Below are 57,671 nucleotides of genomic sequence, written 5' to 3'. Positions count from 1 at the left end.
CGGGCAGACTCCTGCCCCGCGCGGAGAGGCCACTTACTTCGAGGCCCAGGCGCTGAAGCGGGCGTCGATCACGTCGCCATTGTCAGTCCAGAAGCTGAAGTCCTCCACCAGCGCGTCCTTGCCGTTGGCCGGCGAGTTGGGCAGGTTGTCCAGCGTCTTCTGGTCGAGTCCCTTCAAGGCGGCCTTGTTCACCGGCCCATAGGTGATCAGATTGGAGAATGCCTTCTGTCCGGCCTCGCTCAAGGCGTAGGCGATGAACTTCTCGGCCTCCGCCTTGCGCTTGGTCCCCTTGGGGATGACGAAGAAGTCCAGGTCGGCGATGTTCTGGCTCCACGAGATTGCCAGGTCCTTGTTGCCTTCCTTCTGCGCCGCGCTGATGCGGCCGTTCCAGGCGGTGGTCATCACCACGTCACCCGAGACGAGAATCTGGGGCGCCTGCGCGCCGGCTTCCCACCACTGGATGTTCGGGCGCAGTTCGTCCAGCTTCCTGAACGCGCGGTCCAAGCCTTCCTTCGTGCGCAGGACCTTGAACACATCGGCCGGCGCAACGCCGTCGGCCATCAGCGCGATCTCCATGTTGTAGTGCGCGTCCTTGCGCATGCCACGCTTGCCCGGGAATTTCTTCACGTCCCAGAAGTCCTTCCAGCCCGACGGCGTGCCCTTGACCAGCTTGGGGTTGTACGCCAGTACCGTGGACGACACGAAGATGCCCGCGCCGCACTGGCTGACCGCCTCGGGGGACAGCTCGGACTTCTTGATGATCTTCGACCAGTCCAGCTTCTCGTAAAGGCCGTCCTGGCAGCCGCGGCCGAGATTCTGCGAGCCGATTTCCACCACATCCCAGACGACATCGCCGGAAGTCGTCATGGCCTTGATCTTGGCCTGGTCGCCCGTGTACGAGATGGCCGCGGCGGGGGTGCCCGATGCCTTGGTGAACGGGGCGACCCAGGCCTGCTTCTGCGCCTCGCCAACAACACCGCCGTAGTTCACTGTCACCAGGTCGTCGGCATGCGCGAGAGTGAAACCCCCCGCCAGACAGACAAACGCGGATATCGATTTGAAGCTGTGCATGGCATTACCTATCGTCGTGATCAAAAAATTGGTCGGCGACACGGCAGGCTCTCATCCGGCTACGGTCCGGCCCGCTCGCATCCATTGTTGGCTGGTTTCTTCTTGGGGAAGAAAGATCCGGTCTTAACTCACGAATATAAAAATAACGGAATCAAAGATATTAAACAGAAAAACATAAGTCAATAAATTTTCTCAAGAGGAATTGATGTTGACGGTTTCCTCGGCGTCTGCGTGCTATCCGGGCCTGTCGAAAGCGGCGCCGGGGCGTCATGGGGAGCGCGAGCCACCGCGGCGCGCAGGCGAATGCCGTGCGCCCGGGCGCGTGCGCTGGGGAAGAGATGGAGTCCACAGCCGGCGGACGCGCCCGAAGCCGTGATGCAGGCGGCGTGCTTAGCGGCCCGTCTGCCTCGCGGCGCTTCTGGCGCGCAGCCATTCCATCGCCACCAGCAGCAGGCTGGAGAAGACGATCAGGATGGTGGCGAGTGCCGCAATGGTTGGGGTGATGTTCTCGCGGATGCCGGTGAACATCTGCAAGGGCAGGGTGCCTTGCGTGGGGCCGGCCAGGAACAGCGTCAGCACGACGTCGTCGAACGATGTCGCGAACGCGAACAGAGCGCCCGAGATGACACCCGGTCCGATGATGGGCAGCGTGATCGAGAAGAACGTGCGCAACGGCGACGCGCCCAGGCTGAGGCTGGCCCGCACATAATTTTGGTTGAAGCCGGCCAGCGTGGCGTTGACCGTAATCACCACGAACGGCGCAGCGATGGCCGTGTGGCCCATGATCATGGCGGGGTAGCTGCCCGACAGGCCCCAGCGAGCGAACACCAGGTACATGCCCACCGCGGTCACGATCACCGGCACGATCATCGGCGAGATGAGCACGCCGATCACGATGCCCTTGCCGCGGAACGTCGCCTTGTTCAGGCCCAGCGCGGCCAGCGTGCCCAGCACCGTGGCAAGCAGCGTGGCGATCGGCGAGACGATGAAGCTGTTGCGGGCCGCGCGTATCCAGTCGACCGAGGTGAACAGGTTTTCGTACCAGCGTAGCGAGAACCTGTGGATGGGATACATCAGGAACGTGTTCTCGTTGAACGAGAGCGGAATGATGACCAGGATCGGCGCGATCAGGAACAGCAGGATCGCGACGTTCATGACGCGTTGCAGGTAGTGCCAGGCGATCTCGACCGGCGACGTGTAAGGGGCGAAGCGGGCAGGGGCTTTCATTGTCAGCTCATCTTCATGTCGGTACCGACGATCTTGCGGTAGATGCCGAACAGCACCAGCGTGATGGCCAGCAGGATCACGCCGAGCGCGCACGCCATGCCCCAGTTCAGCGACACGTTGGTGAAGTAGGCGATGTAGTAACTCACCATCTGGTCACCCGCGCCGCCCAGCAGGGCCGGCGTGATGTAGTAGCCCAGCGCGGAGATGAACACCAGCAGGCCTCCGGCACCGACGCCAGACAGGGTTTGCGGGAAATACACCTTCCAGAACGCGCCGAACGGGTGGCTGCCCAGCGAGACGGCGGCCTTCACGTAGCTCGCAGGCACCGACTTCATCACGCTGTACAGCGGCAGGATGGCGAACGGTAGCAGGATGTGGGTCATGGCGATCAGCACGCCGGTGCGGTTGAATAGCAGCGGCAGCGGCGTGGAAATCCAGCCGAGCTGCATCAGTCCCTGGTTGACCAGGCCCGAACCCTGCAGAATAACGATCCATGCCGAAATGCGGACCAGGATCGAAGTCCAGAACGGCAGCAGCACCAGGATCATGACGAGATTGGCCTTGCGCGGCGGCATCGTCGCGATCCAGTAGGCTAGCGGGTAGCCGAGCAGCAGCGCAAGCACCGTCACGCAGGCGCTGATGGCGAACGTGCGCTGGAATATCTGGCGATAGGCCGACGCCTTGCCATCCACCGAGATCAGGTTGCCTTCGCTGTCTCGGCTCAGGTCCATGGTGGCCAGCAGATACTGGGTGGTATGGCGCGACGCGTTGCGCGCGATGGCGTTCCAGTAGGCCGGGTCTTCCCAGCGCGGGTCGACTTCCGTCAGCTTGCGGCGCACTTCGGCCGCCGGCATAGCCGCATCGTGCTCGTCGAACGGCAGGGCGTTGGCTGTGTTGAAGAACAGCGAGCGAAACCCTTCCTTCTGGCTATTCAGGCGGCCGGCCGCCTTGCCCGCGTCGTTGTCGCCGCCGTTGCGCTCGATGTCGAGCAGCAAGCCGCGGAACGCTTCGTCGGGGATGGGGCTCGCCGGGTTCCAATGGCGCAGCACCGCCGTCGTGTTCGGAAGGGCATTCGAGACTTCGGGGCTTTCGACGGAGCGCATGATCATCGAGGCCACCGGCGTCATGAAGACCAAGAACAGGAACAGCGCCAGCGGCGCGACCAGCAGCAGCGCCGAGGCGTGCCTGCGCAGGTTGACGAGTCGCAGCGAGCGCGAGAGTTCGCGCTGGTGCACGTTGGGATGGGGGATCACGATGCTCATTTAACCAAAAACCCTCAGATGATCCTCGTGGAAAGACAGCGCGACGGTGCTGCCCGGCGGCATGCGGGCGGCCACGTCTTGTTCTAGCGGCACCTTGACGATGCACTCCGTGTTGCCAGGCAGCCGGCAGCGCAGCCGCACGTGGTCGCCAAAATAGATGGCGCCCAGCGTCTCGCTGGTGATAGTGTTCCGGCCCTGGGCCGGGCCGGTAGAAATCGATACCCGCTCGGGGCGGACGATGCCGGTCGCGGTGGCGCCCACGCCGAGCTTGCCGGCGTTGAGCGCGCGTACCGTGGTGGCATCGTCGATGCGCAGGGTGCAGTAGTTGCCGTCGGTGCTAACCACCGTGCCGCGCATGGCATTGCTGTCGCCGATGAAGTTGGCGACGAACAGGTTCTCCGGCGTTTCGTACAGCGCGTCGACCTTGTCGAGCTGCTGGATCACGCCCTGGTCGAACACGGCGACGCGGTCCGACATGGTGAGCGCTTCGCTCTGGTCGTGCGTGACGTAGACGAAGGTCAGTCCGAGCGATTGATGCAGGGCCTTCAGTTCGAGCTGCATGTGCTCGCGCAACTGCTTGTCCAGCGCGCCCAGCGGCTCGTCCATCAGCACGAGCTTGGGGTTGAACACGAGCGCACGCGCCAGCGCGACGCGCTGTTGCTGGCCGCCCGACAGCTGCGCGGGCATGCGCTTGGCAAACTGCGCCATGTTGACCATGCCGAGCGCGCGCTTGATGCGGGTGTCGCGTTCGGTTGCGGGCATCTTGCGCACCTTGAGCGGGTATTCCAGGTTCTGCTCCACCGTCATGTGCGGAAACAGCGCGTAGTTCTGGAACACCATGCCGATGTCACGCTTGTGTGGCGGGATGCGGTTGAGCAATTGCCCGTCGAGCCAGATCTCTCCGTCGGTGGGATATTCGAATCCCGCCAGCATCATCAGGCACGTGGTCTTGCCGGAGCCCGACGGGCCCAGCAGCGTGAGGAACTCGCCCTTGCGGATGTCGAGGTTCAGGTCCCGGACAACGAGGGATTCGCCGTCATAGGTCTTCCGGACGCGCCGAAAGCTGACAAAGGTTTGACTCTGGCTCTGCATGATCGTTACCTTGGAGGGGAGGAACCGCGATGTCGCGTTCATCATGGCCATTCGCCGATGCGCCGCCGTCTGTCACGGCGGTGCATCGTCGCGGCGAAAAACAATGACGCCGGGCGGCTTGCCTGCCCGCCGTCATTTCCCTTTCTTGCATCGCGCTTCGGCTGGTGCGCTGTGTTTGCTGTTGTCATCCGTCCCGGGCTGGCCCTACCGTCGCCCAGTGTGCGCCGGGCGGTTGCCCGCCGCCGGCGCTTCTTACCTGCCGGCTTCCCGGCTTCGCGGCTATTTCGCGTCGACGGCCTGCGTCAGTTGCGGCAGGGCCTCGAACAGGTCGCCCACCCATCCGATATCGGCGACCTGGAAGATTGGTGCGTCCGCATCTTTGTTGATGGCGATGATCTTGCCCGAGTCCTTCATGCCTGCGAGATGCTGGATCGCGCCGGAGATGCCCACCGCGATATAGAGCTTGGGCGCCACCACCTTGCCGGTCTGGCCCACCTGCGTATCGCTGGGAGCGAAGCCGGCATCGACGGCCGCGCGCGACGCGCCCACCGCTCCGCCGAGCGCGCACGCCAGGCTTTCCAGCAGGCCGAAGCTGTCTTTCGAGCCCATGCCGCGACCGCCCGACACCACGACCGCCGCCGTGGTCAGATCCGGGCGGCCGGGATCGGCCTGGTCCTGCTCGATGAAGCGCGAAACGCAGGCCGCCTGGTCGAAGCGCATCGCCACGACCGGGCAGGCGGCATCGCGGTCGGCGGCTGCGGCGAATTTCGTCGCGCGAACGGTCACGACCCGCTTGCTGTCGGTCGATTTCACCACGGCGATGGCATTGCCCGCGTAGATCGGGCGCTCGAACACGTCTGGTGCGATCACCGCCGAGATTTCCGAAACCTGGCTCACGTCGAGCAGCGCGGCCACGCGAGGCAGCACGTTCTTGCCTGTGCTGGTGGCCGGGGCAACCACATGTCCGTAGTCGGCGGCCAGCTGCACCAGCAGCGGGGCCACGTTTTCGGGCAGATGGTGCGCCAGTCCCTCACCCTCGGCCACGATGACCCGGTCCACGCCTTCGATGCGTGCCGCAGCCTGCGCCACGGCGCCGCAGCCGCGGCCCGCCACGATCACGTGTACCGAAGTGGCCATCTGCCGGGCCGCGGTGATGGCGTGGCGCGTTGCCGGCGCGAGCACAGCATTGTCATGATCCGCATAGACGAGCGCGCTCATGTCACTGACCCTCCATGATGACCTGGATCTCGTGCGCCAGTTCGTCGAGCGACGCGGCTTTTTTTCCTGCCGTGCGCTCCGTCGGCGAGCGGACTTCCATCGTGACCGTACGCGGCGAGACGTCGATGCCAAGCGCTTCCGGCGTCAGGATGTCGAGCGGTTTCTTCTTCGATTTCATGATGTTGGGTAGCGACGCATGGCGCGGATCGTTGAGCCGGAGATCGACCGTGACGACCGCCGGCAGGCCGACCTCGATGCGCTGAATGCCGGCATCCACCTCACGCGCGGCGGTCATGCGCGTGCCGTCGAGTGTCAGCGACGATGCCGAGGTCGCCTGCGGCCAGCCCAGCAGCCCGGCAAGCATCTGCCCGGTCTGGTTGCAGTCGTCGTCGATCGCCTGTTTCCCTAGCAGGATCAGTGCCGGCTCCTCGCGCGCGATGAGCGCCTTGAGCGCCTTGGCAACGCCCAGGGGCTCGGTGGTGACATCCGTCTGCACGAGGATGGCGCGGTCGGCGCCCATCGCCAGTGCAGTGCGCAATGTTTCCTGCGCCTTTTCCGGTCCGACCGACACCGCGACGACCTCGGTCGCGACGTCCTGTTCCTTCAGCCGTACCGCCTGCTCCACCGCGACCTCGTCGAACGGGTTGATCGACATCTTGACGTTAGCGGTCTCCACGCCGCTGAGGTCGGATTTAATGCGGATGTTGACGTTGAAATCCACCACACGCTTGACTGCCACCAGCACTTTCATCGTTGCTCCTGAATCGGTAATATGCGCTGCCGCGATCGTTGACCGGAGGGCGCGACAGGGTTGCTGTCAGTCGGCTTCGCGCCTGCCGGCACCTCGGCACCTCGGAACTTCAGTACTTCAGCACTTGATGCGCGCATTGGTCGGGTCATAGAACGGCGCAAGGCTGGCGACGGCGGGAATCTTCTGCCACGCCACCTCGATCTCGAACCGCTGCTGCGCGAGCCACTGCGCCGTGATGCCTTCTTCCGCGGTGATGTAGCCCATGCCGAGCGATGCGTCGAGACGGTGCCCGTACATGCCGGAACTGATGGAGCCGACGATCTTTCCGTCGCACGAGATCGGTTCCTCGTGATAAAGCAGTTGGGTCGGGTCTGCCAGGCGGAACTGCACCATGCGCCGCTTGAGCGGGCCGGCTTCCTTCACGCGGCGTACTGCGTCCTGGCCGATGAAGCCGCCCGGTTTCTCCCAGGCGATGCAGAAGCCGAGCCCGGCTTCGAGCGGGTTGTCTTCGGTGGTCAGGTCATGGCCCCAGTGGCGGTAGCCCTTTTCCGTGCGGCAGCTGTTCATGGCGTGATACCCGGCCAGCTTGAGGCCGAACGGCTCGCCGGCCTTCATCAGCTGCTCGTACACGTGCACGGTGAACTCGATGGGGATATAGAGTTCCCACCCCAGTTCGCCGACGAAGGTGATGCGGCTGGCGCGAACCCGCGTATAGCCGAGCTGGATTTCGCGCGACGTGGCGAACGGGAAGGCCGCGTTGGACAGGTCTTCGCCGGATACCTTCTCCAGCAGCGCGCGCGAGTTCGGGCCCATCACGCTCAGCACGGCCATGCCGGACGTGATGTCAGTGGCCACGCAGCGCAGTCCATCCGGGATATTGCGTTGCAGCCAGGAGAAATCGCGCGTCTGGGTGGCGCCTGCGGTCACCACGAGATACGACTCGGAGCCGGTGCGCGTGATGGTCAGGTCGGCCTCGATGCCGCCGTAGGGGTTCAGCCACTGCGTGTAGACCATCTTGCCGATGGGCACGTCCACGTCAGAGACCGAGATCCAATTGAGTGCGCGCGTGGCGTCCGGCCCCTGCACCATGAATTTGGCGAACGAGGTCTGGTCGAACAGGGCCACGGCGTCGCGCACGGCGCGGCACTCGGCGGCGCTGTTCGCGAACCAGTTCTGCGGGCCCCAGCTGTACTCGTAGCGTGCGTTGCTGCCGGGCTCGGCGTACCAGTTGGCGCGCTCCCAGCCGCTCAGCTCGCCCATCACCGCGCCGGCCGCGACCAGCCTGTCGTGCAGCGGCGAGCGGCGCGCACCGCGCGCGGTCTCGAACTGCCGGAACGGCCAGTGCATTGCGTACAGCAGCCCCAGTGTCTCGGTGGTGCGGTCGTGCAGGTAGCTGCGCGAGCTCTGGAACGGATGCATGCGGCGGACGTCGACGTCGGACAGGTCGATCGGCGCCTTGCGGTCGTGTACCCACTGCGCCAGCGCCTTGCCGGCGCCGCCCGAACTCTGGATGCCGATCGAATTGAAGCCGCAGGCGACGAACAGATCTTTTACCTCGGCCGTTTCGCCCAGCAGGTAGCGGTCGTCCGGCGTGAAGCTTTCCGGGCCGTTGAAGAAGGTCTTGATGCCGGTATGTTCGAGCGCTGGCACGCGCTGCGCCGCGCTGGTCAGGATCGGCTCGAAATGGTCAAAATCGTCGGGCAAGGCGTCGAAGCAGAAGTTCTCTGGAATACCGGCCATACCCCACGGCTTGGCCACGGGCTCGAACGCGCCGAGCAGCAGCTTGCCGGCGTCTTCCTTGTAATACGCGCATTCGTCCGGCACGCGCAGTACCGGCAGGTTGCCCGGCAGCCCTTCGACCGCTTCGGTGACGATGTAGAAGTGCTCGGCCGCATGGAGCGGAATCGACACGCCTACCTGCGCGGCGAGTTCGCGTGACCACATGCCGGCGGCCAGCACCACGGTGCTCGCCTTGATCATACCCTGTTCCGTCTGCACGCCGACCGCCCGGCCGTTCTCGACCAGCAGCTTTTCCACCTTCAGGTTCTCGACGATGGTCGCGCCGCGCATGCGCGCGCCCTTGGCGAACGCCTGCGTGATGTCCGTGGGGTTTGCCTGCCCGTCCTTGGGCAAGAACACCCCGCCAACCGCGCCGTCGAGGTTGAGCATCGGCCAGAGCTTGGCGATGTCGTCCGGACCGACCACCTGCACGTCGAGGCCGAAGTTCTTCGCCATCGAAGCGCCGCGCTTGAGTTCTTCGAAGCGCGCCACGTTCAGCGCGAGGCTGATCGAGCCGTTCTGCTTGAAGCCCGTGGCCTGGCCGGTCTCGCGCTCCAGTTCATAGAGCAGTTCTGACGTGTACTTCGCCAGTTCGGTCATCTGGCGGCTGTTGCGCAGTTGCCCGATCAGGCCGGCTGCGTGCCAGGTGGTGCCGCACGTCAACTGGCGCCGCTCGAGAAGGACGACGTCCTTGATACCCAGCTTGGTGAGGTGATAGGCGATCGAGCATCCGACGATGCCGCCACCGACGATCACCACTTCCGTTTGCGAGGGAACGCTGCCTGACATGACTGAATCCTTTTCTATCCTGTTGACCGGCAAGGCCAGGCTGGCACGGCACCCTGCCTGCTCTCCCGCCCGGTGGAAGGCAATGACGCGAATCGGTATCGGCCGGCGGGCAAGGCAAAAAATTCACGCTTTGCAGCAGCCGCTAAAAACAAAACATCATGTTCGCGAAGAAAATATATATGCTTCAAAAAATTGTTGCAAGAAAAATTTTCATAGACTATTTTTCGCATTGAGGAAAATTGGAAGACAAGACCCGCATCGGAAACGCGTTGCAGAACGCCGCCAGCCGAAACCCTTCACCACTGGAAAACGCCATGACGTACCCATCACATCCCTCATCCAATGCGAGGCCCGAGGCCTACGTTCTCAAGGTCGCCTGTCCGGGCACGCGTGGCATCGTCGCGGCGATCGGCAATTTCCTGGCGGACCGGGGCTGCAACATCACCGAGATGGCGCAGTACGACGACGAGGACCACATGCGCTACTTCTCGCGCGTGGTGTTCCGTACCGACACGACGCCGGCTCCAACGCTGGACGAACTGCGCGACGCGTTCCGGGCGACCGCGAAGCGATTCGGCATGGAGTGGGAGATGCGTGCAATGGCGGAGAAGGCGCGCGTGCTGGTGATGGTGTCCAGGTTTGACCACTGCATCGAAGACCTTCTGTACCGCCAGCGCACCGGCGAGATGCCGATGACCATCACGGCGGTGGTGTCCAACCACGAGGCGTTGCGGCCGATGGTGGAGCGGCACGACATTCCCTATCACGTGCTGCCGGTCACGCCGGATGCCAAGGCCGAGCAGGAGGGCAAGCTCCTGCAGCTGGTGGCGTCGACGAACAGCGAGCTGGTGGTGCTGGCGCGCTACATGCAGGTGCTGTCGGATGATCTGTGCCGCAAGCTGTCAGGCAAGGCGATCAACATCCATCACTCGTTTCTTCCCGGGTTCAAGGGCGCCAAGCCCTATCACCAGGCATTCGAGCGCGGTGTGAAGCTGATCGGCGCCACCGCGCACTACGTGACCGGAGACCTGGACGAAGGCCCCATCATCGAGCAGGTGGTTCAGTCCGTCGACCATACGTTCGGCCCGGAACGGCTCGTCGCCGCCGGGCGGGACTCGGAGAAGATGGCGCTTGCCAACGCGGTGAGGTTCCATATCGAAAGGCGCGTGTTCCTGAACGGCAACAAGACGATCGTGTTCAAGTGAACGCGGCAGGCTTCGGCATCGACAACAAGGAACGGGACATGGACTGCATCATCCTGGACGGCAAGGCGCTTGCCGCGTTGCGCGCGCCCCTGTTTGCCGAGCGCGTGCGTGCGCTCAAGGCGGCCAACGGCGATGCCGTGCCCGTACTCGCGACCATTCTCGTGGGTGACGACCCGTCATCCGCGACCTACGTCAAAATGAAAGGCAATGCCTGCCGCGCGATCGGCATGGCGTCGCGCGCGGTCATGCTGCCCGCCGATACCACGACCGCGCAGCTGCTCGCGGAAATCGATGCGCTGAACGCGGACCCCGACGTGCATGGCATACTGCTGCAGCATCCGGTGCCAGCGCAGATCGACGAGCGGCAGTGCTTCGACCGCATCAACATTGCCAAGGATGTCGACGGCGTGACCAGCTTGGGGTTCGGACGGATGGCGCTGGGTGAGCCCGCCTTCGGCTCCGCGACGCCGGCCGGCATCATGTCGCTGCTAGCACACCATGGCATCGGGCTCGCCGGAAAGCGCGCGGTGGTCGTCGGACGCAGCGCCATCCTCGGCAAGCCGATGGCGCTGATGTTGTCCAACGCGCATGCCACCGTCACGCTATGCCATTCGCGAACGGTGGATCTCGAAGCCGAGGTGCGGCGCGCGGACATCCTGGTCGGCGCGGTGGGCAAGCCGCATTTCATTCGCGCGGACTGGATCAAGGACGGTGCCGTGGTCATCGACGCCGGCTACCACCAGGGCGGCATAGGCGACATCGAACCGACCGGCCTCGTACAGCGCTGCCTGGCGGTGACGCCGGTGCCCGGTGGGGTGGGGCCGATGACGATCTCGACGCTGGTCGGCCAGACGCTCGATGCGGCCTGCGCGGCGGCCGACCTCTGAAGCGGCGTTCCGGCAATGCAATGGAAGCGGTCCGCTGCTGTTGCCGATCGTTAATTCTGCGAATGGTGCGCACCAATACTGCGAACGTGGTGTGCCAAGGAGGCTTCGGAACGACTCGCGATCCCGCGCGTACTGTTTCCCTACCCAACGGATCACTGCATTGAGATTTTTGAGCTGGTGTAGCTTGAACGATGAGATGGCCTGGAGGCGGTGATCGTGAATTTCACAGACAGTTGCCTCCGGCTTCAGCCACTCACGTTTCCAGCGAGGCGAAAAGACATCGAGGGGATTCAGAGCGAGGCACTCGAAGCAGAATGAAAGGCCGCGTCGGTCGGACACCCACGCTGCTGGTGTTTGGATCGCCACTAGTCTGTCGATGTTAACGTGAGTCAGCGCTGCGAGGCGGGCAAGCACCAGCTCGTCAACCGGCGGAAACAGCAACCATCCACAGCGGGGCAAGTAGGGGAATGCCCCAAGCTGCCCACTTGCCCATAGCTGCGGGACGCTGATTCGATACGTGGCTGCCAAGCGCCCCAGCCAGCCGCCAAAGGCCTCGTCGTCAAACGGACGTGGCGCCACCGGCCAAGGTCTCACAAGCTCAGCACAGGAGACCTCGCGCTGCATTCTCGATGTGGCCAAGTTCGATCTCCCCTCTGCCGTCGCGAATGGCGAGTTCAGTCGCGACATTGAGCACCCGCGATACCTCCCCGGTTAGTCCGCCGCTCGCCGCCAGAATCGCCTGAACCATCTCTTTCCGCGCCAGGTTCGACGGCCGTCGAAGGGGCAGAATTCGTTCAAAGGCAGCAAGGAGGCATCGGAAGGCCTCTGATTTGTTCCACCTGGGAATTTCGAAGCGTGTGAACCGGCTCACCATCTGCGGATCCGTTTGCAACGCAATCACGGCGTCTTGGGTGCCAACGAGGACGATGGGGATTCTCAAATCATTCGCCAGAAACTTCAGCAGATTCAAGGATGCCCGCTGTTCCCGGTAGCTTCCTGCCAGCAAGTGATGGACCTCATCAACAATCAGCATCCGCGGCGCTACCTTCCGAAGAAGCTCTCGGGTCAGCTTCTCGAGCGCGGAAAGCCGGGCTGTAGCATTGAAAGGCGCCCCCAGCTCGAAAAGCAGTGACGCATAGAATCGCTGCTGATCAGGTGTCGGCGGCATCTGCATGGCGACAATCTTGCACATCTCAACGCCCTTCTCCTCGTCATACTCGGGCGGATGATGACGCCGAAACTTGGAGATGATCTGCGTCTTTCCGATATTGGAGTCTCCATGCAGTAACATGCATGGCATACGCTCGCGCTCAGGTGTCTGGATGAGTCGTTCAAGAATCTCCAGCGCCCGCGTGGCACGCGGGTAATCGATCCATCGGTTACGGGCCAGCCCTCGAATCCGAACATTGTCATCGCACTGAGCCAATGGTCTTGCAGCAGGCAGAAGATGTGTGAGTAGCTCGCCCATTACGGATCACCATTGCTCGATATCGTACGCTATGGCTGGCTTGCTGTAGTCGACGGACGCCTCAGTAGGTTTCACCGATGCGCTTTCGCTTTGCCGAACTTGAGAACTCTCTTGCCGAGCGTTCCTTGGCACCGGATCCTTCAAGACAGTGCCTCGACGGCTTGCGCCCAATGATTGCGTTCTTGCGCGCGCAACGATCCGTCGCTGTTCATCGATGGCCTCAAACAGCATCGCTTCGCTGACGTATTTCTGTCCCTGGGCGCGCAGATGCCGTAATGCGCTACTGTTGAAGATCGAGGTTCATGCGAGCCACGCTCAGCATTGATAAGAGCGTTGCATTTTTCCGCTCATCGTTCATGCGACTGTCGCTTTCCCATGCGAAAGAATGTTCCGGTGGCGTGAAGTGTAGTAATGATGTTCCGTTTGGGTAGTAAAGTTGATACGCGCCCTGATTGCGCTCATTTCACCGTCTCACGGCTCTCCTTTAATGCTGCAGTTCGGGGAGCACGTGTCCCCTGCGCTCCTACTCTCACGCGGCGACAAGGCGGTCAGGCTTTTTGTTCAGCGCCTTAGATTCCAGCTATTTAGGCCATGAAGCGCGAGAACGCTCTTTTTACTCAACGAGATCGAAGCCGCGTAGTCGGTGTGAAACGTAGTAAAGATGTAACCAAGCGACGGACCTCCGATCGGATCAACATTACTTCGCGCAGGCGGATGGTAACAACATTACTACTTGAAAAATCGTAGTAATGTTAGTACGGACGAATCGCTAAATTATTGATTTTCCGGATTTTGTACTCAGAGTTGGAGGAGCATCTTTACTACACTTCACGAATGCTGAGCATCCATAGCCCTGACGTTGCCTTTCAGCAACTGCCGAAAAGCGTACTTAAGGACAAAATTCGCATAGAAATCAGAGCGTTTTGGTCATGTGATTGGTCTTACGCATGGTGAGCATCGCTCGCACGATCCCTGTACCTCAACAGCTGCCTCCGTCTCGGCTCACCGTGATGGTTTTCGGAATGCCGAAGGCACTATCGTCGCTGGCGACGGAAGACGCCACCGCCTACCGTGCGTTCCTGCGTCGGCCGACGCCGCACCAACGCTGGGTCGAGCCGGCGCGGCCGCACTCGTCGCACCGCGCTTTGATGTCTCCCACGGAGATCGCTGCAGCCAAACGCAGCAGAAGCGCGTCTGAATGGCTTGGCGAGCGACACAACTTCCCCCGCTTAAAGCCACAAGGACTGGTGGCCCCCCCTAAAACACGGTCGCACCTGCCCATAGCGAAGTTTCAAGCGTCTGGTGCCCATGCCGGCTCATGCACAACTCCTGCTGCCCGGACCTTAGGATGCCTTCCGCGCCCTCCACCTCCGGCCCCGCCCCCGCCCCCGCCATTTCTGATCTTCCTGATTGGAATCATATCCGTTCCAAACTACCTCGGTGCGCGCCCTTCGGAAACTCTAAGATTCATACATCGCGATCATGCGGCCCAAATAACTGTTCGACGACCCGCACCTGACGGCAAGCGAAAGACTGGCCCCGATGCAAACCAGGGATGGCATGACTGATCCCATCCCGTTGCCCCGCTGGGCCGCCGTCCGGGTATGGGCGAGGCCTTGGCGGAGGTGGAAAACCAAACGCAAGAGATCTCTGTGCGCCTGATCAGCGGAGCCACGGCCTGAATCGATACCTTTGACGGATACGGCGCAAGACTGCCGCAGCACTGCGTGGCGGCCAATCGCTACGCCTTCGGATGATCCTACGGACGCGCGTACGGCGATGACAGCGGGCTTGACCGCGCCGACTGCGACCACCAATTACTAGATTACGGAGCTTGTGATGACTGACCTGTTCGAAAATCCGATGGGCCTGATGGGGTTCGAGTTCGTGGAATTCGCATCGCCCACGCCCAACACGCTGGAACCTATCTTCGAGAAACTCGGATTCACACTCGTTGCCCGTCATCGCTCGAAAGATGTGCTGCTATACCGCCAGGGTGCTATCAACTTCATCGTCAATCGCGAGCCGAAGAGCCCGGCAGCATACTTTGCCTCCGAACATGGCCCGTCGGCTTGCGGCCTTGGGTTCCGTGTGAAGGACTCGCACAAGGCGTACGAGCGGGCGCTCGAGTTGGGCGCGCAGCCGATGGAGATGGCCACGGGCCCTATGGAACTTCGCCTACCAGCCATCAAGGGGATTGGTGGCGCACCGCTGTATCTCATCGACCGCTTCGAGGACGGAAAATCAATCTATGACATCGACTTCGAGTTCATCGAAGGGATTGATCGGCATCCGGTCGGGCACGGGCTGAAACTGGTCGATCATCTGACGCACAACGTGTACCGCGGCCGCATGGCATTCTGGGCGAATTTCTATGAGCGTCTGTTCAACTTCAGCGAGATCCGTTACTTCGACATATCCGGCGAGTACACCGGGCTGACTTCCAAGGCAATGACCGCTCCGGATGGCAAGATCCGCATCCCGTTGAATGAAGAGTCGTCGAAGGGCGCGGGCCAGATCGAGGAGTTCCTGATGAAGTTCAACGGTGAAGGCATCCAGCACGTTGCGCTGCTGAGCGACGACCTGCTGGCTACGATCGACAGCCTCGCCATGGCTGGCGTGCCCCTGATGACGGCACCCGGCGAGACGTATTACGAAATGCTCGAAGAACGGCTTCCGGGTCATGGGCAGCCGGTCGACCAACTGAAAACACGCGGCATTCTGCTTGACGGCAGCACGTCCGGAGGCGAGCCGCGCCTGTTGCTGCAGATATTCTCCGACACGCTGCTCGGCCCGGTGTTCTTCGAGTTTATCCAGCGCAAAGGGGACGATGGCTTTGGCGAAGGCAACTTCAAGGCCTTGTTCCAGTCGATCGAACGCGATCAGATCAAGCGCGGCGTACTCGCCGCCGAATAGTCCACTCGCTCCGCCACTGCCGCCGGCCCCAGTGACCCGGCGGCAGTGGCAATAACACCGACAGGCATCCCAAGAAGAATAAAAGCCGCCTGCAATCACGGAGACAAGCATGCCCCCGACCATTACGGCGGATCAATCCAATTTGGCCCCACCTCTTTCCACGCCGTCTGTCAGTTCTGCCGCGGCCCTTTCCGCCCGCATGGATCGCCTGCCCGTTGCACGTCACCTATGGGTGCTTGTGTTCCTTATTTCCCTGGGCGGCTTCTTTGAGGTCTACGACCTGATCTTCACCGGCTATATCGCGCCCGGTATGGAAAAGAGCGGCTTGCTGCAGACCACCACAGAGGCATTCTTCGGCTTCCAGGGTATCGCCGGATTCATCGCCGCCACCTTTGCCGGGTTGTTCGTCGGCACGTTCGGCTTTGGCTGGCTACCGGACCGCTATGGCCGCCGTGCCGTGTTCACGTTCTCGTTGCTCTGGCACTCGGTGGGCTCGGCGTTCATGGCCTTCCAGCATACCGCCGAGGGCGTGGTGTTGTGGCGCTTCATTACCGGCATTGGCGTAGGCATAGAGATTGTCACGATCGATAGCTACGTCACTGAACTGGTTCCGCAGCACATGCGCGGCCGGGCCATGGCCTTCAACCAGATGGTCATGTTCGCCGCCGCTCCGGTAGCGGCCATTCTGTCGTACTGGCTGGTGCCGACCACCGTGCTCGGGATAGACGGGTGGCGCTGGGTCGTACTGATCGGCTCCCTTGGCGCCGTCGTCGTCTGGTTCATTCGGCGCGCCGTGCCGGAAAGCCCGCGCTGGCTTGCGTTGCAGGGCCGCGTGGAGGAAGGCGAACGTGTCGTGGGGAAGATCGAAGCCGCGGTCGAGCGTCAGTGCGGCCGCCCTCTTCCGCCGCCGTTGCCCGCCATCGAATTGCCCAAGCGGGTCAAGGCGTCGTTTGCGGAGCTCTGGCAGCCGCCGTATCGTTCCCGCCTGATCATGCTCGTCATCTTCAATTTTTGCCAGGCGATCGGTTACTACGGATTTGCCAACAGGGTGCCGACCCTGCTGATCGGCCAGGGCATCACCGTCACAAAGAGCTTGCTTTACTCGTTCGTGATCGCGATCGCGCTGCCGGTGGGACCGTTGCTCGCCATGCTGTACGCGGATAAAGTCCAGCGCAAATGGCTGATCGTGGGCGCGGCCCTGGCCGTCATTGTGTTCGGGCTTCTCTTCTCCCAGATGAAAGGCGTCCTCTCACTCATTGTGCTCGGCGTGCTGATCAGCATCGCCGGCCAAACCATTTCAGTCTGTTATCACGCTTACCAGTCCGAACTGTTCCCGACTGGCGTGCGATGCCGCGCCAACGGTCTCGTCTATTCCGCCAGCCGTGCAGGCGCGATGATGTCGGGCTTCCTGATCGCGTTCCTGCTCAGGGATTTCGGCGTGGCGGGTGTGTTTGCCGGCGTCACGGTCTGCATGCTGATCGTTGCGATCGCCGTCGGCGTGTTTGGACCCAAGACCAATGGCTTGCGGCTTGAAGAGATCTCACATTGACCTGCGCGATGCAGAACACGTTTCGCCCGCCGTGATTCCACCGGAATATCGCCAGCGAGTTCCTGGGGCTGGTCCATGGCGCGTACGACGCCAAGGCCAAAGGCTTTTCGCCGGGCGGCGCCAGCTTGCACAACAGCATGACCGGCCATCGGCCAGATGCCGACACGTTCAATTGGCAGCCCGCTCTCTCCGCGCTGGCGCTCGCACTCCGCCTGACGCATGCCTGGGTAACGTGCGGCGTCGCCGCTCCCCGCCACATAAGAGTCCAGCCACGTGCGTACGCTCGCGTCGAACATCTCCTGGCCGACAAACATGGCGGGGTTGATGACGAGCAGGAACCCGTCGACGCCACCGGCGGAACCCCGCACATCCGGGCTTGCCTCCTGCAGGCTCCCGTTCGGGCTGCCTGCCAGGCACTCGACCATCATCGCGAGGCCGATTCCCTTATGTCCGCCGAACGGCAGCATCGCTCCCGCTAATGCCTGCACCGGGTCAGTGGTAGGCACACCGTTTGGCCCGATAGCCCAATCCAGTGGAATGGCTGATTGTCCATCACGCACGGCTTGTAGCACGTTGCCGCGCGCCACTGCATTGCAGGCCATGTCAAAGACTAGCGGCGCAGCGCCCCGGACCGGCATTGCGAATGCCAGCGGGTTGTTCCCGATCACGCCCTTGCGCGCGCCGGGCAAAGCCATGATCGGTGGGGTCCGCTGGCAAAGCAGCGCGATCATGCCGTCTTCCGCCGCCTCCAGCACATAGGTGCCGAGTGCCGACAGATGGCCGCTGTTGGCGATCATGCAAACCGCGTGCGCTGCGCGAGAGGCGCATGCCATGGCCTCGCGTACCGCCAGCGTACCGACGAGTTGGCCCAATCCACGATCCGCTTGCAGATGAGTGACGCCGTGGCGAGAGGCAAATGCAAGCCGTTGGCGGGCATTGAATTCTCCTGACAGCAACCTGTCCACGTAGCCCGGCAGGCGGGACAAACCATGGGTGTCGATGCCACGCTGGCTGGTACGCATTAGGACTTGTGCCGCCGTTGCGGCGTCGGCCTCCGGCATTCCCGCGGCATGGAGGATTTCCACGACCCAGGAGGTCAGCGCGGGGAAGGCATAACGACGGTGGCTTGCCGGGTCTTGAGCGGGATTCATATTCAACAGCCGTAATGCAGTCGCCCCGGCCGGGTCGTCAGGCTGGCAGCCGGGAAATGGGTGGCCCGACTCTAGCCCGCTGCATGGATGCCTGTCGCGACGATTCGGAACGCCTGGCGCCATGCTTCGGAAAGTCTGCGGCCTGAATGCCGGCACCACGCCTGATGCAGACGGCAGCAGACGGCAATTGCAATCGTGACGTTCCACATTGGAACTTTATTCATTCCAAAGCGCATTTGCCGAGCCAGTCCGGGAAGGCTACGCTGGTATGCACGACTCCCCCACAAACCTCGCCGCACCATGATGCTTCCCTCTTTGCCTATCCTGCACCTCGCCGGCACCCGTGTCCGAATCGACGACATCAGCCTGCGGCGCTCGCCACGTGTCAATGCACTGCGCGCCGGCTCCAGTGCCAGCGATATCCAGGCATTTATTGCGGCGGCCAACACCGCGGGAGTTCGGTATGTGGAAGCCCCGCTGCCAGACCAAGGCCTGGATGCAGTGCCCTTCGGGACTGGCCGTCCTACGGGCACGCAGGTAGCGATCTCCGTATGGGACCTTGACGGCGGACGACGCGCCCTGGCGCTTCGCCCCGACTGTCTGGTCCTGACGCTGGTTGCCAGCGAGGCAGGCAACCTGGCGCTGACCGGCCGGCCCCGCGTAGACACGATCGAGCAATTGCAGCAGGTCGCGGCGCTCGCCGCCGCCAGCGGTGTGTCAATCATGGCGGCCGTGCATGCCGCGTTCGGCTGCCCGCTTGACGCATCGGTCGACACGGAAGTCGCCATCGATCTTGCCGATCTGTTTGCTGCCGGTGGAGCCACCGGCATCGTCCTGTGCGATGACACGGCGATGGCCGATCCGTTGTCCATCGAGCGCGCCTGCGATGGCCTACGCGACCGATGGCAGGCGCTGGATGTGGCTGTGGAATTGAGCAACGCGCGCGGAATGGCGCTGGCCAATGCGCTGGCGGCCATGACAACAGGCATCGCGCATTTCCGCGTGTCCCTGACACCGGGCGACACCCACACCAGCGCAATGGCTCTGCTTGCGATGCTGCACGGCATGGAATGCGAGACCGGCATCGACATGGATCGACTGCACGCCTGCGCTGCTTTACTTGAGTTTCCAATCGGAGATCGTAGCCCTTCCAAACCACCGTCTCAGACCTCCAGCGGAATCGCTAGAGTATGAGTTGCAAAGGCGCGGAAACCCGCTTGCTACCTGCTGGACGAATTTCGGCGGAAGACGGCTGGCAAGGGCATTCGTGCGAGTAACAATCTGCCTGCAATCTGCAGGCAATCCGCCTGAAGAGAAAAAAGATCATGTCCCTGTATCAAATCGGTTCCCTCGCCCCCGTCATTTCCGAATCCGCCTTCGTCGCCGACCAGTCCACCATCATTGGTCACGCCGTTCTTGGCGAGCAGGTCAGCGCGTGGCCTGGCTCGGTGATTCGTGCCGACAATGAGCCCGTCACCATTGGCGCGCGATCGAATGTGCAGGAAGGCGCGGTGCTGCACACCGACCCTGGTTGCCCGCTCAATATCGGTGAGGGCGTCACGATTGGCCATCAGGCCATGCTGCATGGCTGTACCGTCGGCGATGGCTCGCTGATCGGGATCCAGGCCGTGGTGCTGAACAACGCGACGATCGGCAAGGAATGCCTGGTGGCCGCGGGTGCCTTGGTGACCGAGGGCAAGGTATTTCCGGATCGCTCGCTGATCCTGGGCTCGCCCGCGAAGGCCGTGCGCCAGTTGACTGACGACGAGGTCGCCAATCTGCGCGCCAACGCCGACGACTATGCGAGGCGTTCGGCCCTGTACAAGCGCGAACTGCGTAAGCTCGTCTGACCACGGGGCGTCCAGCTCGCCCCGTCCCCAAATTTCGTTTTCTCCGCCGCGGCCCGGCCGCGGCGTGGGGACGCGCTTGCCGACGCATCGGTTGCGCCGGCGCCTCAGGCGGTCCGGAGATGCCGTATCAGCACCATCACAAGCAAAAGCAATAGGAGGAGAGATGAACTATCGAAGGATGAGCCTACTGGGCGCCATGGCATGCGGCCTGAGCACTGCGGCGATGGGCCAGGCACAGAGCAGCGTGACACTGTATGGCTTGGTCGACACAGGCATTGAGTTTGTTAGCCATGCCGGGGCAAACGGATCGGGTGCCGTCTACCGGGTGTCGCCCGGCAACATCACCGGGTCCCGCTGGGGCCTGCGCGGCAAGGAAGACCTTGGCGGCGGACTCAGTTCCATTTTCGCGCTGGAAAGCGGGGTCAACAGCGATACCGGCACGTCCGGCCAGGGTGGCCGGTTGTTCGGACGCCAGGCATTTGTGGGCCTCGCCGGAAGCTGGGGCCAGATTACGCTCGGGCGCCAGATCAATACGCTCTATGACCTGTTCGTACCCTTCGATCCGGTGCGTTATGCCAGCTATTCCGTGCTCTCGCAAGATGCGCAGTTTGCCGGACGGGCGGACAACTCGGTCAAATACACCGGCAATTTCGGCAACCTGACGGTGACCGGCCTGTATAGCGCGGGCTATGACTCGACCATTGTCAATGGCGCCGAGGTGCCGGGCGTACCCCGCGTGGGTCAGGAACTGAGCGGTGGTGCCACCTATACGGCAGGCAATCTCGGCATGGTGCTTGTGTACGATCAACGGCGGGGCACGTCAACGGCCACTGCCGGCAATATCGAGCGTCGGTACGCGACGGGCCTGCTGTATAGCACGGGGCCCTTCACCGTGGTTGCCGGCTACCGCTTCCTGCAAGGCGGTATCACCGCGCCGCAGATCCGCACGAATCTCTACTGGCTCGGTGGCTCCTACCAGGCGACCCCTGCCTGGGTGGTGCGCGCGGGCGTCTATCGCACGGATCGTCGGGATTCCCCCAACGATGCGATGAGCTATGCCCTCTCGACGCTTTACAGCCTGTCGAAGCGCACGGACCTTTATTTCAACGCCTCCTATATGGACAACAAGGGCGCGTCGAACTTTGGCGTGGTCAACGCGACCACGACGGCGCCCGGGGTCGGGCAGACCGGTGTCGTGGCCGGCATCAAGCATATCTTCTGAAAAAGACCAAGATAGCGGGAACGGCCGGCGGGGCTTGCACCCGCCGGGCACAGCGCGATCCGACTCGACGAAGAACCTCGCTAGGTGTAGCGCACACCTGTTCATCCCACGCACATGGAACTCTATAATGACTTCAATAGCTCTACCTCTTATCGAGTGCGCATTGCATTGGCGCTGAAGAAGGTTGACTACGGCTATATCCCTATTGATCTGAGAAGCGCTGCCAGCAGAGAAAACTCCTACATGGAGTTAAACCGGGCCGGCGGGGTACCCCTATTAGTTGACGACCATTTCTCGCTAAGCCAGTCCCTTGCGATCATCGACCACTTAGATCGCACACTTCCCGGGCCGCGGCTCATCCCCGAAGATCCAGTTGTCCGCGCCAGGGCTTTGGAATTATCCTACGCTGTCGCCTGCGACATTCATTCCATAAACAACCTCCGCGTTCTGCAGTATTTGAGAGACAAACTTGAAATTCAGGACGAGCGGCGGGCTGAATGGTACCGGCACTGGGTCAAGGAAGGTCTATCGAGTGTGGAAGACTTGCTGCAACGGTATCGGTTTGGTGAGCTTTGCTTCGGAGACCAGCCTACCGTCGCAGAGTGCTGCTTGGTACCACAGGTTACCAATGCATTGAGAATGGGGTGTGATCTGGGCAACTTCACCCTCGTCGGACAGGTTCACGCAGCCTGCATGAAAAGATGCGAATTTACAGCCACCGCGCCAGCCTTCCAACCCGACTATCGCCCTTGATTGCCTTTTGCCCTGCAAGGACACCCGCCGACACCGGAGGCGCAGCGATCCCTTTTTTCCGAAGGAATTGAGCCCCGCACATTGGGTCACCTCGAATCCACCATCAGCCTGAAGGCCCTCCCCTTTCCTGAGTTCGCCCGAGGTGCCCGGCATTGGGGGCGTCACTTCGGCGAAGGCCAGGGGAACAGATGGTTGCTGAACTGGGCTCGGACGAGGACATGAACAGTCATGCGACAATCGGTGCATGACGCGACGACCTGCGAAACAGGTATCAACAGGCCGACAACGTCCAGTCAACGGGCAACGTTCTCGACGCGCCCGCGCAATTCCGAAATCGAGGTCGCGCCAGTGAGCGCAAGGGCACGATCAAACTCGTCGGCGAGAATGCGCAATGCATGGCGCGCGCCGGCCTCCCCACCGGCCGCCAGGCCGTATAAGGTGGCGCGGCCCAGTTGCACGGCGTCCGCACCCAGGGCAATCGCTTTCGCAATCTCGGTGCCGCTGCGGAATCCGCTGTCAACCAATACGGGGTAACGGCCTGCCGCCTCGGCCACGATCGCGGGCAAGCATTCGATCGTGGAAGCCGTGCCATCGAGCTGCCGGCCGCCATGATTCGACACCACCACGCCATCGGCGCCAGCCGCATGCGCCCGGCGGGCATGCTCGGCGCTGGCGACACCCTTGAGCATCAGCTTGCCCTTCCAGCACTGGCGCAGCCAGTCCAGGTCCTCCCAGACAAAGGCATCGTTGATTTGCTGTTGCATCACGTCCGAGATCGTCGCACCCTTCGGCACCGGGCCTACCGCCTCCGCGAAGAGGGCCAGCGTGGGCGAGCCGGCACGCAGCATCTGCATGGCCCATCGAGGATGAGAGACGGCGTCCGCCAGCTTGCCGGCGCTCCAGCGGAACGGCAGTGTGAATCCATTGCGGATGTCGCGGTTCCGGCGGCCCGGCACGGCGGTGTCCACGGTCAGTTGCAGCACGCGAAAGCCGGCCTCGTACACACGCGCCAACAGTGCCTCTGCCAGGCCGCGATCGCGCAGCATATAAAGCTGGAACCAGCGCAACGGCCCGGCGGCGCCCCGCAGTGCGTCAAGCCCCGTAGTGGCCGCCGTGCTCATCACGAAAGGGATGTTCTCCGCCTTGGCCGCACGGGCCAGGCAAAGGTCGCCCTGTGACCAGTACGCGCCGTTCATGCCGGTCGGGCCGACAATGATTGGCAAGGAAACGGCATCGCCGAACAGCGTCGTGCCGAGTTCGCGGACCGACAGATTGACCAGGATGTCCTGCCGCAACAGCAACCGCTCGAATGCGCCGCGGTTGCGGCGCGCGGTGGCCTCGTCACCGGCGGCGCCATCGATGTAGTCGAACACCATGCGCGGCAGGCGCCGCTTTGCCATGGCCCGCAAGTCGTCGATGTTCGCGGTCCGCTTCAGCCTGGCTTGCATCTGTGCTCCCGTCCTTCATTCCGCACGCAGTTTTGCGCTTTGCACCAGCGCCCTGGAGGTCACGTATTCCTCGTCCACGACCTTTTGCATGGCGGTGGCGGGTCCGCCGATCGGCAAGGTCCCCTGCCCTTCCAGCGTAGCGATCAGATCGGGCTGCTTGAGGATCTTGTCGATCTCCGTGTTTAGCCTTGCGACCACGGCCGGCGGCGTGCCGCGCGGCGCAAGGATGCCGAGCCATGTCAGGTGCCGGTACTGGGTGCCGTTGACCTCCGCCACCGTCGGCGTATCAGGCAGCGACGGCCAGCGCGCCGCGGACGTGACCGCGAGCGCGCGGACCTTACCTGCCTTGATATGCGGCATGGCTGCTGCCAGCGTCGACGAAACCAGCGGCACCTGGCCGCCGATAGCATCGGCCAGCGCTGGCCCGGAGCCTTTGTACGGCACATGGACGAAGCTCAGCCTTGCGTCACGCGCGAACATCTCGAAGGCAATATGGCTGGGCAGGCCGATGCCGGGGCTGCCAAATCCGATCGTGCCTGGCTCGGCATGCGCCTTCGCAATTAGCTCCCGCAACGTGCGAAACGGTGCGTTGTTGGCAGCGACGAACACGGATGGCCCGCGCGTCAGTTCGATGACCGGTACAAAGTCGTCAAGCTTGTAGGGTGCCTTGGCGAAGAGCGACACATTGAGCGCGTGGTTATTGCCGGTCAGCAGCAACGTGTAGCCATCCGGTGCGGCCTTCGCCACGGCTTCGGTGGCGATATTGCCGCCACCACCGCCCTTGTTGTCGACCACTACCGGCTGGCCCAGTGCACGCGAGAGCCGCTCGCCGACGAGCCGGGCCACGGCGTCGGCGCTGCCTCCCGGCGAAGATGGCACGACAACCCGAATGGGCTTGTCTGGATATGCGGCTAGCGCTGGCGAAACGGCTACAGAGGCAAACGCGACTGCAGCCGTCAGGCTGGCTGCAAGCAAAGCGCTCAGGCGCCGGCCTGGCGCGACGGCTCGCTGGGTGAGGATGGGCACGGATTGTCTCCTGTTTTGTTTTATCGTGATCGGCACTTGCCGGTGAACAGCGCACGCGCGCGGCGAGATAGCGCTAGGTGCAAATCTCCGGCGACGCCTGCGCAAGGTGGACCACCTTGTCCCTGCTCAGGCGAAGGATCTCCTCGTCGGCGTAGTCAAGCTCCCGCATGACCTCGGCCGTATGCTCGCCATACAGCGGCGCGCCCTGCCGCGTCACGCCGTTGCCGCGAGAGAACTTGATCGGGCAACCGAGGGCGTCGATTTCGCCCGCCACCGGATGGTCGACCCGAACGACCATGTCGCGGGCGCGCGTCTGAGGATCCTCCAGGACCTGCATCATGGTTTTCACCGGGCCCGCCGGAACGCCGGCCTGCTCAAACGCCGTCACCCAGGCATCCGTCGGGCGGGTGGCGAGAACATCGGAAATCAGCATGACAAGTTCCTCCCGGTTTGCCATCCGTGCGCCGTTGGTTGCGAAGCGCGGGTCGGTCAGCATGAAGGGCAACTCCAGCACCTTGCACACGCCCGCCCAGGTGGCCTGGCTCATCGCGCCGATATTCAGCCAACCGTCCCCCGTGGGAAACGCCTGGTACGGCGCCGCAACGGGATGGGCCGAGCCCATCGGGCCGGCAGACTCGCCGGTCGCGAGGGCCATCGCCACCGGCCAGTAGGTGTGGACCAGCGAGGCCTCGAGCAGCGAGGTATCGATAAACTGCCCCAGGCCGGTGCGCAGCCGCTCGATATACGCGGCCAGGATGCCGGTAGCAGCCAGGATGCCGGCGGTCACATCGCCAACGGGCACGCCTACCTTGACCGGTGGCCGACCCGGCCCCTCGCCAGTCAGCCCCATGAGCCCGGACATACCCTGTGAAATCAGGTCGTAGCCGGCGCGGTTCGCATAAGGGCCAGTCAGGCCGAAGCCCGTGATCTTGCAGTAGACGAGTCCGGGGTTCTGCTCACTGAACGTGTCGTAGCCAAGGCCCAGTTTTTCCATCGTGCCAGGACGGTAATTCTCCAGCACGATATCCGCCTGCAACACCAGGCGCCGCACCAGGGCCAGTCCTTCCGCGCTCTTCAAGTCCACCGCAATGCCACGCTTGTTCCGGTTGAGGATCATGAAGGAGGCGGACTCCCCCTGAATCTCCGGTGGCGTGGTCCTGCGCGTATCGTCGCCGCCTGGCAGCTTTTCCACCTTGACCACGTCGGCGCCCATGTCGGCCAGCAGCAGCCCGCCCACCGGCCCTGCCATCACATGGGCAAGCTCGACGACGCGCAGGCCTTTCAGCGGCCCGCCTCGCTTGTTTGTACTCAACATGGTTGATCTACCTTCCAGAGAATTGAGGCGCGCGCTTTGCAAGGAATGCGCGGTAGCCTTCGACATAGTCTTCGGTGTCGAAGCACGCGTAACCCATGGCGCAGTCCGATTCGGTGAGCATTTGCCTGCTGCGCAACCGCGCCACGAACTGCTTGTGCCAACGCGCCACCAGTGGCGCGTTGGCCACGATGCCGGAGATGGTGTTGTCGAGTTCCGCTTCAAATCGCTCGGTGGCAATCACGCGGCTGACCAAGCCCTTTTCCATCGCCTCGGCGGCATCCATCAGCCGGCCCTCCAGCAGCATCTCCAGCGCGATAACCGGCCCCACCAGCCTGACCAGGCCTTCCAATTCCGGATACGCCAGCGTGGCGCCCAGCCGTGCGATGGGGACACCGAAGCGCGCATCGCTGCTGCACAGGCGAATATCGCAGCCCGCGGCCAGCTCCAGGCCACCACCCACGCACGCGCCGCGGATTGCCGCTACGGTGGGAATGGGGCATTCCCGCACGGCCAGCATCGCCCTGTGGCCATGCCGGGCGAAGGCCACCGCCTGCTCCTTGCTGGCACGAATGACCTCGAACTCGCCGATGTCTGCTCCGCTTCCGAAGGCACTCTCGCCGGCCCCGCGCAGTACGATGCAGCGCAGGTCTGCCTGCCCCGCCAAGGCTTCGAACGCATCGCCCATGGCGATCCACATGGCCCGCGTCATGGCATTGCGCCGCTCGGGGTTATCAATGGTCACCACCGCGACATGCGCTATCCGGTCTACGCTAATATGTCCGCTCACTGCTTGTCTCCTGGGAATGCTATGCAGTCTATGGAAACCGGCGGGCCGTGAATAATACGGATTGCGGCTGCCCCCATATGGATTTGATATGGTGCGGACCGGGCCGCCAGCGGGAACCCGGGAGGAGATAGGAACATCGTGGAATTGCGCCAGTTGAAGTACTTTGTGTGCATCGTGGAAGCCGGCAGCGTGTCGCGCGCGGCGCAGATCCTGCACGTGGCACAACCCGCGCTGAGCGCTCAGATCAACCGCCTGGAGGAAGAACTCGGCGCCAGACTGCTGGTTCGCAGCGTGCGCGGCGTGGTGCCGACGGAAGCCGGCGCTGCCGTGCTGGTCCAGGCCCAGCGCATCCTCAAGGAAGTGGAAGCGACGCGCATCATCGCGCTGCAGGCGGATCGCGAGCCGTCTGGTCCGGTTGCCGTGGGCCTGCCCTGGACAGTGAGATCGGTGTTGGGGCTGACGTTGTTGGAGACAATCAAGCGCACGATGCCCGCGGTGCAACTCGCCATTGTGGAGGGACCCAGTTCCGTCTTGGCGGGCATGCTTGCGCATGGCAAGCTGGATGTCGCCGTAGTGTTCGACAACGCGCCGGACGACAGCCTGTCGCTGAAGCCGCTGGTAGTGGAGCCTCTGCTCCTCGTTGGGCAACGCGGTGCACTGCAAGGCTGGTCGGTCGCCACCATTGAGCGCATCGCCCAGTTGCCGCTGCTGCTGCTCAGCAAGCCGAACGGCATTCGCGAGGAGGTCGAGCGTCAACTTGCCTCGCGCGGGCTCGCCCCGAATGTGGTTGCTGAGATCAATTCCCCTGCGCTGCTGATGGATGCCGTGCAGGCAGGACTGGGTTTCTCCGTGCTGCCGTCCTGCGGCATCGAGCAGGCTTGCCGGGAGGCGCGGCTCGATGCCGTGCCGCTGGAGGCTGACGCTCCGGTTCGCACCGTCTTTCTGGCCATCTCGAAGCTGTACTCCCCCAGCATGGCGGCGGAGCGGGTCTGCACGCTAATCGAGACGCTGACCGCCGAAGCGGTCTCAGGCGGGAGATGGCATGCGTCGCGGCTTGAGGGCGACGCCGCCGACTCTCCCGCCACGACATGATGCCCCATCCTTACTCGAGAGTCACATTGGCCTTCTTGACCAGGGCCGCATAGCGTGCCGCTTCGCTCTGGAAGAACTTGGCGGCTGCCTCCGGCGTGCCGGGTTTGATCGTATTGCCCTGCTTCTTCATCGCTTCCAGCACGTCCGGACTGGTGAATGCCTTGGTGAACACCGTGTTGAGGCGCTTTACTTCGGCCGGCGGCAACCCGGCCGGGCCCACCACGGCAAACCAGCCCTCGATCGCGTAGTTGGGCAAGCCTTGTTCGGCGATGGTGGGAATATCCGGTGCGGCCGGCGAGCGCGTCGCGCCGCACAGGCCGATCGCACGCAGGGTGCCGTTCTTCAGGTGCGGCGCCACGGCGTTCAATGCCACGACACCCATCTCCACCTGGCCTGCGATCAGGTCGGTCATCATCGGTCCGGTGCCCTTGTAGGGGACATGGCGCGCTTTGACATGCGCCTCATCGAGGAACATTTCCGTGGCGAGCTGGAGAATGGTGCCGTTGCCCGAAGAGGCATAGTTGAGCGAATCGGGCTTGGCCTTGAGCAAAGCAACGAGTTCCTGCACGTTCTTCGCGGGGACCTTGGGGTTGACCACAAGGACCAGCGGCGTCGAGCCGATCACGCTGATGGGCGTGAAATCCTTGATCGCGTCGAACGGCATCTTCTTGTACACGCTCGGGTTGATCACGTGGTTGTTGGAGAAAAGGCCCAGCGTTGTGCCGTCGGGTGGTGCCTTGGCCACCGCCGCTGCGCCGGTAATGCCGCCTGCGCCGGGGAGATTCTCGATCACCACCGGCTGCCCCAGGCTCTTGCCGAGCGACGGTCCGGCGGCGCGCGCGATAGCGTCCACGCCCGAGCCGGCGCTGATCGGCAGGATCAGGCGTACCGGCCGGCCCGAGCCTTGGGCCATGACGGTGCCGGCCGGCAAGGCGAACGTGAGTGCGATGGCCGAAGCGGCCACGCCGAGTACTGCCCGGCGCGAAAGGGGGAATGCCATGTCTGTCTCCGTGTGTTTATCGTTCTGGTCCGCGTGGCCATCCGAAGCCACGCGGCAAAGCGGGAATATTCAGTCCGGGGCAGGCGCGCGCAGGCCGGACAGGATTTCGTCGTTGTGCTCGCCGATGCCCGGCAATGGCATGCGCACGCCGGGCCTGCGTCCGCCCATCAGCAGCGGCAGCAGCACAACGTCCGTAGTGCCGCCATCCTCGGTCTGCATCGGCACCAGGCCGCCGCTTGCCTTCAGGTGAGGGTCATCCAGCAATTGCTCCGGACGCATGATGGGTGCGTAGGGAATGCCTGCGGCCTCGAGCTTCGGCGAGAGTTCTTCCACGCGATGGTCCTTGAGGATCGCACCCAGCCGTTCCAGCAATGCCGGACGTACCGCAACGCGCATGGCGTTGGTCGCAAGCTCCGGATCGGCCGCCAAGTCGGGACGTTGCAGCACGTCGCACAAAGTGTTGAACTGCTTGTCGCTGACGGCACCGATAAACAATTGCTCGCCTTCGGCCAGCGTGAACACGTCGTAGACGCTCCAGGCAGACACGCGCGACGGCATCGGCGGCGGTGGCTCGCCGGTGATCGAGAACTGCTGCATATGCTGTGACGACAGGAACACGCAATTCTCGAACAGCGCGCTCTGCACTTCCTGCCCCTTGCCGGTGCGATCGCGCTCCCGCAAGGCGGCCATCACGCCGATGGCGCCGAACATGCCGCCCATGATGTCGTTCACCGAGGTGCCCGCGCGCAGCGGGCGGCCCTTGGGCCCGGTCATGTAGGACAGCCCCCCCATCATCTGCACGACTTCGTCGAGCGCCAGGCGGTTTTCATAGGGGCCGGGCAGGAAGCCCTTGTGCGAGACGTAGATGAGCTTGGGGAACCTGGCGGACAACGTGGCGTAGTCCAGCCCGCATTTCGCCATCAGGCCCGGGCGGAAGTTCTCCAGCAACACATCGCACTGGCCAACCAGTTCCGCTGCCGTGGCCTGCCCTTCGGGGGTGGTGATATCGATGACGACGCTCTTCTTGTTACGGTTGAACGAGCGGAAGAAGCCAATGCCAAGGCCGGGCAGCTTGCGCGTCTTGTCGCCGCCGGGGGGCTCGACCTTGATGACTTCGGCGCCCAGGTCCGCGAGGATCATGCCGCAGGTCGGGCCCATCACCATATGGGTGAACTCAACCACGCGGACGCCGGCGAGCGGCAAGGAGGAATGTTCAGTGTTCATGATCGACTCTCAGGCGGTAGCCGCATCGGCAACCGATGCAGGAAATGTCTTGGGCAGGCCGGCGCGCCACAGCGTGCCGTGCAGGGTTTCATTGGTCAGCCAGCCGGCCACGCGCTCGCGCAGCGCCAGCAACTGGCCGATATCGATGCCGGTGTCGAAACCCATGCTGCCCAGCAGGTAGGCCAAGTCTTCGGTTGCGACATTGCCGCTGGCGCCGGGAGCATGCGGGCAGCCGCCAATGCCGGCGAGGCAGGCATCGAAGCGGGTCACGCCGGTTTCCAGGGCGGCATAGACGTTGGCCAGGCCAAGCCCGCGTGTGTCGTGGAAGTGGCCGCACCAGAAGCGGTCGCCGGCGATTCTCGTGGCGCGGTCAAACAGGCTGCGCACCATCGCGGGATCGGCGTAGCCCACCGTGTCCGCCAGGCTGACGCGATCGGCACCCGCATCCAGCAGTGCCTGCATCAGGCGCAGCACCTCATCCGGATCTACATGTCCCTGCAGTGTGCAGCCGAAGGCCGTGCCCACGCCGCCTTCGATCAGCGTCCTGGAGCCGGCCGCGTCGCGGGCGGCGCGGATCTTTGCCACCTCGGCCACCACGTCGTCGGGCGTCTTGCGCAGGTTGGCCAAACTATGGGCATGGCTGGCGGACAGCGGCACCAGCATCAGGTCGGCGCCGCTGGCGATGGCGTTTTCCGCGCCCCGCAGGTTTGGCACCAGGACCGAGACGAACAGCCCCGGCAGCGACCTGGCAAAGTCGACGAGTTCCGCGGTATCGGCAAGTTGCGGCAGCAGCTTCGCCGGGACGAAAGAGCCGACCTCGATCTCCCGCTGGCCTGCCGCATAGGCCGCCTGGATCCACTCGCGCTTGGCGGAAGTCGGCAGGATGGTGGCGATGCTTTGCAGCCCGTCACGCAGCCCAACCTCGCGGATCACGGTTTGGCGCGGTGCAGATTCAGTGTGCGTCGTCATTTGGTCTGTGTCCCCTCGGATGTTCGCGTTTCGGTCTGGCATACGAACTCTATGCTGTTCCCACCCAAGGCTGAAGCGGTAATCAAGAAGCGCTAACATTCCGGATCGGAATGTTAGCGCGATCGCCCAGTGTCCATTGGCGGCAATGGCACGCTGAACGTCACATCGCGTCCGGCCGCCCGTTTGGATCCCGCGTTCAGAAATTCCCGTTTGGTACAAAAAACGCTAAAATCCCCGCATTAAATTTCCCTATCGGAAACCCTACTTCAGAGGTGGCAGATGCGTGATCTAGACCTCACCTCGCTGCGGCTCTTTGTTGCAGTCTGCGAGACGCGCAACATGGCGCGCGCCGGCGAGCAGCAACACATCGTGGCATCCGCCATCAGCAAGCGGCTGGCGCAACTGGAAGACACGGTAGGCGTCACGCTGTTCGAGCGGCGCCGGCGCGGCGTGATCCCGACCGCGGCCGGTGAGATCCTGCTTGAGCACGCCCGCGCCATGCTGGCTGCGGCCGATCGCGTGGAGCGCGACATGGCCGACTACGGCACCGGCATCAAGGGTCAAGTCCGCCTGCTGGCCACGGTCTCGTGCATGGCCGAGTCGTTGCCCGACGATATTGCGAGCTTCCTGCATGTGCCTGACCATCGGGATATCCGCGTCACCGTCGAAGAAAGCCTCAGCCGCGACCTTGTCCGCTCATTGCGCGAAGGCTCCGCACCGCTGGGCATCTGCTGGGATGCCGCGGATCTCGAAGGATTCCAGACCCGCCCCTATCGTAGCGATGCCTTGGCAGCCATCGTGCATCCCTCGCATCCGCTCGCGAGCCAGGCGGATTGTTCCTTTGCGCAGACGCTTGAATTCGACCATATCGGTCTGCCCGGGCAGACCGCGGTGCACACCATGCTGGCGCGCGCGGCGGCCATCATCGGCAAGCCGATGGCGTACCGGGTCGTGGTTTCCTCCTTCGATGCGTCCCTTCGCTGCGTCCGCGCGAACCTCGGCCTTGCCATCGTGCCCCGCGAGGTGGTTGAGCCCATTGCGGCTGGCTTCGGCGTGCAGGTGATCCCGCTCACGGATAGCTGGGCGCAGCGCCGCTTCGCGATTTGCTTCCGCGATGAGGCGAGCCTCTCGCCGGCGGCGAAGCTGCTGGTGGATTACCTGGTGCACCAGGCGGCGTCCTGACAGTCCGCGGGCCGCCCCGTCATGGCAACCAGCTATGCCGCGGCAGTCAGGTCAGATCGATCTCGAGCAGGTCGCGGCCGAAGACGACTGGCCCGCTGTAGTGCCGCTTTACCCCCGCCAGCCAGTCAGATTCGGTGACGGACGGATCCGCACCAGGCACGAAGTGCATGAGAACCAGATGCTTGACGTTCGCCGCTGCTGTTGAAGATCGCTATTTCAGCTAATGGCGACCACTAATTCCGCAAATGTGGATGCCAGCCAGGATGGATTGATACGATGAAGGTGCAAGATGCCCTTTGTCCTGCCGACGCTCGCGGGCGCTTTCAATGGAGAACTCACTGTCGCGCAGATCATGGTGTGAACGCGGATCGCCAGAACAGCCCTATTTTTTTGAGATCTTTCGCGAGGTCATATGTATGGCTATGCGACGTACATGACCGGCCGGGCGCTCATCGGGGTCGGCATTGGCGGATTCTGGTCCATGTCAGCGGCTATGGCCATACGGCTCGTGCCGCCCCATCGCGTGCCACGGGCATTGGCGATCTTCAACGGCGGCAATGCGCTGGCAACGGTGGTCGCCGCGCCCTTGGGCAGCTATCTCGGCTCGGTCATCGGCTGGCGCGGTGCCTTCTTTTGCCTTGTAGCGGTGGCGCTGATCACTCTTGTCTGGCAATGGGATCAGCCTGCCCGCCATGAAGGCCGAAGCACGTGCCGCCGGTTCCGGCAATGTCTTCAAGCTGCTCAAGAATCCCATGGTTGCTTTAGGCATGGCCGCCTGCGGCACCTTTTTCATGGGACAGTTCGCGCTGTTTACTTATCTGCGCCCGTTCCATGAACGGGTAGAAATTCATGAACTTGACGTTACTGGTCAGCGTCGGGTGCGTTGTTAGTTTTTGCGATTGGCCTTCAGGGGTGTATTCACCTCTTGGCGTGCGGTAGAAGTCATAGAACTCACGCTCAATGGGTATTCATGCCAAAACCGCAAGATTTCGCACGATTAGTACGACTACCCCGACGTAAGCGGGCCGCCTTTTACCTATCGACCACCACATCAATCGCTTGCTAGCCGGGAGGCGTCCACGTGAGCGGTTCCCTACATGAGGAGTACAGTGCCCCGTCGGTAAGAAGCGGAATCGTCTAATCTTCTAGATGGAGGCGAGGGTTGGAAGGGCGCTATGCATTGCACAAACTGCGGGACCGAGAATCCTGCCGCCGCCAAATTTTGCAAGGACTGTGGGGTGAAACTCTCCCAGCGCTGCCCGAATTGCGGCCATGAGGCAGGTTCCGAGGACAGATTCTGTGGAGAGTGCGGCACACCACTTTCGCCCGCTCGCGAAGGAGCGCCCGCCGTCCACCAAGCTTCCATTCTCGCCCCCATCCACTACACGCCTAGCCACCTGGTGGAGCGCATCCTGGCCGAGCAAGCGGCCATGGAGGCCAGAGGAAGCGACGCGGGGGAACGCAAGACCATCACCGCCCTGTTTGCCGACATGGCGGGTTCCACGGCGTTGATCCACGATCTGGACCCCGAAGAGGCGCGCCGGCTGATCGATCCCGTGGTCGCCCTGATGATGGAGGCCGTGCACCACTACGAGGGCTACGTGGCCAAATCGTTGGGCGACGGCATCTTAGCCCTGTTCGGCGCACCCATTGCCCACGAAGATCACGCGCAACGGGCGCTGTATGCTGCGCTGCGGATGCAGGAAGCGATGCGCCGCCACAGCGACCAGATCCGTCTCGAGAAAGGCATACCGCTGCAGATTCGGGTCGGTATCCACACCGGGGAGGTGGTCGTGCGCTCGATTCGCAAAGATGACTTGCGTACGGACTACGACCCGGTGGGGCACACGATGCACATCGCCTCCCGGATGGAGAGCATCGCGACACCCTCTTCCATTCTGGTCAGCGAGTCGACGTGCAGGCTGACAGAGGGCTATTTCGACTTCAAGGCGCTTGGGGCGACCCAGGTAAAGGGCATCCCGGAGCCTCTCGCCGTGCATGAAGTGCTGCGCCTTGGGGTGTTGCGCACGCGCCTGCAAGTGGCGCAGCGCCGCGGTCTGGCACGGTTTGTCGGGCGACAGGCGGAGCTGGAGCAGTTGCACCGGGCGCTGGAACAGACCAAGGCGGGACAGGGCCAGATCGTTGCCGTGGTCGGCGAGGCCGGAGTGGGCAAGTCGCGGCTGTTCCATGAGTTCAAGGCGGTCTCGCAGCGAGGCTGCATGACACTGGAGACGTTCTCGGTCTCGCATGGCAAGTCCTTCGCCTATCTGCCACTGATCGAGCTGGTGAAGAACTATTTCCAGATCCAGGACCAGGATGATGAACGGAGGCGCCGTGAGAAGGTCGCTGGCAGGACGCTGATGCTGGACCGCACGCTCGAAGACCTCCTGCCCTACCTGCTCTATCTGCTTGGAATCAGCGAAGCCGGTTCGGCGTTGCCGAACATGGACCCGCAGATCAGGCGCCAGCGTACCTTTGACGCGATCACGCGGCTGTTTGTGTGCGAAAGCGCCAATCAGCCGCTTGAACTCATATTCGAGGACCTGCAATGGCTGGACAGCGAAACCGAAGCCTTCCTCGATGTCCTCATCGAGCACTTGCCAGGCGCCAGCATTCTGCTGCTTCTGAACTACCGGCCGGAGTATCAGCACGACTGGAGCCAGCGGGTCTGCTACACCCAGCTTCGGCTTGATCCACTTGGCCAGGCCGAGGCCAAGGAGCTACTGACTGCCCTGCTTGGCGATCATCCCTCGCTCGAGCCCCTCAAGGCCTTGATCCTGGAGAAGACCGAAGGCAACCCGTTCTTCATGGAAGAGGTAGTGCAGACGCTGTCCGAGGAAAATGCGCTACTTGGAGAACCTCGCCACTACCAAGTCGAGAAGACACCGGTCGCCCTCCATATTCCGACCACGGTGCAGGGCGTGCTGGCGGCACGCATCGACCGTCTTCCCCGCGCCGAGAAGGACTTGTTGCAGTGCCTCGCCGTCATTGGCAAGGAATTTTCCTTGAGTCTGATCGAGCGGGTGGTCGCGCAGCCGGGGGCCATCTTGCGTCCGCTCCTGGCCCGCCTGGAGGCTGGCGAATTTATCTACGAGCGGCCCGCCTTCCCCGACATTGAATATACGTTCAAGCATGCGCTGACGCAGGAAGTCGCTGGCAGCACCCTACTTACAGAACAGCGCAACGCATTGCATGAACGCACGGCCCAGGCCATTGAAGTCCTCTTTCGGGATCGGCTGAAGGACTACTATGGCGAGCTCGCACGTCACTACAGCTTGAGCGGCAATGATCCAAAAGCTGTCGAGTACCTTCATTGCACGGGGCAGCAGGCCCTCCAGCGCTCAGCCTACCATGAGGCAATACGCCAACTCAGTGCAGCCCTGGAATTGCTGAAGCGCCAGCCCGATACGCCCGGCCGCGCGCGCCAGGAACTCACTTTGCAGCTTGCCATCGGGTCGGCCCTAATCGCGGCCAGGGGCTTTGCCTCGCCTGAGGTCGAGGCGACCTACAGCCGGGCCCTGGCCCTATGCGGCCAGCTCGGCGATACATCTCAGATCTTTCCGACACAGGTAGGGTTGCGCACTTACTTCTCGCTGAGCGCGGAACACGCGAAGGCATACAAGCTGGGCAAGGGCCTGGTCAGCCTGGCAGAGCGCGCCAATGACCCCGAGTGGCTCGGCGAGGCGCATGTCTCGCTCGGCACAACCTTGTATTACTCGGGAAGGTTCAGGATCGCAGACCTCCATATAAAGCACGCACTTGCGCTCTATCTCCCGGAATCTCATCAGTTCCACCCGAACTTTCACGGCGTGGATCCGGCGGTCCGCGCACTCTCTGTGTCGGCCCTGGTGCTCTGGTGCCTGGGCTATCCCGATCAGGCCAGAACGAGGGGACAGCAGGCGCTTGCGCTCGCCCAGGAGCTTTCCCATCCCTTCAGCCTTGCGCATACACTGTGCCTGGTGGCCGAACTGCACCAGTTTCGCCGTGATCCACGGCTCACGCACGATTGCGCCGACGCCGCGATCGTGCTCTCGACTGAACAAGGCTTCCCGCTCTGGCTCGCATGGGCGATCATGCTTCGGGGTTGGGCACAGGCTGAGATGGGACGTCGGGAAGAAGGCATTGCCCAGATGCAGGACGGGCTTGCCGCCTATCACGCCACAGGAGCCAAATTGGGGCAGTCGCACTTCCTGGCGCTATTGGCCGAATCCTATGGGCACATCGGCCAGTGCGAAACGGGACAGCGTACCCTTGCCGAGGCCAAGGCCATGGCGCAAGCTTGCGGCGAGCACTATTGCGAAGCAGAGTTGTATCGAGTCGAGGGTGAGTTAGCATGTCCTGATTCCCACGCGGACGTCCTCGATGTTGGGAGTTGCGCCGTGGCGCAAGCATGCTTTGACAAAGCGATCTCGGTAGCCCGGCACCAAAGCGCCAAATCGCTGGAGTTGCGGTCCACCCTCAGCCTTGCGCGGCTGTGGCAACGACAGGGAAAGAGCGGTGCAGCAAAAGAGAAGCTGACTGAAATTCTTTGCGCGTTTCCCGAAGGCCTAGACATGGCAGACTTGTCCGAGGTTAACCTCCTGCTTGACAACGTGAAGTAGCAAAACTGCCGAATGCGAGGGCATCCGTCAGCGGGACAAGCAAGACGTAAGGCGCATCCCGCGTGGTAAGCCCATAGCATTTCCACACAGTTACGAATAAGCGAGTGCGGCAAAGCGCATGGCACGGCGCTTCTACAATTGACCCACACTTGACATGGTTGGACGCGATGGGCTTCAAACAACTGGCGGCATTGAAGGAACAATTGGCAAAGCAAGCCAAGGCCGCGCCACCGGCCAAGACGCGTCGCGCACCCCCGAAGGCATCGCCCCCCGCCCAGCGAAGCCCGTTGAGCCCGTCGATCCGGTGCCGCACGCTATCATGAGGCTGCAATAGCGCTTCCCGCAAACCTTTCCAAAGAGTCCTGCGCCCAAAGGGCCGCTCAAGATCGGCATCTTCGAGGATCTCGTCCAGCAGACCCAGAATTTGGCCTGACAGAGTCGGAATTGCGCGACGCGATCCGGACCTGGTGCCGCGGCACCCGCTACTGGACCTGCCTGATGGAAGGTGCCGCGCGCATCGATCTGGCGGGGCATGCGGCGGGACACGTTGAACATGCCGATGCGAATCGGGCGCAGCAACTGCAAGCCCATCGTGCGGCGCGAGCGTTACCTCAACCTGCGGCTGCGCCGAAGCCCGATACTGACTGTGATGGGGGCGCGGGTGTCGTGCGCCGACGAAACGCGACACGGCATCGGATGCCCGCACGCCGAGGGAATCGAAATCGCGCCGTCGCTCGCCTATCCAGGCTCTTCCAACTGGCGCGACTACAGCACCACCCGCAGAGACACTGCGGAATAGTTTTCCTTCCCCATCGACAGCCACCACATGCTATTGGGAATGCATCACTGACGCCGGCGCTTGGGATACGAATCCGTGCGTGCGGGTTGCGTAGCTCAGGAGGATCGAGTAATACGCTCAGCAATTGCTGTCTATTCACCGCTTGTCGATGTGATCCTGTGACAGGCGATGGCAATCCGTCAACCGGCGCTATGCGGACCGGTAAATGCAGCCCCCCGCGCCTAGTGCTGCACCCTACGTTGCCGCCATCGCGCAATTCAAATCACCCTGCAAGGTTGCCCGCGCGAGGATCCCTACTCGCCAGCCGCTTCAGCACTGGCTTGAAGCGCAACACATCGAAACCATCCACCCACGCTACGGACCTACGTTCGAACTCATGCCCCCACCTGATCCTGGCTGTCATTGCCGGCATCAGCGTCGCTGGTACGGCGATAATTTATAGAGGATGAGCGACGCTTTGGCATCTGGCACGGTCACCGTTGTACATGAAACGAGCGCTCCTGGAAATCTCGGCTACTACCTCGTGTATCCGATCGGTCGCGCAGGCTATGCACCCCTCATCCAGCTTCGCGCCTGGTTGCTCGACTCCGTCAGCCAGGCGCCGTGAGACGACAGCTGTAAGCCGGACCAGACGCCCAGAAACGGGCGCCGGGTCCGGCTTCTTTAGATAACAGATAGCCACCGATCCTGCGGATAACCTAGTTTCCGACTACTGCCTTCCCTCTCCCGCGCGGATCGGCGACCGGCACAGGATTGCCGTCGATGATCTGGATCGCTTGCACATCCGTGTTGAAGAACGATGTGCTCACCGAGTAACCGCGCGTACCAAGCTCGGAGACAAGCGACGCCTTCAGCGGCGAGAACGGTTCGTCCTGGATCACCGTTCCTTGCGGTAGCTGATGATGGAAGCGCGGGTTCTTCACCGCACTGTCAAGGCTCATGCCGTAGTCATAGACATTGGTCAGTACCTGGTACAGGTTTGTGAAGATATGCGAGCCGCCCGGCGTGCCCAGCACCATCGCCACCTTGCCATCCTTCAGCATGATTGTCGGCGACATGGAGGACAACGGGCGCTTCCCCGGAGCCACCGCGTTGGCATCCCCACCGACCACACCGAGCGCATTCGGCTGGCCGGGCACGGTAGCGAAGTCGTCCATCTCGTCGTTCAGCACGATGCCCGCGCCCTTGACAACTACGGCACTGCCATAGGGATTGTTCAGCGTGTACGTGTTCGATACTGCGTTGCCCCATTTGTCGACAATCGAGAAGTGCGTCGTGTGGAATTTCGGGTTGCCAGGCTGTACATTTGTCGTCGGCGTGATCGTTGTCGGATTCACCTCAGCGGCACGCTGCGCGATATATGCTGGATCCAGCAATCCTGCCACGGGCACGCTGACGAACCCCGGATCGCCAAGATACTGTGCCCGATCGGCGAAAACGCGCTTCATGATCTCGGCGTTCAGATGGATGTATTGCGCACTGTTGACGGCCACACCAGGAAACAGTGTGCTCTTCAGCACCGATTTCATGCCGAGCAATTGAGCCAGCGCGATGCCGCCAGAGCTGGGCGGCGGTGCGGTGAGCACGGTCATGCCTTGCCAGCTGAACGAAATCGGTTCGCGCCATACTACCTTGTAAGCCGCCAGGTCGTCCTTGCTGATGATCCCCCTGCCGCCGTCCTGCTTCATCGATGCCACCAGCAGATCGGCCGTCTTGCCCTTGTAGAACTCGTCGGCGCCGCCGGTCGAAATGCGGTCCAACGTTGCGGCCAGATCCGGCTGCTTGAACAGGGTGCCCACCTTCATGCCGCCGAAGTACTGGTCCAGGTTCTGCGGATACGGCACGCCCTGATAAGTGGTATCGACCCATTTGACCCAATCCACGGCTTGTTGCGATGGCAGGTATCCGTCGCGGGCCAGCGCAATGGCCGGTGCAATGACCTGTTGCCACGAGATTCGCCCGAACTTCTTTTGTGCTTCCCAGAGGCCCATGACTGTGCCCGGCACCCCGACAGCCTGTGCCCCGATCACGCTGCTATTGGGGTCTTGATTTCCTTTAGCATCCTTGAATTGCAGGTAGAAGTCTTTCGTTGCGGCGGCGGGTGCAACCTCGCGATAGTCCAGGAAGTACGGCTTACCGTCCATATAGATATTCATGAACCCGCCGCCGCCGATATTGCCTGCCTCCGGGTAGGTAACTGCCAACGTAAACGCGGTTGCAACGGCTGCATCCACAGCGTTCCCACCTTGTGTCAATATTTGTTGTGCCACTTGCGCACTGTAGTTGTCACCTGTCGCTGCAGCGCCTGCCGACAACGTTGTGGCCGCTGTTGGTGTATCAGTCGAAGCGCTGTCCCCGCCCCCGCATCCGGCTAAGAGGAAAGGTGCCGCAGCAAGCGACAATGCCAGTGCCCACCGTTTGGTAAATCCTGTGGTACTCATCAAACTTCTCCCTTGACTACTGTCGTGGCTTTTCTCGGTTTTTGTGGTGCTGGAGCTGACGAGCCAACCGAGAGCGAAACGTCAGTTCCTAGTTATCAGCACGCGACTCAACGGTTCTTCCCAGACAGATAAATATATTTAAAATCACATTGCACAAAGATAATGCCGTTACGTACACCACCTTAGGTATAAAATTCGGCTGCAAGCAATTTCTTATAGGTATTTACCATTAGAGAATGAGCTACTGAGTAAAATAATAATATTTGCTGCCGGCAGATAATAAAAACAATATGTATTTGACGTGAGCAACACAAAAATTTGTCAATCGCATATCAGCAACGGGGGGGCAAGGTACGACGCCTGCCCAAAAATGCCAAACAGGCGCCACATCATGAAAATTGATGTCAATGAAGGAGACGGTTACTTCTCGCTGAGCAGAAGCGCCCTTGAGCAGCATTCAGCACTCAAAAGCGGAAGGGATTGCATGACTCATCTGGCAGAGTGGGTTGCCGATCCAACTAAACAGAGCTTCCGACCAACGCATTCGGATCCCGACAGGATTGACACCCCTTGACCGCTGTGAACGGCTAGGCCGAAGGTGACAGGCAGGGAAACGCTAGCCGTCCTCGGGAGTTGGACGAAAAGTTGCTCGCTTCCCGGCTCGCGTTGGTCAGTTCATCCAGTAGTGCTCGACGCTGCGCTGGTAAATCGGAGAGCGGGTGCCAATCTACGGATCGCGGGCCGGCCCCGGAGTCCGTATTCCACCGATCTGATGTGCCACAGCTTTGTACGCATGCACGAGCACGGCCTCCTGCGCGACGCGCCGGTCGATGACCGCTTGTTGGCTGTCGGCGTCGGCTGCTGCCAATTCGGTGACCATGCCAACCGACGCGCAGGTCTCTGGCTGCGGTGCGTTGGGTACTTCGGGATTGCAGCTAAGCATCCGCAGCAGCAATCTGACCTCTATCTGAGCGACGCACTGACCGACATGGTCCCGAATAGATCGCGAGAGACTGAACAGGAGATTCAGATTGCGCCCCCAATTCATTAACCCTCTTTATGCTCAGATCAAATATATATCGCTTTCGCGCGCGTACAACCGTACATATACTGCAGCCCCACTGGGCCCCTTCACGGGGGAGCCATAAGAAGAATATCGTCAATCAAAGCGGTCGCAAGCTGCTCCTATCGGGTCCTCACATGTTTGCTTCAATTCGAACACGCACTGTTGCCGTTTGCGTGGCCATCGTTGTCAGCGCCCTGAGCATCGCGAGCGGACTCAGTTACGTGACTGCGAGCCGCCACAACGACATGGCGATCCAGCAGAATCTGCATGCCATTGCGCGCGGCCACCTCACCGGGCTCGACGACTGGGTCGCCGCAAAGATTCGAACGCTCGTTGCCCTTGAGGACGTCGCGCTCACTCCAGACCCTGTTCCCACGTTCAAGACGCTGGCACAGGCGAACGGCTTCAGTATTGTCTACGTCGGCTACCCCGACAAATCGTATCGGCGCATGCAGGTCGGCACAGTGCCGCCCGACTACGATCCCACGGCACGCCCGTGGTACAAGCAGGCCGTGGCCGCGAAGAAGCCGGTTGTGACGCCACCCTATGTAAGCGCGAATTCCGGCAAGCTTGTCGTGACCTTCGCCGTGCCTATCCTGCGCGATGGCAGCTTGAAAGGCGTGATCGGCGGCGACGTGGCCATGGACAGCGTGATCGCAAATGTCAAGGCAATCCATCCAACGCCATCCAGCTTCGGCTTCCTGATAAATGAAGCCGGCAAAATCGTCGCCCACCCCGACGACAAGCTGACGCTCAAGCCGGCCACGGACCTGTCCGCTGGTCTGACCGAAGCGACGCTCGCCGCACTGGCGCAGTCCAGCAAGCCGGTGCAGGTCGATGTGGATGGCGCCGCCAAGCTGCTGTACCGTCAGGAAGTCCAAGGTACCGACTGGGGTCTGGTTGTCGCACTCGACAAGGCGGATGCCACCGCCGGCATGCGATCGCTGGTAGCCACCTCGGCCGGAGTGCTCGTGGTGGTAGCGCTGGCCGCGGCCGCCATTGTCGGCGCGATGACGGCGCGGGCCTTCGGCCGCCTGTCGTTGATCCGCGATGCCATGGACGACATCGGCTCCGGCAGCGGTGACCTCACCAAGCGACTGCCGGCTGATGGGCAGGACGAGGTCGCACAAATCGCACGCGCCTTCAACTCCTTCGCCGACAAGCTGACGGCGGTCCTGTTGCAGATACGCCAGGGCAGTGACGCGGTGCGCTCAGCGGCGCAGGAGATCGCCGCCGGCAACGCCGATCTGTCGCAGCGCACCGAACAGCAAGCGAGTTCGCTGGAAGAGACTGCCGCCAGCATGGAAGAGCTGACCAGCATCGTCAGGCTGAACGCCGACAATGCGCGTCACGCAGGTGCGCTCGCGGTTGACGCCGCCGAGGTCGCGACGTGCGGCGGCAATGTAGTCGACAAAGTGGTCGAGACCATGGGCGGCATCAACGAGAGCAGCACGAGGATTGCCGACATCATCGGCGTGATCGAGAGCATTGCCTTCCAGACCAATATCCTGGCGCTCAACGCTGCCGTGGAAGCGGCGCGTGCCGGTGAACAAGGCCGCGGCTTCGCCGTCGTGGCAAGCGAGGTGCGCAGCCTGGCGCAACGCTCGGCCGGCGCCGCCAGGGAGATCAAGGCACTGATCGGCGATTCCGTGGAGCGTGTGGCCAGCGGTGCAGCGCTGGTGGACCAGGCCGGCGCGACCATGGCCGAGATCGTCGCGGCCGTGAAGCGCGCCAGCGATGTCATGGGCGAGATCTCTGCTGCGTCGAAAGAGCAAAGCATCGGTATCGATCAGGTCAATCAGGCCGTCACGCAGATGGACCAGGTGACTCAGCAGAACGCCGCGTTGGTCGAGCAGGCTGCCGCCGCCGCCGCATCGATGGAAGAGCAGGCACGCAACCTTAACGAGACGGTGGGGATGTTCAGGTTGCCGGCATGACGCTTTTGCGACGGCGGGTTGGCCTCGCGCATGAAACCGATAAAGGCCCATATGATGCTAAGCTCGATAATATAGAGTTGCTTGAGGCGCCGAAGTCACCGGCATTCTGTGTACGGGCGCTCGGGTCACGCGGCAACACCGCGAAGCACAAGGAGCGGCTCGCCCTGTTCGACCTCGGCCCGGCAGCGATCAAGAGGCTGCACGGGCCGGTCGGTCTCCACCTGGGTGCCCAGACTCCGGCCTAGATTGCCGTCTCCATCGTTGCCGAGATCACCGCGGTCAAGAATCGTGCGTCGCGCCCATGCAGAAAAAGGCGCGGTCGTCCCTGCCTGAATCTATTGGTGTTTGCGTGTTGGGATGGGCTGACAGACCGTGCGGACCACACGAAGGTCCGCACGCTCGGCCAAGACACTAGCTCACAAGGCCCGCAGCCCTGCGATCGCGCTTGGCAAGTCTTCCCAGCAAGTGATCAACTTCCTGCCGCGCCTGCACCGACATTGCCGCAGCGGGCTTGCGTTGGGCGGCAGACGACAGAATTCCACGTCGCATCAGCACGTACTTCCGCACAGCGAGGCCGACTCCGGGTTGCTGCTCGTATCGCAGCAACGGAAGGTGCGCATCGAACAGATCGTGCGCCTCTTCACGTTTGCCTTCTGCGGTGAGGCGCACGACATCGCACAGCATGTCGGGGAAGCAATACCCGGTATTGGCACCGTCTGCGCCACGCTCCAATTCGTAGTCCAGGAACAAGCCGTTGTTCCCGCACAGGATGGAGATATACCTCATAGACCCGTCCTTCTCGAAGGACCGCAGCGCAGAGATCTTCTCAAGACCTGGCCAGTCCTCATGCTTCAGCATCACACAAGAGGGCAGCTCTTGCACAATGCGGCGGATCACCGATGGTGTCATCTGCACGGAGAATGTGAGGGGATAATCCTGCAGCACGAAAGGCACGTTCGAACCGATCGCCTCGACCGCCTGTCGGTAATAGGTAACGATCTGGTCGTCCGTGCGCAAAGTGTTTGGCGGCGCAATCATGACTCCGGCGGCGCCTTTTTCCATCACGTCCTGAGTTAGCGCGCGCATGGCAGCAAACCCGGGCGCAGAGACGCCTACGACTACCGGCATGTTTCCGGCGCGTGAGATCACACGGGCTGCCACGTCGATGGACTCCGCATGCTCGAGCTTGGCAGCCTCGCCGAGCTGGCCGAGCACAGTCACCCCGGTTGCCCCGCAGCCGAGATAGAAGTCCATCATACGATCGATCGACGACACGTCAATCGCGCCGTCGTCGAAAAAGGGGGTAGGCGCGATGGGAAAGACGCCTTTTGCTTGGGTCGTGAGCGGCATGGATTACCTCGTGAAGTATGAAAGTTGTCTTGGTGCGTCGTTCAAATGTTGCCGATCAGCCCGCCATCCACCCGAATGGTGGACCCGGTGACATAGCTCGCGCAGTGACTTGCAAGGAAGGCAACCACCTCGCCGTATTCCTGCGGTCGCCCGTAACGGCCGACCGGGATCGAAGCCGTGCTTTCTGCAGACACGGCTTCAACCGCCCTGCCCTCTCGCTTAGCCTTCGCTTCGTCGAGAAACTGGATGCGGTCCGTCGCAATGCGGCCGGGCAGGACAATATTGACGGTGATGCCATCCGCGCCAACCTCCCGGGCCAGGGTCTTGGACCAGCCCACCAGCGCCAGGCGGAGTGAATTCGAAATGCCCAGGTTCGGGATCGGCGTGATCACGCCAGACGAGGTGCTGGTGATGACTCTTCCCCATTGCCGCTCGCGCATGCCAGGCAGCACCCGGTCAGTGATGGCAATCACCGACAGCACCATGCTGTCGAAGTACTTGCGCCAGGTGGCCGTATCCTGGCCCGATGCCGGCGTGGGGGGAGGCCCGCCGGTATTGTTCACGAGGATGTCGACCGGCCCGAGTCGTTCGCCAATCGCGCCGAGGTTCCGGTCGATGGCGTCCAGGTCCACCAGGTCCCACTCGAGGGCGTGCGCAATGCCGCCAAGCTCGCGAATGCTCGCCACGGTCTTCTCGGCGGCTTCCTTGTTGATATCCGCCACAGCCACCTTGACGCCTTCCCGCGCCAGTGCGACTGCAATGGCCCCGCCCAGGCCACCGCCCGCGCCCAGCACCAGCGCCACCTTGTTCTCAATGCCCAGATTCATTCGAACTCTCCATGTTTTCGGCCACCGTGCGATGGTCGCGCAAAATTACTCGTCCAGCGAGATGTTCCTTGTGACCACAAGCTTCTTCATTTTTTCGATCTCCACGCGAATCTGCGTGACGTACTCGTTCGGACTGCTGGCGATCGGCTGGGCGCCGGCCTTCTCAAGCCGCTCCCGCACAGGCTTTTCGGACAGCGCCTTCTTCACGGCCTCCGCCAACCGCGCAAGCACGGGCGCCGGGAGATTGGCCGGTCCGACGAGGCCATACCAGGCCTGGTCGTCAAACCCTTTCAGGCCGGCCTCTACCATCGTTGGCACTTCGGGATAATCCGACACCCGCTTCGGTGCAATCACACCCATCAGGCGCAGCTTGCCGCCGTCGATGAAAGGCTTGGAGGAAGGCAAGTTGTCCACCAGAATCGCAACATTGCCCGCCATCACATCCTGGATCGCGGGACCGGCGCCACGGTACGGAACGTGCGCGATGCGGGTGCCTGAGCCGGCCTGGAACGATTCCCCCATCATATGGTTGATGCTGCCCTTGCCGGAACTCGCAAAGCTGTACTTGTCCGGATTGGCCTTGAGCACGGCAATGAACTCTTGCAAGTTCTTCGCGGGGAAGGACGGGTTGACGGCGATGATGTTGGGCGTCGCGGCGATGTTGGAGATCGGCGTGAAGTCGGTCGGCTTGTACTGCAGCTTGGGGCTGGTCGCGGGCAGCACGACAATCGTGCTCACGGTTCCGATACCAAGGGTGTATCCGTCGGGATTCGCCCTCGCAACCTCAGCAGTGCCAACCATTCCGCCAGCCCCGGCCTTGTTCTCAACCACGATGGGTTGCCCGAGGGCTCGCGTCAGCGGTTCGGAGATAATGCGGGCAACGATATCGGTGGTTCCGCCGGGCGCGTAAGGCACGATCAGCCGGATTGGCCTGGTCGGGTAAGTCTGGGCCTGCGCGCCCGCGGCAATACCGCAGGCGATCAAACCAGCGACGATTGCTAGTTTCCTGAGTGTCATGTCTGTCTCCAAAGTGTCGCCCTTATTGAGGGTCTGAAAATCTGCGGTCTGAGGGTTAGGCGCTTGCGATCTCTGTGTGTGAGAGTTCCGACTCAGCGGCCTTCTCAGAGATGTCTTGTGGGCTACCGGCCTGCCCACGCTCCGCGGATCGCCGATGCGCCAGCAGGAGCAACTCGGCAAGATGCATGACTTCCCGGCCAACGCCGTGACGGATCTGCTCCCGGCAACTGAAGCCGTTCGTCAACACCACGGTCTCTCTCGCCGCGGCGCGGATTGCCGGGAACAGGACCTCTTCGCCAATCTTCATGGAGAGCGCCTCGTGATCCGGATGGAAGCCGAAGGACCCCGCCATGCCACAGCATCCGCTGTCGAGCAGCGTCCATTTCGCGCCCATCTTGTCGAGCAGGGCCTGCTCGCCTTTTGTACCAAACAGAGACTTCTGGTGGCAGTGCGCGTGGACGATCACCTCGGCATCCAAAGGAGGCGGGACATAGCCGTTCTCGTTCAGGAAATCGGCCAGCAGCCAGGTCCTGCCGGTCAGCAGCTTCGCGCGTGGATCATCCGGGAACTGCCGCTGCAGTTCGTCCCTGAAAACGGAAAGGCAACCGGGCTCAAGGCCCACCACGCCGACCGCGTCCCCGGACTCCAGCATGGGTGCGAGCGCGTCGAGCACGGACGCCAGCTTCGCGCGCGCAAGGTCGAGCAAGCCAAAGTCGTAGAGCGGCCGACCGCAACAAAGGTTGCGGGAAGGCGGCAAGGTCGCCGCAAAGCCAGCATGGCCCAGGACTTCCACAGCGGCATGGGCGATCTCCGGATGGAAATTCTCGGCAAAGGTATCCACCCACAAGATCACACGCGGCAGGCTCTTGCCGGTTTCTGCCTTCGCGCGCACCAAACTGTTCGCCTCAAAGCCCTTGCGGAACGGTGTGGAAGCGAGTGCTGGCAACTCCCGGCTGGAAGCCACGCCCGCTATGCGCTTTGCGATTGCGCGTAGAACCGGCGTCTGCGTGAAGAAATTGGCAATCCGGGGCAAGCGCGCGACCACCGGCGCCCAATCGCCGATTCGCCCCATAAACAGCGCCTGCCTGGGGCGGAGGCGGCCCTCGTAGTAGTGCGACAGGAATTCGGCCTTGTAGGCCGCCATGTCCACGTGCGTCGGGCAGTCGCTGCGGCATCCTTTGCAGGAGAGGCACGTATCCAGCGCCTCCTTCACCGCCTTGCTCTTCCATCCGTCGGTGATCACCTCCCCTTGCAGCATCTCCCAGAACAGCCGCGAGCGGCCGCGCGTCGAGTGGCGCTCCTCGCGGGTCGCGCGATAGCTGGGGCACATGGTGTTGCCCTTCTGCGTGCGGCATCGCCCCATGCCGACGCAGCGCTCCACCGCCCGCTGAATGCCGTCACCCTCGGGGCTGCGGAAGGCCAGCTTCGTCTGCAACGTCACGAGCTTGTACTCGGGGCCGGCGCGCAGGTTCTCGTCCATCCGGTTGGCATGCACGACCTTGCCCGGGTTCAGGCGGTTGTGCGGATCCCAGATGGCCTTGAAACGCTCCATCGCTGCCATCAGCTCCGGGCCGAACATGATGGGCAGGAACTCGGCCTTGGCTTGTCCGTCGCCATGCTCGCCGGACAGCGAGCCGCCGTATTGCACGACCAGCTCGGCCGCTTCGCGCGTGAACGCGCGCCACTGCGCGATGCCTTCACGGCTCGACAACCGAAAGGTGATGCGCGAATGGACGCATCCATCGCCGAAGTGCCCGAACAGCGAGGTCTTGTAGCCGTAGCGGTCAACCAGCACCTGGAATGCGCGCAGATAGTCGCCCAATCGCGCGGGATCCACCGCGGCATCCTCCCAGCCGACCTGCGGATCGGGCTCGCCGGGCTCGATGGAAAGCTGGGTTGCGGAAGAACCTGTTTCGCGGATCAACCAGATGCGCTTCTGCATGGCCGGATCCGCCACCAGCCGCGTCGACGGCCGAGGACCGGCGGTGCGCGCCTGGAAATACTCGCTTGCCCGGTAGGCCTGCTCGATGGCGTCCTCCGTGGAATCACCGCCGAACTCAAGCACGACCCAGGCATCGCCCTCCGGAAGCAACGCAATCTCCTCCTGGCGCAGGCCGCGTGCTTGCAGTCCGCGGATGATCTGGCGGTCCAGTCCTTCGATGGCGATAGCGCCGAACGGCGCGTACTCCGGGACAGCGTCGGCAGCCAGGTAGATGTCCGGGAAGCCGAGTATCAGTGCCACCCGTTTCGGTGGACTCTTGACCAGGCGGATACGGGCGCGCAGCGTCAAGGCGCAGGTGCCCTCGGTGCCCACCAATGCGCGCGCCACGTTGAAACCGTTCTCGGGCAGCAGCTGGTCGAGGTTGTAGCCTGATACCCGCCGCTTGATATCCGGGAAGCGCTGGCGGATGCGCGCCTGCTCGCCGTCCCGCAGGTCGCGCAGCGCGGCGTAGATCTGGCCTTTCCGGCCACCCTCGGCAATGATTTGCGCCAGCTCTACGTCGCTCGTCGGGCCCACCCAAAACCTTTCTCCCTCGTACGTGAGGATTTCGAGTGCCTCGACGTTCTCCAGGGTCTTTCCGGCCATCACCGAATGCGCACCGCAGGAGTTGTTACCGATCATTCCGCCCAGCGTGCAGCGGCTATGGGTAGAAGGATCCGGCGCGAAAGTCAGTCCGTGGGCTTCGGCCGCTTCCCGGAGGGTGTCGCAGACAATGCCAGGTTCGACCAGCGCCGTGCCTGCCACGGGATCCAGTTCGAGAAGCTTGTTGCAGTGCCGGGACAAGTCGAAGACAACGGCCACGTTGACGCACTGGCCGTTCATGGAGGTCCCGCCTCCGCGGGTCAGCACCGGTGCCCCATGGCGACGGCAGATCTCGACCCCAAGCACGAGCTCGTCAATCGATTCTGGCACCACCACCCCGATCGGCACCTGGCGATAGTTGGACGCATCGGAGGCATAAATAGCGCGATGAGCTTCGTCAAACCGGACCGAGCCGGCGAGCCGGGCCCGCAGATTGGTTTCGAGGGCGCGCCAGTCCGTGGCAGGAGTCTTTGGGGAATGAATTTGCCGCATGGGTACCGTCTGAAGTGTCTCCGTCTCTTGCTCGCGAGATGCAAGAGCCATTTGATTAGCGTTCTCCGCCGGGGTTTACCCTCTGCCCGCCGCCAATCTTTCAGGAATCCGTAGAATGAACGCCGTCCGTCGTGGATGAGGCAGAGGTCAGGCAACTTCGCTCTGTTGCGTCATTCTGGGCAATTGCGGCGTGTCTCACAAACGAGTCTTTTCTGGGTTATGCAGGAGTATTTGGAATGAATCCGCGCAAGCTGACGCCATCGATGTCACTGCTGCTCGCGTTCGAGGCCTCGGCACGCCACCTTAGCTTCACCCGGGCGGCCGATGAACTGGCGACGACACAGAGCGCTGTCAGCAAGCAGGTCCAGGCACTGGAGGAACTGATCGGTGTCAACCTGTTTGTACGGACAGGGCGGAAGATTGCTCTGTCCGATGTCGGCGCCATGTACCAGCGCGAACTGGCCAGCCACCTCGTGGGAATCCGGAACGCGACGCTGCAGGCCATCGCCTTCCGGCATGGCGGTGGCACGCTACATCTCGCCTTGCTCCCCACGTTCGGCTCCAAGTGGCTGCTGCCCCGGCTGAACCACTTCTATGCCAGACACGGGCAGGTGCTGCTGCACGTCCATTCCCGCATCGGCCAGATCGACACCAGCAAATCCGGGATGGACGCATTCATCGCCGTGGGCGACGGCCATTGGCCGGACTGTACCGCGCACCTGCTCCAGCACGAGGAACTAGTACCGATCATCAGCCCCGCGGTGGCAGCGGCCACGCCCGTCGCCAATGCCCACGACCTGGCTGGCCAGCTTTTGCTGCGGGTCACGGCACGGCCTGACACGTGGCGGCGCTGGTTCGAGGCGCAGGACGTCCAGGCCGGGCGGCTGAAGTACGGCCCCGAGTTCGAGCTCACCTCGCACCTGATACAGGCGGTTGCTGCAGGGATCGGCGTCGGCCTGGTGCCTCGGTACTTTATTGCGGATGAACTGCGAGCGGGCACGGTGCAGATTGCCGTCGATGCCGGCATGCCGGGAAACCTGGGCTACTACCTGGTTTATCCGAGCAACCGCGCCACCTACCCGCCCCTGGTTCAGTTTCGGGACTGGTTGCTGGAGTCAGTCAATCAGCAGACCGTCGACTGAAAAGCAACCAGGTTCCGCCACGAGCCGCACTCATGCGTTCCGTCCTGAACAGCCGGCGCCGCAAGGGCACCATAATCACCGGCCACGCCCCCCCGAGTCGCTTGCGCGATTGCGTTTACGAGCTAATGCTTGTTCCCATGTCACCTCCGCGGCGACGGCAGCAATCACGGCTCAACGGCACGGCCTGCCTCGGGCAATCCTGGTCGTACGAGCGTTGTTGCTGCTGATCCGCCTGGTACAGGGCTTCTTCGCCGGCGGCGAAGTGAGCGCTGCTGCGGCGTGCATGACCGAATCCGCTCCCGCGCGGCAAACACGGTTTCTGCGGTTCGTTCACGCAGGTGGGCGTGGCGATCGGCGGTGCCCTTGCCGCGACCGATTTCGGCCTGACCACTTCGCCGCTCGGTAGCGGAGCCATGAACACCTGGAGCTGGCGCATCCCGTTCCTGACCGCGATCTCGATGGTATTGATCTCCTTCATGGGGCCCAGGCGCGTGGAAGAGTCGGCGGCATTCCAGCAGTTCCAGCAGCATAGCGAGCCGCCCAGGGCGCCGCTCAGGGAAGTGCTCAGCCAGCACACGCCAGCCGTTTGAGGGTTCTGCTACCAGCCTTCGGCCAGAATGTCGGCTGCTGGGTGAGTCTAGTGTTCATGAACATCTACCTCACGACGCACCTGGAGTACGACAAGGCAACCATCTACTGGATCATGGCAGTCGCCAGCCACTCCATGGTCGTAATGATGCCCTTCTGGAGCGACCTGTCTAACCGCATGGGCCGCCGCAAGGTGCTCGCCATCGTCTTCGTGGTCTATACCGTGTTGGTGTTGCCGATGATGATGCCAATGAACCAGCAAGATATCGGGCTGGCCTTCCTCGCCATGGTCGCGGTCGCATTGCCGATGCCGATCGTGCAGTCCGTCGGCTATCCCACCTACGCAGAGCAGTCTCCGACGCGTGTGCCCTATTCCGGCATGGCCTTCATGCTTCAACTTTGGTGCCATCCTCGGCGGTGGCTTAACACCTTTGTGGCCACGGCCCTGATCGGCTTCACGGGCAACCGGCTTGGCCCGCCGTTTCTGTTGACGGGCGGCTCGGCCGTCGCATTGCTTGCGTTGCTCGGTACCAGGAAGACCTCGCGTAAAGCGCGGCAATGACGCCGCTGCCGTCCCGCAGAACCGGCGGACGGCAGTTGCCCCTTTCCTGACGCTGCCCGACCGGGCCGCCCATGCTCCGACGCGCCGTGCCGGAGCGCCATCCGAGGCCGGAAAGATAAATATTCTTGCTGCTCAGCGGCAATATTTATCGCTTTTTTCCGCCCTCACTTGACCCTAGACTTCTGGACTCGACGATCCCACTGAAGGCATTGCGCCACGCCCCATCCGGGGCGCGTGTTTCGCACACGTGATTCCGCAGGGCCGACAACCGATCGCCGTGCAAGGGCACGCAACATGCCCTGCACACACAGGCTTCATCCTGACCCGAGCACAAAACAAGAACAACATCGGGAGAAAGACGCTATTTGGAGACCAACATGACCCCTGCACGCACCGTGGCACAAGCGCAGCCCCCCCCTATCGCATCCCGCATATTCGCGCCCCAGAGCAAACATCAGGCCGCCCCGGCTGACGGAACTGTTCCCGGTCAGCAGGGCTGACCACTCAGCAGAACTGACGCCCTTCTCTCAGCGCTTGCCTGGCAAGCAGCCACAACAAACGTATCAAGATGCAAACTGCAGACCTAGCCCCCGCCCAAAGCCCGATTGCACCTGCGCAAGCCGCCGACACCCCAAAAACATGCCGGAAACGCATTCCGCTTGTCTGGCAAATTGCCATCGGCCTTGTGCTCGGCATCCTAGTCGGCTATTACCTGAACGCCAATCCGGCACACCGGGACTGGATGGTTGCGGAAGTCCTGAAGCCGTTGGGCGATATCTTCATCAAACTGATGAAGATGATCGTGGTGCCCATCGTCTTCTGCAGCATGGTAATCGGGATTGCCGGCTCGGACGAAACCAAGTCGTTCGGAAGCATGGGCGCGCGGGCCATGCTCTATTTCTTTGGCGCCACCACGGTGGCGATCGTAATCGGCCTGCTTGCGGCCAACCTGTTCCATCCCGGGTCCGGACTGGCAGCGTCTGAGCTGCTCCACGGCGAACACGTAAATGCTGCGGCGCGCGCACAGTCTGCGGAGGGCAACGTCCTGAAGATTGCGCTGAACATCATTCCGGACAACGTCACGAACGCCATGGTCGAGGGCAAGCTCCTGTCTATCATCTTCTTCGCCGTGATGTTCGGCCTCGCGCTGAACAAATTGCCGCGGGAGGTAAGGACGCCGGTTATCGGCTTCCTGCGCGGCACCGCCGAGGGCATGTTCCGCCTGACAGGCATGATCATGGCCTACTCGCCGATTGGCGTGTTCGGGATGATCGCCGTCACCATCTCGACGTTCGGCTTCGCGTCGCTGATTCCCCTGGCCAAGCTGATCGGCGTGGTCTACCTGTCGCTGGCGATCTTTGCATTCGTGGTACTGGGCCTGATCGCCCGGTACGCCGGCGCCAACATCTTCAGCCTGATCAAGTACTTCAAGGATGAACTGATCCTCGCATTCTCGAGCGCCGCGTCGGCCGCCGTCATGCCCCAACTGATGCAAAAGCTAAAGGACTATGGCGTGCCGCCGCGCATCGTCAGCTTCGTTGTGCCGGTGGGCTATGCCTTCAATCTCGACGGCGCGTCCATCTTCCTGGGCGTGGCCACGATTTTTGTCGCGCAGCTCTATGACATCAACCTGACCATCGGCCAGCAAGTCATGCTGGTGGTGACCATGGTACTCACTTCCAAGGGCGCGGCGGGTGTCCCCGGTTTTGCGCTGCTGATCCTGTCAGCGACGCTGGCCAGCGCCGGGCTGCCGCTCACGGGTGTCGCACTGGTTGCCGGAGTGTTCCGCATCATGGAGATGGGTACGACGACACTGAACGTCCTCGGCAATGCCGTGGCACCGCTAGTGGTGGCGAAATGGGAACGGTCTGGTAGGGATGAAGCGGCTCTGGCGGATCCTGTTCGTACTTAGGCGCTCGCTGCCGGTTATCGTTTCGGAGAAGAACGAGGAAAGGGGGCATTGCCCCCTTTCTTCATTTCCAGCAGATCACTTCGCAACCACGAACCGCCTCGTCCACGTGGTCGGCAACCGAGACCGGCACAACGTTCACAACCCGGATCGCCTGCACAACTGCATCGAAGCTCGTCACGATCGAGTATCCGCCTACGGTCATCTTCGCTGCCAGAGCGGACGGAATCGGAGAGTACCGCTTGTCCCCGATCACATTGCCCTGCGGAAGCTGATGGTTGCTGATGGCTGAAGCGGCGGTTCTTCCCCCGTCTTCCAGCGGCATGCCATAGTCATACACGTTTGACAGCACCTGTTAAGGGCACGTGAAGATATGTGGCCGCCTGGTGTGCCGATTACCATGGCGATCTAGCCATCCTTCAACAGAATCGTCGCCGTCATCGAAAACAACGGGCGCTAGCCTGCGGCTACCCCGCATTGGCGTCGCCGCCAATAACTTTTCCTGGGCGTCTTCTCGGTATGCATTTGCCGTCAGTAACAATAGAAATTGTTCTATGGGGTAGCAGGTGGACAAAAAAAGACCTCATGGCCGGTGTTATTCACCAGCCATGAGGCCCTGATTTAGTACAGCCTGCTCAGTCCTTGCGCTTGCTCGCTTCGTACTTGGCCTTGTTGGCTTCGTTAGGCGGATAGAGGCCCGGGAGCTGCGCACCGGCTTCCACCTCACGCATGATCCAGCCCTCGAAGTTCTCCTGCTCGACCGCCGCGTCGACGATCTCGCCGACCAGCGCTGCCGGAATGACTACCGCCCCATCCAGATCGGCAACGATGACGTCATCCGGAAACACCGCAACGCCGCCGCACGCAACCGGTTGTTGCCAGTCAACGAAGGTGAGGCCAGCCACAGACGGCGGCGCTGCGGCACCGCTCGCCCAGACCGGCAAGCCCGTGCCGAGCACGCCGGTCAGGTCGCGGACGACACCGTCAGTCACCAGCGCGGACACGCCGCGCTTTGCCATGCGCGCACACAGGATATCCCCCCAGATCCCCGCATCCTTCACGCCCATCGCGTCGACCACGGCGATGCACCCGGCAGGCATCTGCTCGATCGCGCCGCGGCTCGACTTAGGCGATGCCCAGGATTCTGGCGTAGCCAGGTCCTCGCGCGCCGGGACAAAGCGCACAGTAAATGCACGTCCGACCACGCGCGAGCTGCCTTCGGCAAGCGGAAATGCGCCGCGGATCCAGACATTGCGCAGCCCCTTCTTCAGCAGAATGGTGGTCAGGGTGGCCGTGGTCACACCCGCCAGGGCCTTGAACATTGATTCGTCGTTTGTCGCCATCAGTTGCTCCTCATTGTATGGAATGACAAGTACTCTGGAAAATCAGATCGCCTGGACCAGGCCACCGTCCACCCGGATGGTGGTGCCGGTGATATACGACGCGCGCTCGCTCGCCAGGAACGTCACGGCATCAGCATATTCTTCCGGACGGCCATAGCGCCCCACGGGAATCGTAGCAGCGCTTTCGGCCTGCACCGCGGCGGCCTCGCGTCCTTCGCGCTCAGCCTTCGCGTTGTCCAGGAACTGCGTCCGGGCCGTTGCAATGCGTCCTGGAACAACCACGTTGACCGTGATGCCATGGGCAGCTACATCGCGGGCCAGGCTCTTCGACCAGCCCACCAGGGATGCGCGTGTCGCGTTGGACAGCGCCAGGTTCGGGATAGGCGCAATCACGCCGGACGAGGTGCTGGTGATGATCCTCCCCCAGCCCCGCTCGCGCATGCCGGGCAGGATCAGGTCGGTGATGCCGATCACCGAGATCACCATCGAGTCGAAGGCCGACTGCCATGCCGAAGGTGCATGTCCAAAGGCGGGTCCGGGCTTTGGCCCCCCGGTGTTGTTAACCAGGATATCAATGCCGCCGACCTCCGAGAGCACCGCCCGGGCGCCGCCCGCCCACTCCTCCCGCACGCCGAGGTCCCATACAAAGCAGTGGCTGCGCCCTCCGGCCGCCCTGACCCTGTCGGACGTCGTTTTCAGCGCCGCCTCGTCCCTGTCGGCTAGGCACACCTCGACGCCCTCGCGCGCTAGCGCCAGCGCGATGGCACTACCCAGGCCGCCGCCAGCACTGAGGACCAGCGCCCTCTTTCCCGAGATTCCAAGTTCCATAGTTCTCTGTTCTTCAGTTCAGTTGCGAGCACGCTGCGCGGATACGCTTGCACGCTTCTGCAAGGCGCTCGTTGGATGTTGCAAAGGAGATGCGGAAGTGGCCGGGCCCGCCGAAGGCACTCCCCGGTACCGTGGCCACATGGGCGTGCTCGAGGAAAAACCGGCTCACATCCACATCCGAGCCCATCACCGTTCCGTCAGGCGCCTTTCGCCCGATCAGTCCCTCGCAGGACGGGAACAGGTAGAAGGCCCCTTCCGGACGCCTGCAGTTCAGTCCCTCGATGGCGTTGAAGACATCGAGACACATATCACGGCGTTCGCGGAATGCCTCATTACGCGGGGTCAGGAAATCCATCGGTCCCTCGAGTGCCGCCAACGCGGCGGCCTGGGAGACGGAACTCGGATTGCTGGTGCTCTGCGACTGGATCGTGCCCATCGCCGAGATGATTTCCCGCGGCCCGCCGGCGAAGCCGATGCGCCAGCCCGTCATCGCATACGCCTTTGACACCCCGTTCACCGTCAACGTCCGGTCCCTCAGGGCGGGGACCACTGAGGCGATCGTCGTAAACGGCCATCCGTCATAGCGGATGTGCTCGTACATGTCGTCCGTCATCACGTAGACGTGCGGGTGGTCGAGCAGCACCTTGCCGAGTTTCTCCAGCTCGGCCTTGTCGTAGCCCGCACCAGTCGGGTTGCTGGGTGAGTTCAGGATGACCCACTTCGTACGCGGCGTGATGGCCTCGTGCAACTGTGCTGCAGTGATCTTGAATCCCTGGCTCTCGCCGCACAGGACCTCCACCGGCGTGCCGCCGGCCAGTCGCACCATATCCGGGTAAGACACCCAGTAAGGCGCGGGGATGATCACTTCGTCGCCAGGATTGATCGTAGCCAGCAACGCGTTGAAGATGACCTGCTTGCCACCCGTGCCAACACTGATCTCGGATGGCTCGTAGGAGAGGCCGTTGTCGCGCCAGAACTTGCGCGTGATCGCGTCCTTCAGCTCGGGTGTGCCGTCAACGTCCGTGTACCGGGTCATGCCATTGTCGATAGCGAGTTTTGCCGCGGCGTTGATATGGTCTGGCGTGGAGAAATCGGGTTCTCCTTGCGACAGGCTGACAACGTCCAGCCCGCGTCGCCGCATATCGGCCGCAATCTTGGTGATCACCAGGGTAGGTGAGGGCTTCACCGCCTGAAGTAAGCTGGCTAGCAATTGCATTACGCATTCCTTTGTGATGAAACATACGCGGATCCCGCACATGCCTTGAGCGAGAGCGAATGCATCGATCGTAGTGTCACGCAACGCAAAAGAAAATCAATATATATTCACGCCAGTGGCCAAATAAATCGATTAATCAATTAATCGATTTATCAATTGTGCAGACGCGACAAACATCAGGCGAGCGGATGCGCCCTGCCCTGTGGCCAACGCGAGCGCGCCTTGGACAGAGGGCATTGTGTCTGCAGGAGACTGTCAGTGATGCAGGATCTTCGACAGGAACTGCCTAGCCCGCTCGGAGCGCGCCTCGATATTGCCGAAGAACTCTTCCTTGGCGCAGTCCTCGACGATCTTGCCCTGGTCCATGAAGATCACGCGGTTGGCCACCTTGCGCGCGAAACCCATTTCGTGGGTCACGCACATCATGGTCATGCCTTCCTGCGCCAGCTGCACCATCACGTCCAGCACTTCGTTGACCATCTCCGGGTCCAGCGCGGAGGTCGGCTCGTCGAACAGCATGCAGATCGGATCCATCGACAGCGCGCGGGCAATTGCCACACGCTGCTGCTGGCCGCCCGACAGCTGGCCCGGGAACTTGGCCGCCTGCGCCTTCAGGCCCACGCGGTCCAGGTACTTCAGACCCTTGGCGGTAGCCTCTTCCTTGGAGCGGCCGAGCACCTTCATCTGGGCGATGGTCAGGTTCTCGGTGATCGACAGGTGGGGGAACAGCTCGAAG

The 57,671-nt window shown here is 62.4% G+C and carries 46 protein-coding genes and 6 pseudogenes; 22 read left to right on the top strand and 30 right to left on the bottom strand.

Annotated features, from left to right (window positions below):
- Positions 1-33 precede the first annotated feature (33 nt).
- From ACYP5B_RS18200 to ACYP5B_RS18170, 7 genes are all read right to left on the bottom strand, one after another.
- Entirely contained in the window at positions 34-1,071 is a 1,038-nt protein-coding gene (locus tag ACYP5B_RS18200) for an ABC transporter substrate-binding protein (RefSeq protein WP_459570616.1), read from the bottom strand.
- A 390-nt stretch (positions 1,072-1,461) separates the two neighbouring features.
- Entirely contained in the window at positions 1,462-2,298 is an 837-nt protein-coding gene (locus ACYP5B_RS18195; RefSeq protein WP_459570615.1) for an ABC transporter permease, read from the bottom strand.
- Between the two features lie 2 nt (positions 2,299-2,300).
- Entirely contained in the window at positions 2,301-3,560 is a 1,260-nt protein-coding gene (locus ACYP5B_RS18190) for an ABC transporter permease (protein ID WP_459570614.1), read from the bottom strand.
- Positions 3,561-4,652: an ABC transporter ATP-binding protein gene (locus ACYP5B_RS18185; protein WP_459570613.1), complete on the bottom strand. Its 1,092-nt coding sequence runs from the start codon at positions 4,650-4,652 to the stop codon at positions 3,561-3,563.
- A 279-nt stretch (positions 4,653-4,931) separates the two neighbouring features.
- Positions 4,932-5,870, bottom strand: a complete 939-nt coding sequence (locus ACYP5B_RS18180) for an electron transfer flavoprotein subunit alpha/FixB family protein (protein WP_459570612.1) — start codon at positions 5,868-5,870, stop codon at positions 4,932-4,934.
- 1 nt (position 5,871) lies between these two features.
- A complete protein-coding gene (locus ACYP5B_RS18175) occupies positions 5,872-6,621 on the bottom strand; it encodes an electron transfer flavoprotein subunit beta/FixA family protein (protein ID WP_459570611.1) in 750 nt (249 codons plus the stop codon).
- A gap of 117 nt (positions 6,622-6,738) precedes the next feature.
- The gene (locus tag ACYP5B_RS18170) at positions 6,739-9,189 is read right to left on the bottom strand and encodes a GcvT family protein (protein WP_459570610.1); all 2,451 of its coding nucleotides are present in this window, start codon (positions 9,187-9,189) and stop codon (positions 6,739-6,741) included.
- 314 nt (positions 9,190-9,503) lie between these two features.
- Here ACYP5B_RS18170 and purU point away from each other — a divergent pair, with 314 nt between their 5' ends.
- Together purU and ACYP5B_RS18160 are read left to right on the top strand one after the other, a co-directional pair.
- A complete protein-coding gene (gene purU, locus ACYP5B_RS18165; protein WP_459570609.1) occupies positions 9,504-10,394 on the top strand; it encodes a formyltetrahydrofolate deformylase in 891 nt (296 codons plus the stop codon).
- On the top strand, positions 10,391-11,281 hold the full coding sequence (locus ACYP5B_RS18160; RefSeq protein WP_459570607.1) for a tetrahydrofolate dehydrogenase/cyclohydrolase catalytic domain-containing protein: 891 nt from the start codon (positions 10,391-10,393) through the stop codon (positions 11,279-11,281). The genes purU and ACYP5B_RS18160 overlap by 4 nt, the downstream gene beginning before the upstream one ends.
- 216 nt (positions 11,282-11,497) lie before the next feature.
- On the opposite strand, the pseudogene ACYP5B_RS18155 reads toward ACYP5B_RS18160, so the two are convergent.
- Positions 11,498-11,905 (bottom strand): annotated as a pseudogene (locus tag ACYP5B_RS18155) (TniQ family protein); the annotation flags it as partial.
- Complete coding sequence (locus ACYP5B_RS18150; protein ID WP_459570606.1) at positions 11,880-12,749, bottom strand: TniB family NTP-binding protein; 870 nt, start codon at positions 12,747-12,749, stop codon at positions 11,880-11,882. The pseudogene ACYP5B_RS18155 and the gene ACYP5B_RS18150, both read right to left, overlap by 26 nt.
- Before the next feature lie 1,839 nt (positions 12,750-14,588).
- Between ACYP5B_RS18150 and hppD the strand changes: the two genes are divergently transcribed.
- From hppD to ACYP5B_RS18135, 3 genes and pseudogenes are all read left to right on the top strand, one after another.
- Entirely contained in the window at positions 14,589-15,665 is a 1,077-nt protein-coding gene (gene hppD / locus ACYP5B_RS18145) for a 4-hydroxyphenylpyruvate dioxygenase (protein ID WP_459570605.1), read from the top strand.
- Positions 15,666-15,774: 109 nt separating this feature from the next.
- On the top strand, positions 15,775-17,214 hold the full coding sequence (locus ACYP5B_RS18140) for an MFS transporter (RefSeq protein ID WP_459570604.1): 1,440 nt from the start codon (positions 15,775-15,777) through the stop codon (positions 17,212-17,214).
- A 5-nt stretch (positions 17,215-17,219) separates the two neighbouring features.
- A pseudogene (locus ACYP5B_RS18135) lies at positions 17,220-17,384 on the top strand (homogentisate 1,2-dioxygenase domain-containing protein); the annotation flags it as partial.
- A gap of 54 nt (positions 17,385-17,438) precedes the next feature.
- Here the strand turns inward: ACYP5B_RS18135 and ACYP5B_RS18130 are convergent.
- Positions 17,439-18,275 (bottom strand): annotated as a pseudogene (locus tag ACYP5B_RS18130) (Ldh family oxidoreductase); the annotation flags it as partial.
- Between the two features lie 285 nt (positions 18,276-18,560).
- Here ACYP5B_RS18130 and ACYP5B_RS18125 point away from each other — a divergent pair.
- The 4 genes from ACYP5B_RS18125 to maiA all read left to right on the top strand — a co-directional run bounded on the left by ACYP5B_RS18125 (position 18,561) and on the right by maiA (position 22,190).
- Positions 18,561-19,559: a beta/alpha barrel domain-containing protein gene (locus ACYP5B_RS18125; protein WP_459570603.1), complete on the top strand. Its 999-nt coding sequence runs from the start codon at positions 18,561-18,563 to the stop codon at positions 19,557-19,559.
- Positions 19,560-19,690: 131 nt separating this feature from the next.
- On the top strand, positions 19,691-20,215 hold the full coding sequence (locus ACYP5B_RS18120) for a gamma carbonic anhydrase family protein (protein WP_459570602.1): 525 nt from the start codon (positions 19,691-19,693) through the stop codon (positions 20,213-20,215).
- Positions 20,216-20,378: 163 nt separating this feature from the next.
- Positions 20,379-21,437: a porin gene (locus ACYP5B_RS18115; protein WP_459570601.1), complete on the top strand. Its 1,059-nt coding sequence runs from the start codon at positions 20,379-20,381 to the stop codon at positions 21,435-21,437.
- A gap of 114 nt (positions 21,438-21,551) precedes the next feature.
- Entirely contained in the window at positions 21,552-22,190 is a 639-nt protein-coding gene (gene maiA / locus ACYP5B_RS18110) for a maleylacetoacetate isomerase (RefSeq protein ID WP_459570600.1), read from the top strand.
- Positions 22,191-22,483: 293 nt separating this feature from the next.
- On the opposite strand, the gene ACYP5B_RS18105 is transcribed toward maiA, so the two are convergent.
- From ACYP5B_RS18105 to ACYP5B_RS18090, 4 genes are all read right to left on the bottom strand, one after another.
- Positions 22,484-23,638, bottom strand: a complete 1,155-nt coding sequence (locus tag ACYP5B_RS18105; RefSeq protein WP_459570599.1) for an alpha-hydroxy acid oxidase — start codon at positions 23,636-23,638, stop codon at positions 22,484-22,486.
- A gap of 15 nt (positions 23,639-23,653) precedes the next feature.
- Positions 23,654-24,664 carry a tripartite tricarboxylate transporter substrate binding protein gene (locus ACYP5B_RS18100; RefSeq protein ID WP_459570598.1) on the bottom strand — a complete coding sequence of 337 codons (1,011 nt, stop codon included), beginning with the start codon at positions 24,662-24,664 and terminating at the stop codon, positions 23,654-23,656.
- Between the two features lie 73 nt (positions 24,665-24,737).
- Positions 24,738-25,979 carry a CaiB/BaiF CoA transferase family protein gene (locus ACYP5B_RS18095; RefSeq protein ID WP_459570597.1) on the bottom strand — a complete coding sequence of 414 codons (1,242 nt, stop codon included), beginning with the start codon at positions 25,977-25,979 and terminating at the stop codon, positions 24,738-24,740.
- Between the two features lie 7 nt (positions 25,980-25,986).
- Complete coding sequence (locus ACYP5B_RS18090) at positions 25,987-26,766, bottom strand: enoyl-CoA hydratase-related protein (RefSeq protein WP_459570596.1); 780 nt, start codon at positions 26,764-26,766, stop codon at positions 25,987-25,989.
- Between the two features lie 138 nt (positions 26,767-26,904).
- Here ACYP5B_RS18090 and ACYP5B_RS18085 point away from each other — a divergent pair, with 138 nt between their 5' ends.
- Positions 26,905-27,858 carry a LysR substrate-binding domain-containing protein gene (locus ACYP5B_RS18085; protein ID WP_459570595.1) on the top strand — a complete coding sequence of 318 codons (954 nt, stop codon included), beginning with the start codon at positions 26,905-26,907 and terminating at the stop codon, positions 27,856-27,858.
- A gap of 10 nt (positions 27,859-27,868) precedes the next feature.
- Here ACYP5B_RS18085 and ACYP5B_RS18080 read toward each other — a convergent pair whose 3' ends face one another.
- The 3 genes from ACYP5B_RS18080 to ACYP5B_RS18070 all read right to left on the bottom strand — a co-directional run bounded on the left by ACYP5B_RS18080 (position 27,869) and on the right by ACYP5B_RS18070 (position 31,051).
- Entirely contained in the window at positions 27,869-28,858 is a 990-nt protein-coding gene (locus ACYP5B_RS18080) for a Bug family tripartite tricarboxylate transporter substrate binding protein (RefSeq protein ID WP_459570594.1), read from the bottom strand.
- A gap of 69 nt (positions 28,859-28,927) precedes the next feature.
- Positions 28,928-30,082: a CaiB/BaiF CoA transferase family protein gene (locus ACYP5B_RS18075; protein ID WP_459570593.1), complete on the bottom strand. Its 1,155-nt coding sequence runs from the start codon at positions 30,080-30,082 to the stop codon at positions 28,928-28,930.
- A 9-nt stretch (positions 30,083-30,091) separates the two neighbouring features.
- Complete coding sequence (locus ACYP5B_RS18070) at positions 30,092-31,051, bottom strand: hydroxymethylglutaryl-CoA lyase (RefSeq protein WP_459570592.1); 960 nt, start codon at positions 31,049-31,051, stop codon at positions 30,092-30,094.
- Positions 31,052-31,330: 279 nt separating this feature from the next.
- Here ACYP5B_RS18070 and ACYP5B_RS18065 point away from each other — a divergent pair, with 279 nt between their 5' ends.
- Positions 31,331-32,233 (top strand): LysR family transcriptional regulator, encoded by a 903-nt coding sequence (locus ACYP5B_RS18065; RefSeq protein ID WP_459570590.1) that lies wholly within the window; start codon positions 31,331-31,333, stop codon positions 32,231-32,233.
- Positions 32,234-32,279: 46 nt separating this feature from the next.
- Here the strand turns inward: ACYP5B_RS18065 and ACYP5B_RS18060 are convergent, their stop codons facing one another.
- A complete protein-coding gene (locus ACYP5B_RS18060; RefSeq protein ID WP_459570589.1) occupies positions 32,280-32,402 on the bottom strand; it encodes a hypothetical protein in 123 nt (40 codons plus the stop codon).
- Positions 32,403-32,654: 252 nt separating this feature from the next.
- On the opposite strand from ACYP5B_RS18060, the pseudogene ACYP5B_RS18055 reads away from it, so the two are divergent.
- The 5 genes and pseudogenes from ACYP5B_RS18055 to ACYP5B_RS18035 all read left to right on the top strand — a co-directional run.
- A pseudogene (locus ACYP5B_RS18055) lies at positions 32,655-33,075 on the top strand (MFS transporter); the annotation flags it as partial.
- A 333-nt stretch (positions 33,076-33,408) separates the two neighbouring features.
- Positions 33,409-36,834 (top strand): adenylate/guanylate cyclase domain-containing protein, encoded by a 3,426-nt coding sequence (locus ACYP5B_RS18050; protein ID WP_459570588.1) that lies wholly within the window; start codon positions 33,409-33,411, stop codon positions 36,832-36,834.
- A gap of 373 nt (positions 36,835-37,207) precedes the next feature.
- Positions 37,208-37,267, top strand: a pseudogene (locus ACYP5B_RS18045) (hypothetical protein); the annotation flags it as partial.
- Positions 37,268-37,278: 11 nt separating this feature from the next.
- Positions 37,279-37,380: pseudogene (locus ACYP5B_RS18040) on the top strand (ProQ/FINO family protein); the annotation flags it as partial.
- Between the two features lie 7 nt (positions 37,381-37,387).
- The gene (locus tag ACYP5B_RS18035; RefSeq protein ID WP_459570638.1) at positions 37,388-37,633 is read left to right on the top strand and encodes a hypothetical protein; all 246 of its coding nucleotides are present in this window, start codon (positions 37,388-37,390) and stop codon (positions 37,631-37,633) included.
- A 698-nt stretch (positions 37,634-38,331) separates the two neighbouring features.
- On the opposite strand, the gene ggt is transcribed toward ACYP5B_RS18035, so the two are convergent.
- The 3 genes from ggt to ACYP5B_RS18020 all read right to left on the bottom strand — a co-directional run bounded on the left by ggt (position 38,332) and on the right by ACYP5B_RS18020 (position 41,122).
- Complete coding sequence (gene ggt / locus ACYP5B_RS18030) at positions 38,332-40,074, bottom strand: gamma-glutamyltransferase (protein ID WP_459570587.1); 1,743 nt, start codon at positions 40,072-40,074, stop codon at positions 38,332-38,334.
- A gap of 241 nt (positions 40,075-40,315) precedes the next feature.
- On the bottom strand, positions 40,316-40,531 hold the full coding sequence (locus tag ACYP5B_RS18025; RefSeq protein WP_459570586.1) for a hypothetical protein: 216 nt from the start codon (positions 40,529-40,531) through the stop codon (positions 40,316-40,318).
- A gap of 270 nt (positions 40,532-40,801) precedes the next feature.
- Positions 40,802-41,122 carry a hypothetical protein gene (locus tag ACYP5B_RS18020; RefSeq protein ID WP_459570585.1) on the bottom strand — a complete coding sequence of 107 codons (321 nt, stop codon included), beginning with the start codon at positions 41,120-41,122 and terminating at the stop codon, positions 40,802-40,804.
- A 152-nt stretch (positions 41,123-41,274) separates the two neighbouring features.
- On the opposite strand from ACYP5B_RS18020, the gene ACYP5B_RS18015 reads away from it, so the two are divergent.
- Both ACYP5B_RS18015 and ACYP5B_RS18010 read left to right on the top strand, forming a co-directional pair.
- On the top strand, positions 41,275-43,077 hold the full coding sequence (locus tag ACYP5B_RS18015; protein ID WP_459570584.1) for a methyl-accepting chemotaxis protein: 1,803 nt from the start codon (positions 41,275-41,277) through the stop codon (positions 43,075-43,077).
- Positions 43,074-43,322: an XdhC family protein gene (locus ACYP5B_RS18010; RefSeq protein ID WP_459570583.1), complete on the top strand. Its 249-nt coding sequence runs from the start codon at positions 43,074-43,076 to the stop codon at positions 43,320-43,322. The genes ACYP5B_RS18015 and ACYP5B_RS18010 overlap by 4 nt, the downstream gene beginning before the upstream one ends.
- A 166-nt stretch (positions 43,323-43,488) precedes the next feature.
- Here the strand turns inward: ACYP5B_RS18010 and ACYP5B_RS18005 are convergent, their stop codons facing one another.
- The 4 genes from ACYP5B_RS18005 to ACYP5B_RS17990 are packed head-to-tail and all read right to left on the bottom strand — an operon-like array spanning position 43,489 to position 49,347.
- Positions 43,489-44,427, bottom strand: a complete 939-nt coding sequence (locus ACYP5B_RS18005) for a dihydrodipicolinate synthase family protein (protein WP_459570582.1) — start codon at positions 44,425-44,427, stop codon at positions 43,489-43,491.
- 41 nt (positions 44,428-44,468) lie between these two features.
- Entirely contained in the window at positions 44,469-45,254 is a 786-nt protein-coding gene (locus ACYP5B_RS18000) for an SDR family oxidoreductase (protein WP_459570581.1), read from the bottom strand.
- Positions 45,255-45,299: 45 nt separating this feature from the next.
- On the bottom strand, positions 45,300-46,271 hold the full coding sequence (locus tag ACYP5B_RS17995; protein WP_459570637.1) for a Bug family tripartite tricarboxylate transporter substrate binding protein: 972 nt from the start codon (positions 46,269-46,271) through the stop codon (positions 45,300-45,302).
- A gap of 55 nt (positions 46,272-46,326) precedes the next feature.
- Entirely contained in the window at positions 46,327-49,347 is a 3,021-nt protein-coding gene (locus ACYP5B_RS17990; RefSeq protein WP_459570580.1) for an FAD-binding and (Fe-S)-binding domain-containing protein, read from the bottom strand.
- A gap of 236 nt (positions 49,348-49,583) precedes the next feature.
- Between ACYP5B_RS17990 and ACYP5B_RS17985 the strand changes: the two genes are divergently transcribed.
- From ACYP5B_RS17985 to ACYP5B_RS17970, 4 genes are all read left to right on the top strand, one after another.
- Positions 49,584-50,489 carry a LysR substrate-binding domain-containing protein gene (locus ACYP5B_RS17985; protein ID WP_459570579.1) on the top strand — a complete coding sequence of 302 codons (906 nt, stop codon included), beginning with the start codon at positions 49,584-49,586 and terminating at the stop codon, positions 50,487-50,489.
- Between the two features lie 413 nt (positions 50,490-50,902).
- Positions 50,903-51,079, top strand: coding sequence for a hypothetical protein (locus ACYP5B_RS17980; protein WP_459570578.1), 177 nt, complete (start codon positions 50,903-50,905; stop codon positions 51,077-51,079).
- A 41-nt stretch (positions 51,080-51,120) separates the two neighbouring features.
- On the top strand, positions 51,121-51,639 hold the full coding sequence (locus tag ACYP5B_RS17975) for an MFS transporter (protein ID WP_459570577.1): 519 nt from the start codon (positions 51,121-51,123) through the stop codon (positions 51,637-51,639).
- Between the two features lie 568 nt (positions 51,640-52,207).
- Positions 52,208-53,551, top strand: coding sequence for a cation:dicarboxylate symporter family transporter (locus ACYP5B_RS17970; protein WP_459570576.1), 1,344 nt, complete (start codon positions 52,208-52,210; stop codon positions 53,549-53,551).
- 61 nt (positions 53,552-53,612) lie between these two features.
- Here ACYP5B_RS17970 and ACYP5B_RS17965 read toward each other — a convergent pair whose 3' ends face one another.
- From ACYP5B_RS17965 to ACYP5B_RS17945, 5 genes are all read right to left on the bottom strand, one after another.
- Positions 53,613-53,873: a hypothetical protein gene (locus ACYP5B_RS17965; protein WP_459570575.1), complete on the bottom strand. Its 261-nt coding sequence runs from the start codon at positions 53,871-53,873 to the stop codon at positions 53,613-53,615.
- 310 nt (positions 53,874-54,183) lie between these two features.
- A complete protein-coding gene (locus ACYP5B_RS17960) occupies positions 54,184-54,891 on the bottom strand; it encodes a ribonuclease activity regulator RraA (protein WP_459570574.1) in 708 nt (235 codons plus the stop codon).
- A 42-nt stretch (positions 54,892-54,933) separates the two neighbouring features.
- Positions 54,934-55,719 carry an SDR family oxidoreductase gene (locus ACYP5B_RS17955; protein WP_459570573.1) on the bottom strand — a complete coding sequence of 262 codons (786 nt, stop codon included), beginning with the start codon at positions 55,717-55,719 and terminating at the stop codon, positions 54,934-54,936.
- A 13-nt stretch (positions 55,720-55,732) separates the two neighbouring features.
- Positions 55,733-56,935 carry a pyridoxal phosphate-dependent aminotransferase gene (locus ACYP5B_RS17950; RefSeq protein WP_459570572.1) on the bottom strand — a complete coding sequence of 401 codons (1,203 nt, stop codon included), beginning with the start codon at positions 56,933-56,935 and terminating at the stop codon, positions 55,733-55,735.
- A gap of 255 nt (positions 56,936-57,190) precedes the next feature.
- On the bottom strand, positions 57,191-57,671 hold a 481-nt coding region (locus ACYP5B_RS17945; RefSeq protein ID WP_459568512.1), incomplete at its 5' end, for an amino acid ABC transporter ATP-binding protein.

The sequence above is a fragment of the Cupriavidus sp. 8B genome (assembly GCF_054589115.1).
Note: the sequence above shows the minus strand (reverse complement) of the source record. Positions and strands in the feature narration are given on the sequence as shown.

Bases quoted from the DNA above. Each gene is read 5' to 3' on its own strand.
- ACYP5B_RS18095 (WP_459570597.1), bottom strand. From the start codon at position 25,979: ATGTTGAGTACAAACAAGCGAGGCGGGCCGCTGAAAGGCCTGCGCGTC.
- ACYP5B_RS18000 (WP_459570581.1), bottom strand. From the start codon at position 45,254: ATGAATCTGGGCATTGAGAACAAGGTGGCGCTGGTGCTGGGCGCGGGC.
- ACYP5B_RS18115 (WP_459570601.1), top strand. From the start codon at position 20,379: ATGAACTATCGAAGGATGAGCCTACTGGGCGCCATGGCATGCGGCCTG.
- ACYP5B_RS18105 (WP_459570599.1), bottom strand. From the start codon at position 23,638: ATGCAAGCCAGGCTGAAGCGGACCGCGAACATCGACGACTTGCGGGCC.
- ACYP5B_RS18070 (WP_459570592.1), bottom strand. From the start codon at position 31,051: ATGACGACGCACACTGAATCTGCACCGCGCCAAACCGTGATCCGCGAG.
- ACYP5B_RS18080 (WP_459570594.1), bottom strand. From the start codon at position 28,858: ATGGCATTCCCCCTTTCGCGCCGGGCAGTACTCGGCGTGGCCGCTTCG.
- ACYP5B_RS17985 (WP_459570579.1), top strand. From the start codon at position 49,584: ATGAATCCGCGCAAGCTGACGCCATCGATGTCACTGCTGCTCGCGTTC.
- ACYP5B_RS18190 (WP_459570614.1), bottom strand. From the start codon at position 3,560: ATGAGCATCGTGATCCCCCATCCCAACGTGCACCAGCGCGAACTCTCG.
- ACYP5B_RS17980 (WP_459570578.1), top strand. From the start codon at position 50,903: ATGAACACCTGGAGCTGGCGCATCCCGTTCCTGACCGCGATCTCGATG.
- hppD (WP_459570605.1), top strand. From the start codon at position 14,589: ATGACTGACCTGTTCGAAAATCCGATGGGCCTGATGGGGTTCGAGTTC.
- ACYP5B_RS18035 (WP_459570638.1), top strand. From the start codon at position 37,388: ATGCCGATGCGAATCGGGCGCAGCAACTGCAAGCCCATCGTGCGGCGC.
- ACYP5B_RS18200 (WP_459570616.1), bottom strand. From the start codon at position 1,071: ATGCACAGCTTCAAATCGATATCCGCGTTTGTCTGTCTGGCGGGGGGT.
- ACYP5B_RS17950 (WP_459570572.1), bottom strand. From the start codon at position 56,935: ATGCAATTGCTAGCCAGCTTACTTCAGGCGGTGAAGCCCTCACCTACC.
- ACYP5B_RS18060 (WP_459570589.1), bottom strand. From the start codon at position 32,402: ATGCACTTCGTGCCTGGTGCGGATCCGTCCGTCACCGAATCTGACTGG.
- ACYP5B_RS18020 (WP_459570585.1), bottom strand. From the start codon at position 41,122: ATGAATTGGGGGCGCAATCTGAATCTCCTGTTCAGTCTCTCGCGATCT.
- ACYP5B_RS18015 (WP_459570584.1), top strand. From the start codon at position 41,275: ATGTTTGCTTCAATTCGAACACGCACTGTTGCCGTTTGCGTGGCCATC.
- ACYP5B_RS17960 (WP_459570574.1), bottom strand. From the start codon at position 54,891: ATGGCGACAAACGACGAATCAATGTTCAAGGCCCTGGCGGGTGTGACC.
- ACYP5B_RS18140 (WP_459570604.1), top strand. From the start codon at position 15,775: ATGCCCCCGACCATTACGGCGGATCAATCCAATTTGGCCCCACCTCTT.
- ACYP5B_RS17965 (WP_459570575.1), bottom strand. From the start codon at position 53,873: ATGCCGCTGGAAGACGGGGGAAGAACCGCCGCTTCAGCCATCAGCAAC.
- ACYP5B_RS17970 (WP_459570576.1), top strand. From the start codon at position 52,208: ATGCAAACTGCAGACCTAGCCCCCGCCCAAAGCCCGATTGCACCTGCG.
- ACYP5B_RS18050 (WP_459570588.1), top strand. From the start codon at position 33,409: ATGCATTGCACAAACTGCGGGACCGAGAATCCTGCCGCCGCCAAATTT.
- ACYP5B_RS18195 (WP_459570615.1), bottom strand. From the start codon at position 2,298: ATGAAAGCCCCTGCCCGCTTCGCCCCTTACACGTCGCCGGTCGAGATC.
- ACYP5B_RS18075 (WP_459570593.1), bottom strand. From the start codon at position 30,082: ATGAACACTGAACATTCCTCCTTGCCGCTCGCCGGCGTCCGCGTGGTT.
- ACYP5B_RS18185 (WP_459570613.1), bottom strand. From the start codon at position 4,652: ATGCAGAGCCAGAGTCAAACCTTTGTCAGCTTTCGGCGCGTCCGGAAG.
- ACYP5B_RS17990 (WP_459570580.1), bottom strand. From the start codon at position 49,347: ATGCGGCAAATTCATTCCCCAAAGACTCCTGCCACGGACTGGCGCGCC.
- ACYP5B_RS18170 (WP_459570610.1), bottom strand. From the start codon at position 9,189: ATGTCAGGCAGCGTTCCCTCGCAAACGGAAGTGGTGATCGTCGGTGGC.
- ACYP5B_RS17955 (WP_459570573.1), bottom strand. From the start codon at position 55,719: ATGGAACTTGGAATCTCGGGAAAGAGGGCGCTGGTCCTCAGTGCTGGC.
- purU (WP_459570609.1), top strand. From the start codon at position 9,504: ATGACGTACCCATCACATCCCTCATCCAATGCGAGGCCCGAGGCCTAC.
- ACYP5B_RS17995 (WP_459570637.1), bottom strand. From the start codon at position 46,271: ATGACACTCAGGAAACTAGCAATCGTCGCTGGTTTGATCGCCTGCGGT.
- ggt (WP_459570587.1), bottom strand. From the start codon at position 40,074: ATGAGTACCACAGGATTTACCAAACGGTGGGCACTGGCATTGTCGCTT.
- maiA (WP_459570600.1), top strand. From the start codon at position 21,552: ATGGAACTCTATAATGACTTCAATAGCTCTACCTCTTATCGAGTGCGC.
- ACYP5B_RS18175 (WP_459570611.1), bottom strand. From the start codon at position 6,621: ATGAAAGTGCTGGTGGCAGTCAAGCGTGTGGTGGATTTCAACGTCAAC.
- ACYP5B_RS18150 (WP_459570606.1), bottom strand. From the start codon at position 12,749: ATGGGCGAGCTACTCACACATCTTCTGCCTGCTGCAAGACCATTGGCT.
- ACYP5B_RS18180 (WP_459570612.1), bottom strand. From the start codon at position 5,870: ATGAGCGCGCTCGTCTATGCGGATCATGACAATGCTGTGCTCGCGCCG.
- ACYP5B_RS18005 (WP_459570582.1), bottom strand. From the start codon at position 44,427: ATGCCGCTCACGACCCAAGCAAAAGGCGTCTTTCCCATCGCGCCTACC.
- ACYP5B_RS18025 (WP_459570586.1), bottom strand. From the start codon at position 40,531: ATGCTGCTCAAGGGCGCTTCTGCTCAGCGAGAAGTAACCGTCTCCTTC.
- ACYP5B_RS18120 (WP_459570602.1), top strand. From the start codon at position 19,691: ATGTCCCTGTATCAAATCGGTTCCCTCGCCCCCGTCATTTCCGAATCC.
- ACYP5B_RS18065 (WP_459570590.1), top strand. From the start codon at position 31,331: ATGCGTGATCTAGACCTCACCTCGCTGCGGCTCTTTGTTGCAGTCTGC.
- ACYP5B_RS18010 (WP_459570583.1), top strand. From the start codon at position 43,074: ATGACGCTTTTGCGACGGCGGGTTGGCCTCGCGCATGAAACCGATAAA.